59 protein-coding genes and 3 pseudogenes (1 of these 62 running past the window's edge) are annotated in these 54,383 nt (G+C 70.1%); 31 read left to right on the top strand and 31 right to left on the bottom strand.

Going from position 1 to position 54,383, the window contains the following annotated elements; translation table 11 throughout:
- Positions 1-140 carry the start of an NAD(P)-dependent alcohol dehydrogenase gene (locus NBY69_RS09100; protein WP_250299686.1) on the bottom strand. The gene continues 907 nt to the left of window position 1, outside the view, so 140 of the gene's 1,047 nt are visible here — the first part of the coding sequence; it begins with the start codon at positions 138-140; its stop codon lies beyond the left edge, outside the window.
- A 26-nt stretch (positions 141-166) separates the two neighbouring features.
- Between NBY69_RS09100 and NBY69_RS09095 the strand changes: the two genes are divergently transcribed.
- Positions 167-322, top strand: coding sequence for a hypothetical protein (locus NBY69_RS09095; RefSeq protein ID WP_250299683.1), 156 nt, complete (start codon positions 167-169; stop codon positions 320-322).
- A 3-nt stretch (positions 323-325) separates the two neighbouring features.
- Here the strand turns inward: NBY69_RS09095 and NBY69_RS09090 are convergent, their stop codons facing one another.
- The 9 genes from NBY69_RS09090 to NBY69_RS09045 all read right to left on the bottom strand — a co-directional run bounded on the left by NBY69_RS09090 (position 326) and on the right by NBY69_RS09045 (position 11,027).
- On the bottom strand, positions 326-1,018 hold the full coding sequence (locus NBY69_RS09090; protein ID WP_250299681.1) for an ABC transporter ATP-binding protein: 693 nt from the start codon (positions 1,016-1,018) through the stop codon (positions 326-328).
- A gap of 56 nt (positions 1,019-1,074) precedes the next feature.
- The gene (locus NBY69_RS09085; protein ID WP_250299680.1) at positions 1,075-2,562 is read right to left on the bottom strand and encodes an ABC transporter permease; all 1,488 of its coding nucleotides are present in this window, start codon (positions 2,560-2,562) and stop codon (positions 1,075-1,077) included.
- Positions 2,563-2,736: 174 nt separating this feature from the next.
- Positions 2,737-4,005 carry an Ig-like domain-containing protein gene (locus NBY69_RS09080; protein WP_250299678.1) on the bottom strand — a complete coding sequence of 423 codons (1,269 nt, stop codon included), beginning with the start codon at positions 4,003-4,005 and terminating at the stop codon, positions 2,737-2,739.
- A 263-nt stretch (positions 4,006-4,268) separates the two neighbouring features.
- Entirely contained in the window at positions 4,269-4,625 is a 357-nt protein-coding gene (locus NBY69_RS09075) for a hypothetical protein (protein WP_250299677.1), read from the bottom strand.
- A gap of 375 nt (positions 4,626-5,000) precedes the next feature.
- Positions 5,001-6,539 (bottom strand): histidine ammonia-lyase, encoded by a 1,539-nt coding sequence (gene hutH, locus NBY69_RS09065; RefSeq protein ID WP_250299740.1) that lies wholly within the window; start codon positions 6,537-6,539, stop codon positions 5,001-5,003.
- A 195-nt stretch (positions 6,540-6,734) separates the two neighbouring features.
- Positions 6,735-7,865 (bottom strand): GGDEF domain-containing protein, encoded by a 1,131-nt coding sequence (locus tag NBY69_RS09060; protein ID WP_250299674.1) that lies wholly within the window; start codon positions 7,863-7,865, stop codon positions 6,735-6,737.
- Between the two features lie 137 nt (positions 7,866-8,002).
- Positions 8,003-8,836 carry an enoyl-CoA hydratase/isomerase family protein gene (locus tag NBY69_RS09055; RefSeq protein WP_250299672.1) on the bottom strand — a complete coding sequence of 278 codons (834 nt, stop codon included), beginning with the start codon at positions 8,834-8,836 and terminating at the stop codon, positions 8,003-8,005.
- Positions 8,837-8,909: 73 nt separating this feature from the next.
- Positions 8,910-10,055 (bottom strand): adenylate/guanylate cyclase domain-containing protein, encoded by a 1,146-nt coding sequence (locus NBY69_RS09050; RefSeq protein ID WP_250299669.1) that lies wholly within the window; start codon positions 10,053-10,055, stop codon positions 8,910-8,912.
- 120 nt (positions 10,056-10,175) lie between these two features.
- Positions 10,176-11,027 carry a biotin--[acetyl-CoA-carboxylase] ligase gene (locus tag NBY69_RS09045; RefSeq protein ID WP_250299667.1) on the bottom strand — a complete coding sequence of 284 codons (852 nt, stop codon included), beginning with the start codon at positions 11,025-11,027 and terminating at the stop codon, positions 10,176-10,178.
- Positions 11,028-11,144: 117 nt separating this feature from the next.
- Here NBY69_RS09045 and NBY69_RS09040 point away from each other — a divergent pair, with 117 nt between their 5' ends.
- The 3 genes from NBY69_RS09040 to NBY69_RS09030 all read left to right on the top strand — a co-directional run bounded on the left by NBY69_RS09040 (position 11,145) and on the right by NBY69_RS09030 (position 13,556).
- On the top strand, positions 11,145-12,728 hold the full coding sequence (locus tag NBY69_RS09040; RefSeq protein WP_250299665.1) for an acyl-CoA carboxylase subunit beta: 1,584 nt from the start codon (positions 11,145-11,147) through the stop codon (positions 12,726-12,728).
- Positions 12,729-12,775: 47 nt separating this feature from the next.
- Positions 12,776-12,982: an acyl-CoA carboxylase subunit epsilon gene (locus NBY69_RS09035; RefSeq protein WP_250299739.1), complete on the top strand. Its 207-nt coding sequence runs from the start codon at positions 12,776-12,778 to the stop codon at positions 12,980-12,982.
- 178 nt (positions 12,983-13,160) lie between these two features.
- The gene (locus NBY69_RS09030; protein ID WP_250299664.1) at positions 13,161-13,556 is read left to right on the top strand and encodes a hypothetical protein; all 396 of its coding nucleotides are present in this window, start codon (positions 13,161-13,163) and stop codon (positions 13,554-13,556) included.
- On the opposite strand, the gene NBY69_RS09025 is transcribed toward NBY69_RS09030, so the two are convergent.
- Positions 13,546-14,841 (bottom strand): SGNH/GDSL hydrolase family protein, encoded by a 1,296-nt coding sequence (locus NBY69_RS09025; RefSeq protein ID WP_250299662.1) that lies wholly within the window; start codon positions 14,839-14,841, stop codon positions 13,546-13,548. The two genes, NBY69_RS09030 and NBY69_RS09025, sit on opposite strands and share 11 nt — an antisense overlap.
- 74 nt (positions 14,842-14,915) lie before the next feature.
- Between NBY69_RS09025 and NBY69_RS09020 the strand changes: the two genes are divergently transcribed.
- The 5 genes from NBY69_RS09020 to NBY69_RS09000 all read left to right on the top strand — a co-directional run bounded on the left by NBY69_RS09020 (position 14,916) and on the right by NBY69_RS09000 (position 17,153).
- On the top strand, positions 14,916-15,557 hold the full coding sequence (locus tag NBY69_RS09020) for a TetR/AcrR family transcriptional regulator (protein WP_250299659.1): 642 nt from the start codon (positions 14,916-14,918) through the stop codon (positions 15,555-15,557).
- A 63-nt stretch (positions 15,558-15,620) separates the two neighbouring features.
- Positions 15,621-15,749, top strand: a complete 129-nt coding sequence (gene mmpB, locus NBY69_RS09015) for a morphogenic membrane protein MmpB (RefSeq protein WP_368078204.1) — start codon at positions 15,621-15,623, stop codon at positions 15,747-15,749.
- A 52-nt stretch (positions 15,750-15,801) separates the two neighbouring features.
- Positions 15,802-16,044: a CopG family transcriptional regulator gene (locus NBY69_RS09010; protein ID WP_250299657.1), complete on the top strand. Its 243-nt coding sequence runs from the start codon at positions 15,802-15,804 to the stop codon at positions 16,042-16,044.
- Positions 16,041-16,475, top strand: coding sequence for a PIN domain-containing protein (locus NBY69_RS09005; RefSeq protein ID WP_250299654.1), 435 nt, complete (start codon positions 16,041-16,043; stop codon positions 16,473-16,475). The genes NBY69_RS09010 and NBY69_RS09005 overlap by 4 nt, the downstream gene beginning before the upstream one ends.
- Before the next feature lie 75 nt (positions 16,476-16,550).
- Positions 16,551-17,153: a nucleoside triphosphate pyrophosphatase gene (locus NBY69_RS09000; RefSeq protein WP_250299652.1), complete on the top strand. Its 603-nt coding sequence runs from the start codon at positions 16,551-16,553 to the stop codon at positions 17,151-17,153.
- Positions 17,154-17,163: 10 nt separating this feature from the next.
- On the opposite strand, the gene NBY69_RS08995 is transcribed toward NBY69_RS09000, so the two are convergent.
- Positions 17,164-17,592: a hypothetical protein gene (locus tag NBY69_RS08995; protein ID WP_250299649.1), complete on the bottom strand. Its 429-nt coding sequence runs from the start codon at positions 17,590-17,592 to the stop codon at positions 17,164-17,166.
- Positions 17,593-18,015: 423 nt separating this feature from the next.
- Between NBY69_RS08995 and NBY69_RS08990 the strand changes: the two genes are divergently transcribed.
- Entirely contained in the window at positions 18,016-19,770 is a 1,755-nt protein-coding gene (locus NBY69_RS08990; protein ID WP_250299647.1) for a biotin carboxylase N-terminal domain-containing protein, read from the top strand.
- Between the two features lie 126 nt (positions 19,771-19,896).
- Here the strand turns inward: NBY69_RS08990 and NBY69_RS08985 are convergent, their stop codons facing one another.
- Both NBY69_RS08985 and NBY69_RS08980 read right to left on the bottom strand, forming a co-directional pair.
- Positions 19,897-20,865: a DeoR/GlpR family DNA-binding transcription regulator gene (locus NBY69_RS08985; protein ID WP_250299645.1), complete on the bottom strand. Its 969-nt coding sequence runs from the start codon at positions 20,863-20,865 to the stop codon at positions 19,897-19,899.
- A gap of 132 nt (positions 20,866-20,997) precedes the next feature.
- Complete coding sequence (locus NBY69_RS08980) at positions 20,998-22,437, bottom strand: NAD(P)H-quinone dehydrogenase (RefSeq protein ID WP_250299643.1); 1,440 nt, start codon at positions 22,435-22,437, stop codon at positions 20,998-21,000.
- A gap of 305 nt (positions 22,438-22,742) precedes the next feature.
- Here NBY69_RS08980 and NBY69_RS08975 point away from each other — a divergent pair, with 305 nt between their 5' ends.
- The 3 genes from NBY69_RS08975 (at position 22,743) to NBY69_RS08965 (ending at position 25,901) form a co-directional block, all read left to right on the top strand.
- Positions 22,743-23,180, top strand: a complete 438-nt coding sequence (locus NBY69_RS08975; RefSeq protein ID WP_250299641.1) for a gamma-glutamylcyclotransferase — start codon at positions 22,743-22,745, stop codon at positions 23,178-23,180.
- 124 nt (positions 23,181-23,304) lie between these two features.
- Entirely contained in the window at positions 23,305-24,126 is an 822-nt protein-coding gene (locus tag NBY69_RS08970; RefSeq protein ID WP_250299639.1) for a purine-nucleoside phosphorylase, read from the top strand.
- Between the two features lie 131 nt (positions 24,127-24,257).
- Positions 24,258-25,901 carry a phospho-sugar mutase gene (locus NBY69_RS08965; protein WP_250299737.1) on the top strand — a complete coding sequence of 548 codons (1,644 nt, stop codon included), beginning with the start codon at positions 24,258-24,260 and terminating at the stop codon, positions 25,899-25,901.
- A 122-nt stretch (positions 25,902-26,023) separates the two neighbouring features.
- Here NBY69_RS08965 and NBY69_RS08960 read toward each other — a convergent pair whose 3' ends face one another.
- Positions 26,024-27,031, bottom strand: a complete 1,008-nt coding sequence (locus tag NBY69_RS08960; protein ID WP_250299637.1) for a helix-turn-helix domain-containing protein — start codon at positions 27,029-27,031, stop codon at positions 26,024-26,026.
- Between the two features lie 193 nt (positions 27,032-27,224).
- Positions 27,225-27,341, bottom strand: coding sequence for a DUF397 domain-containing protein (locus NBY69_RS37605; protein WP_250299635.1), 117 nt, complete (start codon positions 27,339-27,341; stop codon positions 27,225-27,227).
- 164 nt (positions 27,342-27,505) lie between these two features.
- On the opposite strand from NBY69_RS37605, the gene NBY69_RS08950 reads away from it, so the two are divergent.
- Positions 27,506-28,444, top strand: coding sequence for an aminoglycoside phosphotransferase family protein (locus NBY69_RS08950; RefSeq protein WP_250299633.1), 939 nt, complete (start codon positions 27,506-27,508; stop codon positions 28,442-28,444).
- Positions 28,445-28,513: 69 nt separating this feature from the next.
- On the opposite strand, the gene NBY69_RS08945 is transcribed toward NBY69_RS08950, so the two are convergent.
- On the bottom strand, positions 28,514-29,854 hold the full coding sequence (locus NBY69_RS08945; RefSeq protein ID WP_250299631.1) for an FG-GAP and VCBS repeat-containing protein: 1,341 nt from the start codon (positions 29,852-29,854) through the stop codon (positions 28,514-28,516).
- Positions 29,855-29,980: 126 nt separating this feature from the next.
- Between NBY69_RS08945 and NBY69_RS08940 the strand changes: the two are divergent.
- A pseudogene (locus tag NBY69_RS08940) lies at positions 29,981-30,459 on the top strand (transposase); the annotation flags it as partial.
- A gap of 328 nt (positions 30,460-30,787) precedes the next feature.
- Here NBY69_RS08940 and NBY69_RS08935 read toward each other — a convergent pair.
- Together NBY69_RS08935 and NBY69_RS08930 are read right to left on the bottom strand one after the other, a co-directional pair.
- Complete coding sequence (locus NBY69_RS08935; protein ID WP_250299629.1) at positions 30,788-31,000, bottom strand: DUF397 domain-containing protein; 213 nt, start codon at positions 30,998-31,000, stop codon at positions 30,788-30,790.
- A complete protein-coding gene (locus NBY69_RS08930; protein ID WP_250299627.1) occupies positions 30,997-31,836 on the bottom strand; it encodes a helix-turn-helix transcriptional regulator in 840 nt (279 codons plus the stop codon). The genes NBY69_RS08935 and NBY69_RS08930 overlap by 4 nt, the downstream gene beginning before the upstream one ends.
- Positions 31,837-32,004: 168 nt before the next feature.
- Between NBY69_RS08930 and NBY69_RS08925 the strand changes: the two genes are divergently transcribed.
- From NBY69_RS08925 to NBY69_RS08905, 4 genes are all read left to right on the top strand, one after another.
- Complete coding sequence (locus tag NBY69_RS08925; protein ID WP_250299624.1) at positions 32,005-32,352, top strand: hypothetical protein; 348 nt, start codon at positions 32,005-32,007, stop codon at positions 32,350-32,352.
- Positions 32,349-33,140: an NUDIX domain-containing protein gene (locus NBY69_RS08920; RefSeq protein WP_250299622.1), complete on the top strand. Its 792-nt coding sequence runs from the start codon at positions 32,349-32,351 to the stop codon at positions 33,138-33,140. Before NBY69_RS08925 ends, NBY69_RS08920 begins: the two co-directional genes overlap by 4 nt.
- A 441-nt stretch (positions 33,141-33,581) precedes the next feature.
- Positions 33,582-34,139 (top strand): EF-hand domain-containing protein, encoded by a 558-nt coding sequence (locus NBY69_RS08910; RefSeq protein ID WP_250299621.1) that lies wholly within the window; start codon positions 33,582-33,584, stop codon positions 34,137-34,139.
- A 176-nt stretch (positions 34,140-34,315) separates the two neighbouring features.
- Positions 34,316-34,990, top strand: a complete 675-nt coding sequence (locus tag NBY69_RS08905) for a TenA family transcriptional regulator (RefSeq protein ID WP_250299619.1) — start codon at positions 34,316-34,318, stop codon at positions 34,988-34,990.
- A 15-nt stretch (positions 34,991-35,005) separates the two neighbouring features.
- Here NBY69_RS08905 and NBY69_RS08900 read toward each other — a convergent pair whose 3' ends face one another.
- A complete protein-coding gene (locus tag NBY69_RS08900) occupies positions 35,006-35,659 on the bottom strand; it encodes a response regulator transcription factor (RefSeq protein WP_250299617.1) in 654 nt (217 codons plus the stop codon).
- Positions 35,647-36,894, bottom strand: coding sequence for a sensor histidine kinase (locus NBY69_RS08895; RefSeq protein WP_250299615.1), 1,248 nt, complete (start codon positions 36,892-36,894; stop codon positions 35,647-35,649). Before NBY69_RS08895 ends, NBY69_RS08900 begins: the two co-directional genes overlap by 13 nt.
- A 358-nt stretch (positions 36,895-37,252) precedes the next feature.
- On the opposite strand from NBY69_RS08895, the pseudogene NBY69_RS08890 reads away from it, so the two are divergent.
- A pseudogene (locus tag NBY69_RS08890) lies at positions 37,253-38,029 on the top strand (IS5 family transposase); the annotation flags it as partial.
- Between the two features lie 18 nt (positions 38,030-38,047).
- Here NBY69_RS08890 and NBY69_RS08885 read toward each other — a convergent pair.
- From NBY69_RS08885 to NBY69_RS08875, 3 genes and pseudogenes are all read right to left on the bottom strand, one after another.
- Positions 38,048-38,476 (bottom strand): VOC family protein, encoded by a 429-nt coding sequence (locus NBY69_RS08885; RefSeq protein ID WP_250299612.1) that lies wholly within the window; start codon positions 38,474-38,476, stop codon positions 38,048-38,050.
- 433 nt (positions 38,477-38,909) lie between these two features.
- A pseudogene (locus tag NBY69_RS08880) lies at positions 38,910-39,095 on the bottom strand (VOC family protein); the annotation flags it as partial.
- 24 nt (positions 39,096-39,119) lie between these two features.
- On the bottom strand, positions 39,120-39,647 hold the full coding sequence (locus NBY69_RS08875; protein ID WP_250299610.1) for a hypothetical protein: 528 nt from the start codon (positions 39,645-39,647) through the stop codon (positions 39,120-39,122).
- 395 nt (positions 39,648-40,042) lie between these two features.
- On the opposite strand from NBY69_RS08875, the gene NBY69_RS08870 reads away from it, so the two are divergent.
- Positions 40,043-40,804, top strand: a complete 762-nt coding sequence (locus NBY69_RS08870; RefSeq protein WP_250299609.1) for a class I SAM-dependent methyltransferase — start codon at positions 40,043-40,045, stop codon at positions 40,802-40,804.
- Positions 40,805-40,852: 48 nt separating this feature from the next.
- Here the strand turns inward: NBY69_RS08870 and NBY69_RS08865 are convergent, their stop codons facing one another.
- The 4 genes from NBY69_RS08865 to NBY69_RS08850 form a co-directional block, all read right to left on the bottom strand.
- Complete coding sequence (locus tag NBY69_RS08865) at positions 40,853-41,362, bottom strand: DinB family protein (protein WP_250299607.1); 510 nt, start codon at positions 41,360-41,362, stop codon at positions 40,853-40,855.
- Positions 41,359-41,856 carry an SRPBCC family protein gene (locus NBY69_RS08860; RefSeq protein WP_250299605.1) on the bottom strand — a complete coding sequence of 166 codons (498 nt, stop codon included), beginning with the start codon at positions 41,854-41,856 and terminating at the stop codon, positions 41,359-41,361. Before NBY69_RS08860 ends, NBY69_RS08865 begins: the two co-directional genes overlap by 4 nt.
- Positions 41,857-41,992: 136 nt before the next feature.
- Complete coding sequence (locus NBY69_RS08855; protein ID WP_250299603.1) at positions 41,993-42,433, bottom strand: VOC family protein; 441 nt, start codon at positions 42,431-42,433, stop codon at positions 41,993-41,995.
- Positions 42,434-42,591: 158 nt separating this feature from the next.
- Positions 42,592-43,365, bottom strand: a complete 774-nt coding sequence (locus NBY69_RS08850; RefSeq protein ID WP_250299601.1) for a polysaccharide deacetylase family protein — start codon at positions 43,363-43,365, stop codon at positions 42,592-42,594.
- A gap of 441 nt (positions 43,366-43,806) precedes the next feature.
- Here NBY69_RS08850 and uppS point away from each other — a divergent pair, with 441 nt between their 5' ends.
- Positions 43,807-45,426 (top strand): polyprenyl diphosphate synthase, encoded by a 1,620-nt coding sequence (gene uppS / locus NBY69_RS08845; protein ID WP_250299600.1) that lies wholly within the window; start codon positions 43,807-43,809, stop codon positions 45,424-45,426.
- Between the two features lie 24 nt (positions 45,427-45,450).
- On the opposite strand, the gene NBY69_RS08840 is transcribed toward uppS, so the two are convergent.
- Positions 45,451-46,092: a hypothetical protein gene (locus tag NBY69_RS08840; protein WP_250299598.1), complete on the bottom strand. Its 642-nt coding sequence runs from the start codon at positions 46,090-46,092 to the stop codon at positions 45,451-45,453.
- Between the two features lie 247 nt (positions 46,093-46,339).
- Here NBY69_RS08840 and NBY69_RS08835 point away from each other — a divergent pair, with 247 nt between their 5' ends.
- A complete protein-coding gene (locus tag NBY69_RS08835) occupies positions 46,340-46,462 on the top strand; it encodes a hypothetical protein (protein ID WP_374211239.1) in 123 nt (40 codons plus the stop codon).
- A gap of 34 nt (positions 46,463-46,496) precedes the next feature.
- Here NBY69_RS08835 and NBY69_RS08830 read toward each other — a convergent pair whose 3' ends face one another.
- Complete coding sequence (locus tag NBY69_RS08830) at positions 46,497-46,895, bottom strand: VOC family protein (RefSeq protein WP_250299596.1); 399 nt, start codon at positions 46,893-46,895, stop codon at positions 46,497-46,499.
- A gap of 289 nt (positions 46,896-47,184) precedes the next feature.
- Here NBY69_RS08830 and NBY69_RS08825 point away from each other — a divergent pair, with 289 nt between their 5' ends.
- The 7 genes from NBY69_RS08825 (at position 47,185) to NBY69_RS08795 (ending at position 52,952) form a co-directional block, all read left to right on the top strand.
- Complete coding sequence (locus tag NBY69_RS08825; RefSeq protein ID WP_250299595.1) at positions 47,185-47,631, top strand: hypothetical protein; 447 nt, start codon at positions 47,185-47,187, stop codon at positions 47,629-47,631.
- Between the two features lie 83 nt (positions 47,632-47,714).
- Positions 47,715-48,332 carry an RNA polymerase sigma factor gene (locus NBY69_RS08820; RefSeq protein ID WP_250299594.1) on the top strand — a complete coding sequence of 206 codons (618 nt, stop codon included), beginning with the start codon at positions 47,715-47,717 and terminating at the stop codon, positions 48,330-48,332.
- Positions 48,329-48,673: a hypothetical protein gene (locus NBY69_RS08815; RefSeq protein WP_250299593.1), complete on the top strand. Its 345-nt coding sequence runs from the start codon at positions 48,329-48,331 to the stop codon at positions 48,671-48,673. The genes NBY69_RS08820 and NBY69_RS08815 overlap by 4 nt, the downstream gene beginning before the upstream one ends.
- A gap of 127 nt (positions 48,674-48,800) precedes the next feature.
- Complete coding sequence (locus tag NBY69_RS08810) at positions 48,801-49,466, top strand: PH domain-containing protein (protein ID WP_250299592.1); 666 nt, start codon at positions 48,801-48,803, stop codon at positions 49,464-49,466.
- A gap of 128 nt (positions 49,467-49,594) precedes the next feature.
- Positions 49,595-50,572 (top strand): deoxyribose-phosphate aldolase, encoded by a 978-nt coding sequence (gene deoC / locus NBY69_RS08805; protein ID WP_250299733.1) that lies wholly within the window; start codon positions 49,595-49,597, stop codon positions 50,570-50,572.
- A 5-nt stretch (positions 50,573-50,577) separates the two neighbouring features.
- The gene (locus NBY69_RS08800; protein WP_250299591.1) at positions 50,578-52,041 is read left to right on the top strand and encodes an aldehyde dehydrogenase family protein; all 1,464 of its coding nucleotides are present in this window, start codon (positions 50,578-50,580) and stop codon (positions 52,039-52,041) included.
- The gene (locus NBY69_RS08795) at positions 52,041-52,952 is read left to right on the top strand and encodes an aldehyde dehydrogenase family protein (protein ID WP_250299590.1); all 912 of its coding nucleotides are present in this window, start codon (positions 52,041-52,043) and stop codon (positions 52,950-52,952) included. The genes NBY69_RS08800 and NBY69_RS08795 overlap by 1 nt, the downstream gene beginning before the upstream one ends.
- Positions 52,953-53,105: 153 nt before the next feature.
- On the opposite strand, the gene NBY69_RS08790 is transcribed toward NBY69_RS08795, so the two are convergent.
- Entirely contained in the window at positions 53,106-53,495 is a 390-nt protein-coding gene (locus NBY69_RS08790; protein WP_250299589.1) for a hypothetical protein, read from the bottom strand.
- A 61-nt stretch (positions 53,496-53,556) separates the two neighbouring features.
- Here NBY69_RS08790 and NBY69_RS08785 point away from each other — a divergent pair, with 61 nt between their 5' ends.
- Positions 53,557-54,282: a uridine kinase gene (locus NBY69_RS08785; RefSeq protein WP_250299732.1), complete on the top strand. Its 726-nt coding sequence runs from the start codon at positions 53,557-53,559 to the stop codon at positions 54,280-54,282.
- Positions 54,283-54,383 lie beyond the last annotated feature (101 nt).

The raw sequence follows: 54,383 nt of genomic DNA, 5'->3' as shown, positions 1-54,383 counted from the left end.
ATGTCGGAGTGGCAGATACCGGCGAACTTGATGTCGATCAGTACGTCGTGTTCTCCGACCGGACGGCGCGGCACGGTGGTGCGCTCCAGCGGGGCCTTCGGAGCGGGGGCTGCGTACGCGGCGACGGTGGTGAAAGTCATCCGGAAACGTTCTCCTCAGAATCGGGGTGGTCCGTCCAGCCTGCCTGACGCTCCCCGCCGACCACGACCAGGGTCCGCTCACCCTCCGTGCCGAACCGGGCCCGGAGTCGGCGGGGATCCTGCGGCTGCTCGCGGCCCGGGGCCCCGGCACGCGGCAGACGGACCCCGCCGTCACCGGGTGACCGCTACGACCGGCCCGCCGCCGCGTTCTCCGTGATCGTCACCTTGCCCTTGCGGATGGTGGCGACGCGCGGGGCGCGGCGGGCGAGGGCGGTGTCGTGGGTGACCATGACGAAGGTCAGCCCGTGGTCCTTCCACAGCCCTTCCAGCACCTCCATGATCTCGTCGCGCATCCCCTCGTCGAGGTTGCCGGTGGGCTCGTCGGCGAGCAGCACCTTGGGGTTCTTGACCAGGGCGCGGGCGATGGCGACACGCTGCTGCTGGCCGCCGGACATCTCGGAGGGGAGGTGCCCGAAGCGCTCCGTCAGCCCCACGGACTCCAGCGCCTCGGCGGCCCTCCGGCGCCGCTCGGGGCCCTTGACGGAGAGCGGGACGAGCGCGGTCTCGACGTTCTCCTGCGCGGTGAGGGTCGGGATCAGGTTGAAGGACTGGAAGACGAAGCCGATGTTCTCGGCGCGCACCTTGGTGAGCCTGGACTCGCTGAGCGTCCCGAGGTCCACCCCGTCGAGTACGACGCTGCCCGCGGTCGGCCGGTCCAGGCCGCCGAGCATCTGGAGGAGGGTGGATTTCCCGCCGCCGGTGGGGCCCTGGATGACCAGACGGCCGCCGTCCTCGATGGTCAGATCGACTCCGGCGAGCGCGTCGACGGTCTTCTTGCCGCGCTGGTAGCGCTTGGTGACTCCGCTGAGTTCATACATGGGACGGTTCTCAACTCCTGCTCTCAACTCCTGCTGTACGGACGGGGGGTGGGTGGCTACTCGACGCGGCGCAGGGCGTCCGCGGGGCGCAGCCGGGAGGCGCGCCAGCCGCCGAAGCCGCCCGCGATGAGGCCGCCCGCCACGGCGAGTGCCACGGCCACCCCGATGGTGGAGAGGGAGACCGGCGCGGTCAGCGAGATGTCCAGGGCCTTCGACGCGGCCTGCCGCCCGGCACCGAAGCCGCCGCCACCGCCGCCGAAGCCACCGCCCCCGCCGAAGCCGCCGCGCATACCGCCGCCGGAGGAGGCGACCGAGGCGCTGAGGGTCGGGCTGATGGCGGTCACCAGGTACGCGCCGGCCAGCCCGAGCGCGATGCCGAGGACCCCGCCGAGCAGGCCGTTGACGAGCGCCTCACCCACCACCTGGCGGGTGACCCGGCCGCTCTTCCAGCCGAGCGCCTTGAGCGTGCCGAACTCCCGTACCCGGCGGCTGACGGCCGACGAGGTGAGCAGCCCGGCCACCAGGAAGGCGGCGACGAGGACCGCGATCGACAGCCACTTGCCGACGTTGGTGGCGAGGTTGGAGGCGGTGGAGAGGGAACCGGAGACGGTGTCCGCGAGATCGGCGGACGTGGTGACCGTGGTGCCCGGAACGTTCTTCTGGATCGTCGACTTGACGCCGGAGATCTTCTTCGAGTCGGCGGCCTTGACGTAGACCGTGGTGACCTTGTCCTTGGCGTCGGCCAGCGTCTGGGCCTGCTTCAGCGGGAGGTACAGATTGGCGGCGGCGTCACCGCTGTCGGGGGTCGCGATGCCCACGATCTTGTACTTCACCGAGGAGATCGTGACGGTGCTGCCGACCTTGAGCTTCTTCTTGTCGGCGTACGAGGAGTCGGCGACGGCGACCTCGGCGTCGGTCTCCGAGCTGGTGAACGTACGCCCCGAGGTGATCTTCGAGGAGGTCAGCGGGCCGAGGCCGAGGTGGGCGACGTCGGTGCCGAACACGGTGTAGGAGTCGACGTCGAAGTTGGCTCCGCCGCCCTGGACCTCACCGCGCGGGGCGCCGGTGGAGCCGCCGCGCCGACCGCCCTCGCCGGTGTCGCCGCCGGGCTGCTGCTTGTACTCGCCGCGCTTGAACTGCCCGTTGACCTTCAGCACGTTCAGGCTCAGCCCGCCGACGGCGCCCGAGACGCCGCTCTGCGTACCGACCTTGTCGACGGTCGACGAGGCCAGGGTCTGGAAGCCCTGCACCATCACCCGGTCGCTGCTCTGCTTCGTGTCGTCGCTGTTGCCCTTGGCGCCGAACTCGAACTTGGGCCGGGCGTTGCTCCCGGTGGTTCCGGCGGGCGCCTCGGCCTTGGTGACGGTCATGTCCGTACCGAGGCCGTACAGCGACTGAAGGACCTTGTCCTGTGCCTGGCCCATCCCTGAGGAGACCGAGCTGACGACGATGACCAGCGCAATACCGAGGGCCAGCCCCGAGGCGACGACGAGCGCCGCCTTTCTGCGTCGGCGCAGCTCGCGCCGGAGGTAGGTGAAGAACATGGCGTGAAAGTACGAGCCGCCGGTGATGGCTGGATAAGGCCCGGGTGAGAGACCGATGAGAAGAACCGGGCCCGGGAACGCCGACAGCGGCCCGTCCACAGAGGGGGACGGGCCGCCGTCGTACGGGGGCGGGGTGGGTCCGGCCTTGGTCAGGCGGCCGGACCCGGCCTTCGGTCAGGCGGCCGAACCGGCCTTCCACGCCGACCAGTTCAGGTTCCAGCCGTTGAGGCCGTTGTCGGGCTGGATCGTCTTGTCGTTGGAGTTCTTCACGACGACCACGTCACCGATGAGCGAGTGGTTGTAGAACCACGAGGCCGCGGTGTTGGGGTCGTTCGCACCCTTGGTGTCGGAGAGCCCCACACAGCCGTGGCTGGTGTTGGCGCTGCCGAAGAGGGACTTGGCGCCCCAGTAGTTGCCGTGGATGAAGGTGCCGGAGCTGGACAGCCGCATGGCGTGCGGGACGTCCTTGATGTCGTACTCGCCCTTGCCGTCCGCGTTGGTGAAGCCGACGGTCGAGCCGTCCATCCGGGTCTGCTTGTACTTCTCGGAGATCACCATCTGGCCGTTGTACGTGGTGTGGTCCGGGGAGCCGGCCGAGATCGGGATGGTCCTGATCGTCTTGCCGTCCTGCATGACCTTCATCGTGTGCGCGGCGGCGTCCACGACGGAGACCTGGTTGCGGCCGATCTTGAAGGTGACCGTCTTGTCCTGGACACCCGTCACTCCGCTGGCACCCTCGACACCGTCGAGGGCGAGCTTCATGGTGACGGTCGAGCCTTCCTTCCAGTACTGGTCCGGGCGGAGGTCCAGCCGGGTGGGGCTGAACCAGTGCCCGACGACTTCCTGGCCGCTGCTCGACGTCACCTTGACGGCGTCCTCGACAGCCTTCTTGTTGGTGATCGCCTTGTCGAAGTTGATCGACACCGGCATGCCCACGCCGACGGTCGAACCGTCCTCGGGCGTGAAGTTGCCGATGAAGCTGTTGGTCGGCGAGACCGTGGTGAACGACGAGTTCTCGTGTGCCTGACGGCCCTTGGCGTCGGCGGCCGTGACAGCGATCTTGTACGTGGTGGAGCGGTCGAGCTGGGCGTCCGGCTTCCAGCTCAGGCCGTCGGCCGCGATGGTGCCCTTGACGGCCGCGCCGCCCGCCGTGGTCATCGAGACCTGGGTCAGCTTGCCCGAGGTGACGGCGACCTTCGCGTCCTTGTTGATACCGGCGTTGTTCGCGCCGTTCTTGGGCGTGATCGCTATTCGGGCGTCGGAGGTGTCCTTCGCCGCGGCCTCGTCGACCGCGCTCTGCGAGGACTTCTTCGAACTGTCCGCGGCACCGGCCTTGCTGTCGCCTCCACTGCAGGCCGACAGCACCAGTACGCCGCCGAGCAGTGCGGACGCAGCCATCAGGCCCTTGCGCCGCCTACTTTCCGTCATCACACGCTTCTCCATCGTTGCCGAATACCCCGAAAATCCCCGAGCAGGTCGCGAGCGTGCTGCGTCCCTGCACCCTGTTAAGAACATCTGTACCGAAGTGCCGGTTCCACATCAGGTGAAGATGTGTGAAACAACACTCGTTCCCCGGCGAGGTCCCAGCGGGATCCCGAAGAGATCCCGGAGAGACCGCCGCGGCTCCGCAGCGGACCCGCAGCCCCGGGGTGCGGTACCGCACCCCGGGACGCGTCGCTCCGTACACGCCTTGTCGCGTAACGGAGTTACGGTGTCACATCCGCGTCGCCGTCCGGCACATCTTCCTCGTCCAGGTCCCATTCCAGCGAATCGGGGTCGTAGTCGATCTGCTCACTCGCCCAGCCTGCCTGGACGAGCTCCACTCCCGGCAGGTCCCCGATCAGGTCGAGCGGGTCCACCAGGTGTGCGACCGCCTCTGCGGCGTCTTCCCTGACCGCCGCCTCGGCATGCGTCCTGTCCTCGCCCAGCATGCCGGGCTGGAGCCCTTCCGCGTCGTCCGCGATCCGTTCGAGCGCCGCTTCGCAGAGCGCCGGGGCGTCGTGCACCTCCAGCACCAGTTCCACCTTGAGTCGCACATATCGGGATGTTTCTTCGTTGGCCATGCGACGGAGCGTAAGGCTCCGGGCCGCTGCGTCTTTCCCGCGACCCGCTGCTTTCACTAGCATCGGCGCCCAACGGGGCCAATTCGCCTGTGCAGCAAGGGAGATCGATCCTGTGTCCACCCGCCGACCGCTGTTGACCGCCGTTGCCGCGGGAACCGTGCTCTGCGCCCTGTCGTTCGTCCCCTCCGCGCACGCCGAGGACGGCCCGCGAGCGGCTGCGCCGGCGCACGCCCGGCAGCACACGACCGCACCCCGGGACAGCGCCGCCCCGGGCGACGATGCCCCGGGCGGCCCCGCACGTACTGCTCCGCTGCCATAAGACGCCTGACGCCAGGCGTCAGGCGTCAGGCGTCAGGCGTCTTGTCGCGTCAGTCGTCAGTCGAGCGGACCCGTCACGGTCTCCGCGGCCCTGACCAGGCCCCCGTCCCTGACGAAGGCGTCGGCGGCGGCGAGATCGGGTGCCAGGAAGCGGTCGGGTCCAGGACCCTCGACGCCCGCCTTGCGCACGGCCTCGATGACCGCGCTGCTGGCCGGGGCGGGCGACAGCCCCGCGCGCAGCTCGACGGCGCGGGTGGCCGCGTACAGCTCGATCGCGATGATCCGGGTCAGGTTGTCGACGGCGGTACGCAGCTTCCGCGCCGCCGACCAGCCCATCGACACATGGTCCTCCTGCATCGCGGAGGACGGGATCGAGTCGACGGACGCCGGAACCGCGAGCCGCTTCATCTCGCTGACCAGCGCGGCCTGGGTGTACTGGGCGATCATCAGGCCCGAGTCGACACCGGCGTCGTCGGCCAGGAAGGGCGGCAGCCCGTGCGAACGGTTCTTGTCGAGCAGCCGGTCGGTACGGCGCTCCGCGATGGAACCGAGGTCGGCGGCGGCGATGGCCAGGAAGTCGAGTACGTACGCCACGGGCGCCCCGTGGAAGTTCCCGTTCGACTCGACGCGGCCGTCGGGAAGCACCACGGGGTTGTCCACGGCGGAGGCGAGTTCGCGCTCGGCGACGGTACGGGCGTGGTCGACGGTGTCCCGTCCCGCGCCGTTGACCTGCGGGGCGCAGCGCACGGAGTAGGCGTCCTGGACGCGCGGGGCGTCGTCCTGGTGGTGGCCGGTGAGCCCGGACCCGTCGAGCACCTTCAGCATGTTGGCCGCCGCCGCGCCCTGGCCGGGGTGCGGGCGGATGGCGTGCAGTTCCGGCGCGAGGACCTTCTCGGTACCGAGCAGCGCCTCCAGCGACAGGGCGGCGGTGATGTCGGCCGAGGTGTAGAGCTTCTTGAGGTCGGCGATGGCCATGACGAGCATGCCGAGCATGCCGTCGGTGCCGTTGAGGAGGGCCAGGCCCTCCTTCTCGCGCAGCTCGACGGGGGCGATGCCCGCTGCGGCGAGCAGCTCGGCCGCGGGCCGCACCTCGCCGTCGGGGCCTTCGGCCTCGCCCTCACCGATCAGGGTCAGCGCACAGTGCGAGAGGGGGGCCAGGTCGCCGGAGCAGCCGAGCGAGCCGTACTCGTGCACCACGGGGGTGATTCCGGCGTTGAGGATGTCGGCCATGGTCTGCGCGACCTCGGGCCGTACGCCGGTGTGCCCGGAGCAGACGGTCTTGAGCCGCAGGAACATCAGCGCCCGCACGACCTCGCGCTCCACCCGCGGGCCCATGCCGGCGGCGTGCGAGCGCACGATGTTGCGCTGGAGCTGGGCGCGCAGCTCGGGGCTGATGTGCCGGGAGGCGAGCGCACCGAACCCGGTGGAGACGCCGTACACCGGCTCGGGCTTGGCGGCCAGCGCGTCCACGATCTCGCGGGCGGCGGCGAGGGCGGTACGGGCCTCGGCGGAGAGCTCGACACGGGCGTTGCCGCGGGCGACGGCGAGGACGTCGTCGGCGGTGGTGCCGGACGTTCCCACGACGACTGTATGCATATCCATATTCAGAAGCCTACGTACTGAATCCCAACCTGTCACCACTGCTGCGTGGGGGCGCCCCTTACACACAACAGCCACTCCGGCGATACATCAGCCCCTCCGGCGATCGAGGACACCTTCAAGCCCCTCCGGCGATTGAGGAGCGGGGGTCCGGGGGCGGAGCCCCCGAGGCCGGCCGCACCCCCGCCCGCCTCAGGACCGCTTGCCCCGTATCCGCCGCCGGTCCCCCGTCGGCGAAGGCGTGTCCGCCAGCCGCACCACCGCTCCGTCCCGCCCCGCCACCACCGGCCTCGACGACCGGGCCGCCTTCGCCCGGTACTGGGCCGCGTCCGCCAGCCGGAAGAGCCTGCGGGCCGAGCGCAGCGGGCCGATCGGGTCTCCGGTGGACGCGACCCCGCAGGCCACCCCGTCGCCCGGCTCCAGCTCGCCCGCCCGTACACAGAGCTCCTCCGCGACCCGGATCACCTCGTCCGCCCCCGGCCCCACCGCGAGCAGGCAGAACTCGTCGCCGCCCAGCCGCGCCGCCAGCGCCCCCGGGAGCATCGCCCCGCACACCGAGAGGACCGAGCCGAAGCGTTCCAGGAGGCGGTCACCGACCGCGTGACCGTGGGTGTCGTTGACCTGCTTCAGTCCGTTGAGGTCGCAGACCATCAGGCTGACCACGGTGCCGTCCGCCCGGAAGCGCTCCACCGCGGCGTCGAGGCCGATGTCGACCGCCCGGCGGTTGGCGAGGCCGGTCAGCGGGTCGGTGAAGGCCAGCTTCCTGACCTCTTCCAGCCGTTCCGTCTGCGCGAGGCCCGCCGCCACCACCGCGGCCAGCACCGTCGCGAAGTCCGCGTCGTCCCGGTCGAAGACCGGCACCCCCACCGGCCTGGCCACGTACAGCTCGCCCCAGGCCCGGCCGCGCAGCACTATCGGCGCGACGACACAGCTGCCGCGCCCCCGCCTGCGCAGCGCGGCCACCCGCTGGTGGCAGTAGCCCGCCGAGCCCTCGGCGGGGCCGTCGGCCGTCTCCACCCAGGCGTTGGGCTCGCCCCCGCTCGCCCACCGCTCGTGCAGGAACTCCGCGATCTCCGGGAAGTGATTCACCGGGTAGGTCTCGGCCTCGGGGAACTCGGCCTCGCCCGCGGCCCGCTCGCCCACATTGGCCAGCACCTTCAGCTGCCCCAGCTCCCGCTCCCAGACGGAGAGCGCGGCGAAGGTCCCGCCCAGCGCGTCGCACGCCCCCGCCGTGGCCGCCCGCCAGGACGCACGAGGGGTGTGCGCCGAGGCCATGGCCTGCGCAAGCGTCACCACGGCCCGCAGCCGCACATCGTCACCCATTGCTCCAGCTTAAGTACGATGCGCGGCTTTTGAGCAGTTATACGTCACAGAACGTGACATGCCGGACTCCAGTCCCGGCCCCCCTCCGGCCACCCCTCTCGCAACTCCTCCGGGCACTCCTCCCGCAACCCCTCCGGCTACTCCCCCGGCCACTGCGGCGTCCGCTTCTCGTTGAAGGCCGCGACGCCTTCCGCCCGGTCCCCGGAGAAGGCCACCGAGCGCCAGGCCGCGTCCTCGACCTCCAGACCGGCCCGCAGGTCCAGCCCGTGCCCCAGCCGCAGCGCCCGCTTGGCCGCGCGCAGCCCGACCGGTGAGTTCGCCGCGATCCGGCCCGCGAGCTCCAGCGCCTCCGTACGGGCGTCCTCGGCCAGGATGTCCACCAGCCCCAACTCCCTTGCCTCGGCCGCCTGTACACGCCGGGCGGTGAAGACCAGCTCGGCCGCGCGGGCCGCACCGACCCGCCGGGGCAGCAGCTGCGTACCGCCACCGCCGGGGATCACCCCGACCGACACCTCGGGCAGCCCGACCACGGCCGTCGCGTCCGCGACGATCAGATCGCAGGCCAGCGCCAGCTCGAAACCGCCGCCGAGTGCGAACCCGTGCACGGCGGCGACCGTCGGCATGGGCAGTTCCAGTACGCCGGTGTACGCGGCACGGGCCGTGGGCCGCTGCCGCACCAGCTCGGCGTCGGTGAAGGAGTTGCGCTCCTTGAGGTCGGCGCCCACGCAGAAGGCCCGGTCGTGGGTGGAGGTGACCACCACGGTCCGCGCCGAGCCGTCCGCCGACAGCGCCGCGCAGGCCACCGCGATGGACCGGGCCATCGCGGTGGACACCGCGTTCATCGCCTTGGGCCGGTCCAGGACCAGCTCGGCGACGTGACCGTGCCGGCGCACGGCGACGAACTCGCCGTACCGCTGCTCCGCGCCCGTCTGCCCCGCGCCTGTTTCAGTATCTGAGATCTCAGAGGTCATCCGCGCACGATAGCCAGCCCGTACCGCCAGCGTCAGGCCCCGTGCCGCAGACGTCAGACCCGTACCGCAGGCGTCAGGTACTGCGGCGGGTCAGCAGCCACGGCTCGACCACGCCCAGCCCGCGCACCGGCCGCTGCCACATCGGCTGGAGTGCGAAGCGGTACGAGGGCGCCTCCTCGCCGTTCTTCTTCGCGCGTTCGGCCTCGGCCGCCGCCTCCGCCTCGGAGACCGGCGCGTCCGCCGTGCGCCCCAGCTCCTCGGCGAACGCCCCGTCCACCAGCACCGTGTCCTTGGGCGCTATCGAGGTCAGCCTGCTGGCCAGGTTCACCGTCGTACCGAACACATCGCCCATCCGGGTCGTGACCGTGCCGAACGCGATACCGACGCGCAGCTCGGGCATCGTCTCGTCGTTGCCCATGGTCTCGATGAGCCGCAGCGCGATCTCGGCGGCCGTACCGGCGTCGTCCGCCGCGTACAGCACCTCGTCGCCGAGGGTCTTGATGAGCCGGCCGCCGTGTGCGGCGACCAGGTCGGCGCAGGTCGTCTCGAACGCCTCGACCAGCTCGCCCAGCTCCTCCTCCTCCAGCCGGCGGGTCAGCCGGGTGAAGCCGACGAGGTCGGCGAAGCCCACCGCCAGGCGGCGGTCGACCATCTCCTCGTCGTCCGCGGCCTGCACCACCCGCCCGGTCGCGGCGGCGAGCTGGCGCCGCCACACATAGCGCAGGAACTCCTCCAGCTCCGGCAGCAGCAGCTCCACCAGGGGGTACGTGACCTCGGTGCGGGTCATCCCCGGCTCCGGCGGCTCGGTCAGACCCGCCAGGAAGGAGTCGATCTGCCACTCGGCCAGCCGGGCGGTGGTCTGCCCGGTCGACCGGGCGACCTGCACGGCCATCGGCTCGCTCAGCAGCCCGGCCTCGACGAGTCCGGCGAGGCGGCGCAGCGCCAGTACGTCCGCCTCGGTGAGCGCCTTGGCCTGGCCGATGTCGGCGAAGCCCATGGCCCGCCAGAAGCGGGAGGCCAGCTCCATCGAGACACCGGCCGTGCGGGCGGCCTGGAAGGGGGTGTAGCGGCGGTCGGCGCCGAGGATCAGCTGTTCGAGCCGGATGGCCAGCGGATCGTCGGAGGGCTCCGCGGTGTGATCGACCTCATGGTGCGGAGTGCGGTACGGAGAAGAAGGGGGCTCCTCACCCGCGCCGGACGAGTTGTCGTCGACGGTCACCTGCCGCCTCCTGCCCATTCCCTGCGCACTGCCCTGCCGATCTGGCTGTCGCGGCGCTGATCTGCCGCGGATCGCCTCAACCATACGGCAGGTGTGCCGTAGCTCACGTGCCTGTCGCTCTCAGACCGGTCGCAAGTGCACGATGTCACCCGCACCGACCGCCTGCATGCCGTCCTCACCGGCCACCACGAGCCTGCCGTCGCCGTCGACGGCGACCGCTTCCCCGACCAGTTCGGTGTCACCGGGCAGTTCGGCCCTGACCTTGCGGCCCAGCGTCGCGCAGCCCGCCGTGTACGCCTCCTGGAGCCGGGAGTCCCGCGGGTCGCCGCCCGCCGCGCGCCAGTCGCCGTACCACTGCTCCAGCGAGCGCAGCACGGCCCGCAGCAACGGGTCCCGGTCGGTGGAGACCGCCCCGGCCAGGGCCAGGGAGCCCGCGGTGGGGACGGGCAGTTCGTCCTCGCGGAGCGAGACGTTGAGGCCCATGCCGACCACGACGGCGTCGTCCCCGGCGCGCTCGGCGAGGATGCCGCCCGCCTTGCGCTCCGTGCCGCCGACGGTGACCAGCAGGTCGTTCGGCCACTTCAGCGCGGTGTCGACGCCCGCCGCCCGGGACAGTCCGGTGGCCACGGCGACCCCGGTGAGCAGCGGCAGCCACCCCCAGAGCTGGAGGGGCACCTGCGGTCCCGGCCTGAGGAGTACGGAGAGGAAGAGCCCGGAGCGGGCGGGCGCCGACCACTGCCGGTCCAGCCGTCCGCGTCCGGCGCTCTGTTCCTCGGCCACCAGGACGGCGCCCTCGTCGAGCTCCGCCGCCCGGCCCGCGAGGTCGGAGTTGGTGGACCCGGTGGTGGCGACCACGTCGAGCGAGGTCCACAGCGACCCGGGCCGCACCAGCGCACGGCGTAGGGCGGACACGTTCAGCGGCGGGCGCTCCAGGTCCGACCAGCGATTGTCAGGTACATCCGATGACGTCATGCAACCCACAGTAGGTGTGGCAAACGACGCACTGCCGAGGCGCACCAGCGCCGATACGCTACGTGCCAGTAGCCGAACACCCCGCCAGCCGCCCGATTCCCAGGGAGCCGCATCCCGATGTCCGAGCCGGAAGAGATCAACGTCCACACCACCGCGGGGAAGCTCGCGGATCTTCAGTACCGCATCGACGAGGCGACGCACGCCGGGTCGGCGCGCGCGGTGGAGAAGCAGCACGCCAAGGGAAAACTGACCGCCCGTGAGCGGGTGGAACTGCTGCTCGACGAGGGTTCCTTCGTCGAGCTGGACGAGTTCGCCCGGCACCGTTCGACCAATTTCGGCATCGAGAAGAACCGGCCGTACGGCGACGGCGTGGTCACCGGGTACGGCACGGTCGACGGCCGTCCGGTCTGTGTGTACTCGCAGGACTTCACCATCTTCGGCGGCTCGCTCGGCGAGGTGTACGGCGAGAAGATCGTGAAGGTCATGGACTTCGCGATGAAGACCGGCTGCCCGATCATCGGGATCAACGACGGCGGCGGCGCCCGTATCCAGGAGGGTGTGGTGGCGCTCGGCCTGTTCGCCGAGATCTTCCGCCGCAATGTGCACGCCTCCGGTGTGATCCCGCAGATCAGTCTGATCGTCGGCCCGTGCGCCGGCGGCGCGGTGTACTCCCCCGCGATCACCGACTTCACGGTGATGGTCGACCAGACCTCGCACATGTTCATCACCGGCCCGGACGTCATCAAGACCGTCACCGGTGAGGACGTGGGCTTCGAGGAGCTGGGCGGCGCCCGTACGCACAACACCACCTCCGGGGTGGCGCACCACATGGCGGGCGACGAGAAGGACGCCATCGAGTACGTCAAGTCGCTGCTGTCCTACCTCCCTTCGAACAACCTCTCCGAGCCGCCCGTCTTCCCCGAGGAGGCGGACCTGGAGACCTCGGACGAGGACCGCGAGCTGGACACCCTCATCCCGGACTCCGCGAACCAGCCGTACGACATGCACACGGCCATCGAGCACGTGCTGGACGATGCCGAATTCCTGGAGACCCAGGCGCTGTTCGCGCCGAACATCATCACCGGCTTCGGGCGGGTCGAGGGGCATCCGGTCGGCATCGTCGCCAACCAGCCGATGCAGTTCGCGGGTTGTCTCGACATCGACGCGAGCGAGAAGGCCGCCCGTTTCGTGCGGACCTGCGACGCGTTCAACGTCCCGGTCATCACCTTCGTGGACGTGCCCGGCTTCCTGCCGGGGGTCGACCAGGAGTACGGCGGGATCATCCGCCGGGGCGCCAAGCTGATCTACGCGTACGCCGAGGCGACCGTCCCGCTGATCACGGTGATCACCCGCAAGGCCTTCGGCGGCGCGTACGACGTGATGGGTTCCAAGCACCTGGGCGCCGACCTCAATGTCGCCTGGCCGACCGCGCAGATCGCGGTGATGGGCGCACAGGGCGCGGTGAACATCCTGCACCGCCGCACCATCGCCGCCGCCGAGAACGCCGAGGAGACCCGCGCCGAGCTGATCTCCGAGTACGAGGACGCCCTGCTCAACCCGTACGTCGCGGCCGAGCGCGGCTACGTCGACGCGGTGGTCATGCCGTCCGAGACCCGGCGGCACATCGTGCGCGGGCTGCGTCAGCTGCGGACGAAGCGGGAGTCCCTGCCGCCGAAGAAGCACGGCAACATCCCGCTCTAGGACCTCGCGTCCGGTCCGTACTCCACCGATCCACGGAGGGCTCGATGATGATCAAGGTCGTACGGGGCAACCCGACCCCGGAGGAACTGGCCGCCGCCGTGGCGGTGGTCCAGGCGCGCGCCGCCGCGGCAGTGGACCCGCCGTCCGGCGCGCCGGTGCCGCCCGAGGGGTGGTCCGACCCGGCGCGGATCGGCCGCGCCCGGATACCGCAGCCGGGTCCGCGCGCCTGGGCGCGTACGTACTGGCCGGGCTGAGGCCCTGTTCCAGGAGTTGCAGATGTGCCGGGTGGGCCGCCCGGGAAGTCGCGGGCGGCCCACCACCCGGGTGAGGCCGTGCGCGACGCCGGGACACCGGCGACCGAGCCGGACATACCGCCCGTCGCCGGACCTGTGACAATGAGGACCGATCCACTGCCGCTCACGTTTGGCCGCCATGACCTTCCGTATGTCCCAGGGTGTTCTGGCCGTCGGCTCGATCGGAGTCCTGATCAACATCGCGGACGCCATCGGGTCGGGACGGCTGGAGCCCCACCACGCCTTCGCTCCATGGCTCGCACTCGGTGCGGGTGCCGACCTGCTCAAGGACCGGCGGCCCAAGGCCGCGCGGGCGCTGCACATCACCGCGACGGTGTTGCTGATGGTCGCCGGATCCGTCGCGGGGTACCGGGCGTGGACCGCACTCCTCACGGGAGCGGGCCATGACTGGCTCGACCTCGCGCTCGGAGTGGCGGTCGTGCTCTACGTCGTCGTCTCCGCCGGCCGGCTGTTCGCCCGTCGGTCCCGCAGAGCACCGAAGTCCCGTAGCGATGCCGACATGATCAGCGGATAGCACCGCGGCGAAGGCCCTGGACCCTGCCGCCGGGGCCGTCGCCGAGCGCATCGGCGACGGTTTCGGCCATCACCCCGTAGCCCGCGTCGTTGGGGTGCAGATGGTCACCGGAGTCGTACGCCGGGTTCATCCGGGCGGGGTCGGCCGGGTCGGCCAGCGCCCTGGCGAAGTCGGCGCCGGCATCGAACTCACCCGAGGTCCTGATCCAGTGGTTGACCTCCTCGCTGACCTTCGCCGCGTGGCTGCCCCAGTGGTCGGAGCCCTTCAGCGGGGCCAGGGTCGCACCGATGATCCATAGCCCGTGGTCGTGCGCCGCACGTATCAATTTCCGGTATCCGGCGATGAGTTCAGCCGAGTCGATCACCGGTGACGGCTTGAAGGTGGGCTGGTCCGACACCTCGCTGAAGCCGAGGTCGTTGACCCCTTCCAGCAGGACGACGGCGGAGACGCCAGGCTGGTCCACCACGTCACGGCCGAAGCGGGCGGTGGCGCGTTCGCCGTACCAGGCCGAGTCGTTGAGTACGAGGTTGCCGCCGATGCCCGAGTTGAGCACCGGGCGGCCGATGCGTTCGGCGAGGGCGTCCGAATACCGGCGGTCGGCACCGGGCGTGGAGCCGAAGCCGTCGGTGAGGGAGTCACCGAGGAGGACCACGCCGTCTCCCGGCTTCCGGCCGCTCACCTCGACGCCCGAGAGGTAGTACCAGGACTGCGTGATGTCGGTGAACGCGCGGCCGGAGCTGTCCGCGTGGCGGTCTCCCTCCGCCCGGTAGGTGTCGGTGAAGCCCTGGGCGTGGAAGGTGGCCGGTCCGGTCGTACCGGCCAGATAGAAGGTGACGGTCACCGACTCCAGCCGTTCGAGGTGGAGCGGGGCGGCGTCGCTGCGCAGCTCCCCGTGTGCGGGGACGGTCACCGACCGCCGCCCGGAGAACGTGAGGTTCCGGGTGCTGCCGTGCTCGACGGCCGCACCCTTCTCCGTACGGGCGATGGTGGCGCCCGTCACGGTGAGCGGCGAGGTGCCGTACGCGTTGGAGATCCGGACGCGGGCCCGGTCGCCGCCCTCCGTGACCCGGACCACCTGGCGGACGGTCTGGTGCGAGAAGCCCTCCTGGGACCAGTTGGGCGTGAATCCGGTACTGGGCAGCTGCGGGGACGCGGCCCAGGCGGCTGTCCAGCCGTCGCGCGCCCTCCCGGTGTCGGCCCGCGCGCCCGGTGCGCCGGTGAGGAGGGCGAGGCCGAGCACGGCGGCGAGCGGCGCGGCGGCAAACTGGGGACGGAACAGCTTCATGGCGTACTCCAGAGTCGCTAACGGGAAGGTGGTCCCGTTAAGATGGAGCGACCGTAGCAGAGTGCGCCGAACTAATGGAACAGGAGTCCCGTTTGAGTACCGACCCGCAGGGCACGCCCGGCACCCTGCGGCCCGGCGGCCGTACCGCGAAGGTCCGTGCCGCCGCGCTGGAGGCGACCCGGGAAACCCTGATCGCGCAGGGCTTCCACGCCCTGAACATGGACCGGGTCGCGGCGGCGGCCGGGGTCGGCAGGACGACCGTCTACCGACGCTGGGGCTCCTCGGCCGGCCTGGTCGCCGACCTGCTGCGCGAGATGGCCGAACAGTCCGTGCCCGGCGCGGACACCGGCACCCTCGAAGGCGATCTGCGGGCCAACGCCGCACTCGTCCTGGAGGCACTCACCGACCCGCGATCGAGCGCCGTCTTCCAGGCGGTGATCGCGGCGGCGGCCTGCGACGCGGAGTGCGCCACCGCGCTGAACGGCTTCTACGCGACCCGGATCGGCGCCTGGGTCCCGTGCGTGGAACGGGCGGCAGCCCGCGGCGAGATCCCGGCGGGCACCGAGGCGGCCGAGGTCGTCAGGGCCGTATCGGCGCCGCTCTACTACCGGTTCGCGATCAGCCGCGAACCGCTCACGACGGCCGACGCGGAGCGCGCGGCGACAGCGGCCCTGACGGCGGCGCGGGCGGGTGCGTACCGCCGCGCGCCCCACTAGGCCGGGGTGCCTGAGTACTCGTACTCAGGCGCCCCGGCGGTGTCCGGCCGCACTATCGACTTCATGCTGTGGTCCGACCCGGAGGACAAACCCCCCAAGGAGCTGCGGGACGTACAGGCGATGATGCGTCGCGCGGGCCTGGTTCTCGCGCTGGCGATGATTCTCGCGATGGCCGTCCTGGGCCTGCGCTGACCGGGCGCCGCCGCACCATATGGACTTACCATACGGGTGGTACCCTATATGCATGATAAAGACGACGGTGTACCTTCCCGAAGAGCTTGAGCTCAGGCTGGATGCCGAGTCTGCGGCCACCGGCGTCAGCAAGGCCGAACTCATCCGCCGGGGAATCGCCCAGCTCCTCGACGGCTCCTCCCGGCCCAAGAGCAGCCGCCCACTGCCCGCCTTCAGGGGAGGACGGCTCGTGACCGCGGAAGAGATGGACGACGCCGTCTACGACCACATCAAGGAGAGGTCGGAACGCCGGTGATCGTCGTCGCGGACACCTCCGCGCTCTTCGCGGCGTTCGACGTGGAGCACCCGCTGTACAAGGAAGCCTCCACGGTGATGAACGACGAAACGCTCGCCATCTCGCCGCTGGTGATCACTGAACTCGACCATCTCGTCCACCGGGACTTCGGCTTCCCGGAGGCGCTCCTCGTCATGGACGCCCTCAACGGGCGCCTCATGGACGGGCAGTACAAGCTCGCCACCTTGCATCCGGTGGACCTCGTGTCGGCTCACGAAGTACGGCAGAAGTACGAAGGACTGCGGCTCGATCTCGCGGACGCCATCGGTGTGGTCCTGGCCGACCGGTACCGAACCGACCGGATCTTCACACTCGACCAGCGGGTCTTCCGGGCCATCGCTCCCCTGACCAAGAGCTACAAGGCGTTTCGCATCCTGCCCGCGGACGGCTGAGCGGACGTCCCGGCCCGGCGGGTACGGTCCGCCGCGGCGGGCGGCCGGGTCCCGGCGCGGTCATACGATGGCCCCATGACTGCTCAGCGCCGCCTCGTTCTCGGTTCCGCATCGCCCGCCCGCCTCGGCCTGCTCCGCACCGCGGGGCTGGCCCCCGAGGTGATCGTCAGTGGAGTGGACGAGGACGCACTCAGCGCACCCACCCCCGCCGAACTGGCTCTCGTCCTGGCCGAGGCCAAGGCGGAGTCCGTCGCCGCCCGGGACGCGGCGGCCGGGGCGCTCGTCATCGGCTGCGACTCCGTGCTGGAACTCGACGGCGAGGCGCTGGGCAAGCCCGCCGACGCCGAAGAGGCCACCGCCCGCTGGAAGTCGATGCGCGGCCGGGCGGGCGTCCTGCAGACCGGTCACTGCGTCATCGACACGGCGACCGGCCGCCGGGCCTCGGCCACCGCGTCCACCACGGTCCGCTTCGGTGAGCCGACGGACGCCGAGGTCGCGGCGTACGTGGCGAGTGGCGAACCGCTGCACGTGGCGGGGGCGTTCACCCTCGACGGCCGCTCCGCACCGTTCGTCGACTCCATCGAGGGCGACCACGGCAACGTCATCGGCCTCTCGCTGCCGCTGCTGCGCCGGCTGCTGGCCGAACTGGGCGTGTCCATCACGGACCTGTGGGTCTGAGCCCCGCCCCTCAGGCCGCGGCCGGGGCGCCGTTCGCGCTCACCGGGCGCTCCTTGTCGTAAGCCAACAGCGTCAGCACGAGCAGGCCGAGCACCACCACCATGAAGACGAAGGCGGGCCAGCCGACCAGGGCCCAGGTCAGCGCGCCCAGTACGCCGTGCACCACCGCGCAGGTGATGAGCAGGACCCGGCCGAAGCGGCCGGCCGGCCGGTCGGTGAGTCCGGTGCGCAGCAGGAAGAACGCGCACAGCAGCAGGTAGAGGCCGAAGACTCCGCCCGCGACCCAGGCGCCGGTGCTTATCGCGCTCGGATCCACGCCCGCCATGGACATGTGCTGGTTGTCGGCGACCTTGCCGAGTATCAGGTTCACGAACGCGACGCCGAACGCCTCCAGGAAGAGAACGAGCGCTGCCACGAAGGCCACCGGCCTGCGCGCCATGACCCCACCCCCTGGTCCGATACCGCTTGTTACCGCAAGTACGTGCGACATCGCGGAGGCTACTAACTGGTAGCCGCCGGGACAAGGGGTCGGAACGGACAGCAAAGAATCATTCGGCCATTCGTAGGGACTCGACAAAGAATCACGAGTCCGGGCGGCCCCGAGTGACAGAGACCTGGACCGCACCGCAGAGCTACTGTGGGCTCGGGCGGCCCTCCGTACCGTGGTACGACAAGGGACTTCACGATGCGGGCGACGTTCGCGTCACACCGTGTGTGGGGAAGCTCACCCATGGGGACAGGTCGAAACGTCGTGTCGGTAGTCCCTAAACTCAGCATGTTTCAGCGAATTCTTCGGCACGATGACCTGCCGAGTAAACCCGGCTCGGGTGTGAGCGGGGAAAACAGCAAGGAGGGAGCCATCGTGCACAAGGTGCTCATCGCCAACCGTGGCGAAATCGCTGTCCGTGTCGCACGGGCCTGCCGGGACGCCGGAATCGCGAGCGTAGCCGTCTACGCCGATCCGGACCGGGACGCTCTGCACGTACGCGCGGCCGACGAGGCATTCGCCCTGGGCGGTGACACCCCGGCCGCCAGCTATCTGGACATGGCCAAGGTGCTTCAGGCCGCGAAGGATTCGGGTGCCGACGCCATCCACCCCGGGTACGGCTTCCTGTCCGAGAACGCCGAGTTCGCCCAGGCCGTCCTGGACGCGGGCCTCACCTGGATCGGCCCGCCCCCGCAGGCCATCCGCGACCTGGGTGACAAGGTCGCGGCCCGGCACATCGCGCAGCGCGCGGGCGCGCCCCTGGTGGCCGGTACGCCGGACCCGGTGAGCGGCTCGGCCGAGGTCGTGGCGTTCGCCGAGGAGAACGGCCTGCCGATCGCGATCAAGGCGGCCTTCGGCGGCGGCGGGCGTGGCCTGAAGGTCGCCCGTACGCTCGAAGAGATCCCGGAGCTGTACGACTCCGCGGTGCGCGAGGCCGTCGCCGCCTTCGGGCGCGGCGAGTGCTTCGTCGAGCGTTACCTGGACAAGCCGCGGCACGTCGAGACGCAGTGCCTGGCCGACCGGCACGGCAACGTGGTCGTGGTCTCCACCCGCGACTGCTCGCTCCAGCGCCGCCACCAGAAGCTGGTCGAGGAGGCCCCCGCGCCGTTCCTCTCCGACGCCCAGAACGCCGAGCTGTACGCCGCGTCGAAGGCGATCCTCAAGGAGGCCGGGTACGTCGGCGCGGGCACCGTCGAGTTCCTCGTCGGCACCGACGGCACGATCTCCTTCCTGGAGGTCAACACCCGCCTCCAGGTGGAACACCCGGTCACCGAAGAGGTCTCCGGCATCGACCTGGTCCGTGAGATGTTCCGGATCGCCGACGGCGAGGAGCTGGGTTACGGCGACCCCGAACTGCGCGGGCACTCCTTCGAGTTCCGGATCAACGGCGAGGACCCGGGCCGCGGCTTCCTGCCCGCCCCCGGCACCGTCACCGTCTTCGCGCCGCCGACCGGCCCGGGTGTCCGTCTCGACGCGGGCGTCGAGTCCGGCTCGGTCATCGGCCCGGCCTGGGACTCGCTGCTCGCCAAGCTGATCGTCACCGGCGCCACCCGTGAGCAGGCGCTCCAGCGCGCGGCCCGTGCGCTGGACGAGTTCAACGTGGAGGGCATGGCCACGGCCATCACGTTCCACCGCGCGGTCGTCGCCGACCCGGCCTTCACGTCGGACCCGTTCACCGTGCACACCCGGTGGATCGAGACCGAGTTCGTCAACGAGATCCCGCCCTTCGCCGCCGCTCCGTCGGACGCCGACGAGGACGAGTCGGGCCGCGAGACGATCGTCGTCGAGGTCGGCGGCAAGCGCCTTGAGGTGTCGCTGCCGTCCTCGCTCGGTATGACCCTGGCCCGTACGGGTCTGGCCGCGGGCGCCAAGCCCAAGCGCCGGGCCGCCAAGAAGGCCGGCTCCGCCGCCTCCGGCGACTCGCTCGCGTCCCCGATGCAGGGCACGATCGTCAAGGTCGCGGTCGAGGAGGGCCAGGAGGTCAAGGAGGGCGACCTCGTCGTCGTCCTGGAAGCGATGAAGATGGAGCAGCCGCTCAACGCGCACCGCTCCGGCACCGTCAAGGGCCTGACCGCCACGGTCGGCGCGTCCGTCTCCTCCGGCGCGACCATCTGCGAGATCAAGGACTGACCGCAGCAGCACGGTAGTTGATACGGGTGTGGCCCCGCCGGACGAACCGGCGGGGCCACACCCGTATCAACTGCCTTACGGGCTGCCCGTATCAACTGCCGTACGGGCTGTCCGTACCAACTGCCGTCAGCGGCGGCGCATTTCGGCCACCCGGGCCCGTTCGCCCGCCTGCTGTTCGGTGAGGGAGGCCGTGGCGGCGCTGCGCAGCTGCGGCCCGGGGCCGTGCGTACGGCGCTGCCCGGGGAGCGGCATGTCACGGCGGGGCTGACGCCCCGGAGGCCCGTTCTCACCACTCGGGCCAGCGGATCCGGCGGGGGAACCCGCCACCGCGATCTGCACGCCCTGGTCGGCCAGCGCCTGCAACTCCGTTGCCGCGCGGTCGTCCTGGGCGGACGGCTCGTCGGTGACCAGCCGGGTGATCACGTCTGTCGGCACCGTCTGGAACATGGTGTCGGTGCCGAGCTTGGTGTGGTCGGCGAGGACCACGATCTCGGCCGCCGCCTGCACCAGCGCCCGGTCGACGCTCGCCGAGAGCATGTTGGACGTGGACAGACCGCGCTCGGCGGTCAGCCCGCTCCCGGAGAGGAAGGCGCGGGAGACCCGCAGCCCCTGGAGGGACTGCTCGGCGCCGCTACCCACCAGGGCGTAGTTGGAACCGCGCAGCGTACCGCCGGTCATCACCACCTCGACCCGGTTGGCATGGGCCAGCGCCTGGGCCACCAGCAGGGAGTTGGTGACCACGGTCAGCCCGGGGACGCGGGCGAGCCGGCGGGCCAGCTCCTGCGTGGTCGTCCCCGCGCCGACGACGATCGCCTCGCCTTCTTCGACGAGTCCGGCGGCCAGGTCGGCGATGGCCGTCTTCTCCGCGGTCGCGAGATGGGATTTCTGCGGGAAGCCGGACTCTCGCGTGAATCCACCCGGCAGTACCGCACCGCCGTGACGGCGGTCGAGGAGTCCTTCTGCCTCCAGCGCCCGCACGTCCCGCCGTACGGTCACTTCGGAGGTCTGGACGACACGGGCGAGCTCACGGAGCGACACGGCCCCGTTGGCACGCACCATTTCAAGGATCAATTGGCGACGTTCAGCAGCGAACACGAAACTGACAGTAACCTGAGCGGCCGATAGTTCTCAGCAGTTTGCGTCGAATAGCAGAAGTTGTGCACGGATTGGGTCAGCGGGTGGTATACGGGGCGTACCCACCCACTGGTCCCTCGCCGCCGGACCGCGTCAGCCTTCGCCCGACGTCTTCCGGGTGTGCAACTGCCGTGCCACTTCCGCGATCGAACCCGACAGGGACGGGTAGACAGTGAAGGCGTTTGCGATCTGTTCCACGGTCAGGTTGTTGTCGACCGCGATCGAGATCGGGTGGATCAGTTCACTCGCACGAGGTGAGACGACCACACCGCCGACCACGATGCCGGTGCCCGGACGGCAGAAGATCTTGACGAAGCCGTCCCTGATCCCCTGCATCTTGGCGCGCGGGTTGCGCAGCAGCGGCAGCTTCACCGCGCGAGCGTCGATCTTGCCCGAGTCGACGTCCGCCTGGCTGTAACCGACCGTGGCGATCTCCGGGTCGGTGAAGACGTTGGACGAGACGGTCTTGAGGTTGAGCGGCTGCACCGCGTCGCCGAGGAAGTGGTACATCGCGATCCGCCCCTGCATGGCGGCGACCGAGGCGAGCGCGAAGACCCCGGTGACGTCGCCCGCGGCGTACACGCCGGGGGCGGTCGTACGGGACACCTTGTCGGTCCAGATGTGACCCGAGTCCTTGAGCCGGACCCCGGCCTCCTCCAGACCCATGCCCGCACTGTTGGGGATGGCGCCGACGGCCATCAGGCAGTGGGTGCCGGAGATGACCCGGCCGTCGGCCAGCGTCACCTCGACCCGGTCACCCACACGCTTCGCCGAGGCGGCGCGCGAGCGGGCCATGACGTTCATCCCGCGGCGGCGGAACACGTCCTCCAGGACCGCGGCGGCGTCCGGGTCCTCACCGGGGAGCACCCGGTCACGGCTGGACACCAGCGTGACGCGCGAGCCCAGCGCCTGGTAGGCACCGGCGAACTCGGCACCGGTGACGCCGGAGCCGACCACGATGAGCTCCTCGGGGAGCTCGTCCAGGTCGTACACCTGCGTCCAGTTCAGGATGCGCTCGCCGTCCGGCTGCGCGTCCGGGATCTCGCGCGGGTGGCCGCCGGTCGCGAGCAGGACGGCGTCGGCCGTCAGCGTCTCCTCGCTGCCGTCGGCGGCGGTGACGATCACCTTGCGGGAGCCGTCCATCGCCTGCTGCCCGGCGAGCCGGCCACGGCCGCGCATCACCCGGGCGCCGGCCCGGGTGACCGAGGCGGTGATGTCGTGGGACTGGGCGAGCGCGAGCCGCTTCACCCTTCGGTTCACCTTGCCGAGGTCCACGCCGACCACCCGTGCCGCCTGCTCCAGCGACGGGGTGTCGTCGGCGACGATGATGCCCAACTCCTCGTACGAAGAGTCGAAGGTCGTCATCACCTCGGCCGTGGCGATCAGAGTCTTGGACGGTACGCAGTCGGTGAGCACGGATGCCCCACCGAGACCGTCGCAGTCCACGACGGTCACCTCCGCGCCGAGCTGGGCGCCCACCAGGGCGGCCTCATATCCGCCGGGTCCGCCGCCGATGATCACGATCCGGGTCACGAAAAATCCGCCTCGCGTTGTCACCCCGGCCGCACTGCCGCCCCGGCCGGGGGTCCGGGGGGAGCCCCCGGGGAATGCAGTACGTGCTTCATTGTCCCGCACTCTTCAAGATGCTTCACCCCGGGGGCTCCCAGCGGGCCCCCGGGGGCCCGTACGGCGAAGTGACCTCGGGTTCCCGAACGGCCCGTACGACGAAGCGGCCCCGGGTCCCCGGACACCCGTACGGCCAAGTGACCGAGGCCGTCGGGGATCCCGTACGGCGAAGTGACCCGGCCACAAAATGCCACTGTCGTACCCTCGACACCATGTCGCTCTACGCCGCGTACGCCGGCAACCTCGACGCGCGGCTGATGACGCGCCGCGCCCCGCACTCCCCGCTGCGCGGCACCGGCTGGCTCAACGGCTGGCGGCTGACCTTCGGCGGGGAGCAGATGGGCTGGGAAGGCGCACTCGCCACCCTGGTGGAGGCCCCGCGTTCCCAGGTCTTCGTCGCCCTCTACGACCTCGCCCCGATGGACGAGGACTCGATGGACCGCTGGGAGGGCGTCGGGCTCGACATCTACCGGCGGATGCGGGTCCGGGTGGACACCCTGGAGGGCGAGGAGCCCGTCTGGATCTACGTCCTGAACGGGTACGAGGGCGGGCTGCCGTCGGCGCGCTACCTGGGCGAGCTGGCCGATGCCGCCGAATCCGCGGGCGCACCCCACGACTATGTGATGGAACTGCGCAAGCGCCCCTGCTGAGCGCGGACGGCCACCCCCGCCGCCCTCCGCGGCGGCTCTTCGTCGGAAACGACAAGACAACGATCGCAACTCCGTTCACCGAGACATCTACGCGCGTAGGGCGAGAGCGGTTACCCTCATCGGCGTGAACGCTTCAGTTAATCCGGACATCAAGGGCGACCCGTACGCCGCCGCCGACGCCGCCGCCACGCGCCTGCGTGAGCTCACCGGCGCAGAGACCCACGACGTCGCCCTCGTGATGGGCTCCGGCTGGGCCCCGGCCGTCGACGCGCTCGGCACCCCCGAGGCCGACTTCGCCGTCACCGAGCTGCCCGGGTTCCCCCCGCCGGCGGTCGAGGGCCACGGCGGCAGGATCCGCTCGTACGCCATCGGCGACAAGCGCGCGCTGGTCTTCCTGGGCCGCACCCATTACTACGAGGGCCGTGGCGTCGCCGCGGTCTCGCACGGCGTCCGTACGGCGGTCGCGGCAGGCTGCAAGACGGTCGTCCTGACGAACGGCTGCGGCGGCCTGCGCCCCGGCATGCGCCCCGGCCAGCCGGTCCTCATCAGTGACCACATCAACCTGACGGCCACCTCGCCGATCGTCGGCGCGAACTTCGTGGACCTCACCGACCTGTACTCGCCGCGGCTGCGCGCGCTCTGCAAAGAGGTCGACGAGACGCTGGAAGAGGGCGTGTACGTCCAGTTCCCCGGCCCGCACTACGAGACGCCCGCCGAGATCAACATGGTCCGGGTGATGGGCGGCGACCTGGTCGGGATGTCCACGGTGCTGGAGGCGATCGCCGCCCGCGAGGCGGGCGCGGAGGTGCTCGGCATCTCGCTGGTGACGAACCTGGCGGCCGGGTTGAGCGGCGAACCGCTCAACCACGAAGAGGTACTGCAGGCCGGGCGCGACTCGGCCGTGCGGATGGGGTCACTGCTCGGGCGCGTGCTGGAGCGGATCTGACCCGTCCGGACCGGGGCTCCGCCCCTGACCCCGCTCCTCAGACGCCGGAGGGGCTTGATTCCGCGCTTGAGAAGCGGGGGCCGGGGGCAGAGCCCCACCCCACCGCCGTGAGGAACGAAAGGCAGACCACCGTGCAGCAGCAGGACCTGATCGCCCGTGCCAAGACCTGGCACGCCGAGGACCCCGACAGCGACACCCGCGACGAGCTCGCCAAGCTCATCGAGACCGCCTCCTCCGGGGACACCACCGAACTCGCGGCCCGCTTCGGCGGCACCCTCCAGTTCGGCACGGCCGGCCTGCGGGGCGAGCTGGGCGCGGGTCCGATGCGGATGAACCGGTCCGTGGTCATCCGGGCCGCCGCCGGTCTCGCCGCGTACCTCAAGGCCCAGGGCCAGGCGGGCGGCCTGGTCGTCATCGGGTACGACGCCCGGTACAAGTCCGCCGACTTCGCCAGGGACACCGCCGCCGTCATGACCGGCGCGGGCCTGCGCGCCGCGGTACTCCCCCGCCCGCTGCCCACCCCCGTACTGGCCTTCGCCATACGCCACCTCGGCGCGGTCGCGGGCGTCGAGGTCACCGCGAGCCACAACCCGCCGCGTGACAACGGCTACAAGGTCTACCTCGGCGACGGCTCCCAGATCGTGCCCCCGGCCGACCTCGGGATCGCCGCCGCCATCGACGCCGTACGGAGCCTGCACGACGTGCCGCGCCCGGAGAGCGGCTGGGAGACCCTCGGGGACGACGTCCTGGAGGCGTACCTGGCGCGCACGGACGCGGTACTGACCGCCGGGTCCCCCCGCACCGCCCGCGTCGTGTACACGGCGATGCACGGGGTCGGCACGGAGACGCTGCTCGCCGCGTTCGCGCGGGCGGGCTTCCCCGGGCCGGTGCTCGTCGCCGAACAGGCCGAGCCCGACCCGGCGTTCCCGACCGTCGCCTTCCCCAACCCGGAGGAACCGGGCGCGATGGACCTCTCCTTCGCGACCGCCCGCCGCGCCGAGCCCGACCTGATCATCGCCAACGACCCGGACGCCGACCGCTGCGCCGTGGCCGTTCCGTACGACGGTGACTGGCGGATGCTGCGCGGCGACGAACTCGGCGCGCTGCTCGCCGCGCACCTGGTCCGCCGGGGCGCCACCGGCGTCTTCGCCGAGTCGATCGTCTCGTCGTCCCTGCTGGGCCGGATCGCCGACGCGGCCTCGCTCCCGTACGAGGAGACGCTGACCGGTTTCAAGTGGATCGCCCGCGTCGAGGGCCTGCGGTACGGGTACGAGGAGGCGCTCGGCTACTGCGTCGACCCCGACGGCGTACGCGACAAGGACGGCATCACCGCCGCCCTGCTGGTCGCCGAACTGGCGTCGGAGCTGAAGGCCGAGGGCCGTACGCTCCTCGACCTGCTCGACGAACTCGCCGTCCAGCACGGGCTGCACGCCACCGACCAGCTCTCGGTACGCGTCGACGACCTGTCGGTCATCTCGGACGCGATGCGCAGGCTCCGCGAGCACCCGCCGACCGAACTGGCCGGGCTCGCGGTCATCACGGCCGAGGACCTGAACGAGGGCACGGAACAGCTGCCGCCCACGGACGGGCTGCGCTACCACCTGGACGGCGCCCGCGTGATCGTCCGCCCGAGCGGCACCGAGCCCAAGATCAAGTGCTACCTGGAGGTCGTCCTCCCGGTCGCCGACACCGCCGGGGTGGCGGAGGCCCGTACGCACGCGGAGACCATCCTCGCGGCGATCAAGACGGACCTGTCGCGGGCGGCGGGCCTTTAGGACCTGCCCGGCCCTGGACAGGTCCGTCCACCCGTCCGGGGCCGGGCAGCCGACGTCGAGCAGGCCGGGCAGCGGGGGCCGGTCAGCTGTCGTCTCGCAGCCCCTGCTGCGGGGGCTGCCGGTCAGCCACCGTCCAGCAGCCCCCGCCCAGACTGCGCGTTGATCACGGCCAGCCGTTCCCGCCACGGCCTGCGCGAGGGCGGCTCGGCAGCAGTGCCCCACTGGGGGTGTCGCTGCTCGGCGAGCGTGGCGGCCCGGCGGCAAGCGGGGCATACGGTCTCGCCGCCCACCGGGCGGAAGGCGTGGTCATCGCCTGGCCCTTCGCAGGTGATCAGTCCGGCGGAGGCCTGGGGCACGCCGGAGGCGACCGGCGGAGAGGCGCCGGGGAGCTTCTGCACCAGACGGTGACGCAGGAAGCCGACCGCCGAACGCACGCCGTCCGCGGGGAGTTCGGCCAGCAGGACGCGTCGCAGGTCCGATGCCGGAACTCCGCGCAGCAGCCACTGGGCGGCATCGGCCGCCAAGGCGCGGGCCTCGCGCACACCCAGGTGCAATTCACGGTTCGAGTGCCGCAGCGAAAGCAACACAGCCTCGGCAGCGGCGAGTTCGGGACCTGGTACGGGAGCAGGCTCCTCCACCACAACCGGCCTTCCGGCCGCAACCGCTTCGGAGGGTGGGTGGGGAGTGGTCTTCTCACAGTGTTCTTCTACTGGTTCATAGCCACCGGCCACCCGACCCCTCGGCGCACCGACGGCCGGAATGTGCGCACTCGGAGCCGCCGGGCCGGTGACCGGCGCATCGTCGGCCTCTCGTAAGCCCAATGCCTGATGCGCCGTCAACGGCAGGTTGGTCAGGAGCTGTTCGGTGACCCAGCGCCCTCGATCGTTCTGGCTGCGCCACTCATGGACGTAACCGTGCTCGACCAGTTGGCCCTTGGCCTTCTGGAAGGCACGACCCTTGATCCCGAGCCGCTGCGCGAGTTCACCGAGGGGCTGATGGGCGGCACCCTCGGGGAGGCCCTGGATGTACAGGAGCAGAATCTTCGCGTCGCTGCTCAGACGCGGATGACGTACGACGTCGTGCGACGCCTTCGTGTAGCGCCCGGACGGCGCGATAACATGCCGAAGCATTTCCGGTGGGTCCACTTCCACTGGTAGTGAAGGCCCTCGGTTGGTGTTGTAGCACCGCCGGGGGCCGCCTCGCGCAACAGCTGCATGCGCGGAGCGTGATGACTCCGTCACCGTACCGCACGCGGGGGCCCGCACCGGACTGTTCAGATCAGCCCCCGGCCGTACGACCGAAGGCGACCCACCTCCGCCGAACTCAACTACAGATCACGGGTCTTGACGGCCTCGCTATGACCTGCTCCCGGCCATCGACGATGCCGCACTCGACACACTGCGACCCCGCCTCCGACCGGGAAGATTTCCACCAGGTCACAGGCAATGCGAAGCGTCGTCAACGTGGCGTTTGCCGGGGGCAGCGGCCTGGGGTGCGTTGCTTCGAGGTGGCTCGGGCCGAGGGACGGACAGTTCCCGGACCGAGTTCGGGGCGATCGGAAATCGCTTGTGGTGATCTGATGAGGCCTCGTACGGTCGCCTCCGATGAACGAGATGCCCGAGGTTTTGCCGTTGCCGGACCGGAAACCAGTCGACGCCGCGGTGGCGGGCAGGTTGATCGCCGCGCAGTTCCCGCAGTGGTCCGATCTCGACGTCCGGCCGGTCGATGCGCAGGGTTGGGACAACTGCACCTTTCGTCTCGGTGACGAGATGCTGGTGCGGCTACCGACTGCCGAGGAGTACGCGCTGGCGGTGGAGAAGGAGCACCGGTGGCTGCCGGTGCTCGCACCCGCGCTGCCGTTGGAGGTCCCGGTTCCGCTGGCCAGAGGCCTGCCTGATGAGAGCTTTCCGCACAACTGGTCGGTCTATCGGTGGATCGGCGGCGAGCCTGCGGCCCGTGCCGTCGTCGAGGACATGACGGCGTTCGCCATCGACCTTGCGACGTTCCTCGTGTCCCTGCAGCGGATCGACCCGGCAGGCGGACCGGGCCCGGGACTGCACAATTGGTTCCGCGGCGGACCACTGACGACCTACGACGGGTGGGCCCGTGCAGCGCTGGAGACGTTGGACGGCCTGATCCGGACCGATACCGCCGGGGAGATCTGGGAACGGGCGTTGCGAGCCTCGTGGGACGGTAAGCCAGTCTGGTTCCACGGGGACATGGCCTCGGGGAACCTTCTGGTGAAGGACGGTGCGCTCGCGGCCGTCATCGACTTCGGCACCTGCGGAGTCGGAGACCCGGCCTGCGATCTGTCGATCGCTTGGACGATGCTGACCGGCAGGAGCCGGGCCGCGTTCCGCGATCGGCTAGGGGTGGACAAGGCGACCTGGGAGCGTGGACAAGGCTGGGCGCTCTGGAAGGCCCTGGTCGTCTGCGCCGGAGCGGTTCGCGATGGCGACGGCCTGCCTGCGGATGCGTCGTTCGTCCTTGAGGAGATCCTCACCGCCCATGAGCGGCTTGGACGGCTCTGCCGGAGGGCCTGATCGCCGAGGCGGCCGAGCGGTACCCGTTACGGGGCCCGGGACCACGTGCCCGGGACAGCAAGCATGGGCCTACGAACCTTGATCCTTGCTGGGGGCGACCGGGAAGGATGCCTCGTCGCGGCCGGTGCCGTCGGTGATCCACCATCTGTCCTCGCCGAGAAGGGCCAGCTCTGCGCGGCCGTCGCCGTCCCAGTCGTGGACGGCGAAGAGCATGCCGCCATCGGGGCCGTCGTCACCCGGCACGGACCGCTTGGTGGAGTGCCAGGGTTTCGATCCGAGCCCGTGCTCGGAGCCGCCCCGCAGCACCTCGATCCGCGCGTCCCCCGCCTCCTTCTTCTTGGTGAGCTGTACGGCCAGGTCGTCGCAGCCATCGCCGTTGAAGTCCCCGACGGCGAGCCTGGCGCCGAAGCCTTCCTTGAAGTCACCGCCTTCCATAGTGACCCACTTCGCCGGCTCCTTCCCGTAACGGACGCTGACCTGGCCGCGCCGGTGGGGTGTGTCGACCTCGTCGTAGCTGTCGACGAAGCTCCGACCGATGGCGATGTCCTGGCGCCCGTCGCCGTCGAAGTCGCCGAAGACGATGTTCTCGCCCTCCGGCAGCCGCTCGGGTTCCTTGCTCAGGCCGCCGGCGGTACGGGCGCCGCCGGTGAACAGCAGGGGCGGATCCCACGGAGAGCCGTAGAGCGCGAGATCGGTGGAGCGGTCGTCGTTCGCGTCCCCGGCGACCAGTACGGGTGACGCGCCCTCGTGGACCGGGCTGGGGATCTCCACGGTCCTGACCGGGGCGCCGGAGCGCTTGAACGGTCCCTTGAGGACGACCAGTTCCCGAGCCTCGTTCGAGTCCCTGAACACCGCGAGGTCGCTGTGGCCGTCCCCGTCGAAGTCGCCGGCGACCGGCGCGGTGTTGTATCCGGTGCCCGGCAGTGGCACACGCCCGTGCGCTCCGCCGACCTGCGGGCCCTTGGGGCCTCCCCACAGGACCTGGGCGGCGCCGCTCACGACGAGGTCGGCGTGGCCGTCCTCATCCAGGTCGGCGACCGTGGGCTGCAACGGGTCGTCGCCCGTCTGGACGTCGTGCGGCACACCGAGGTCGTCGTGGGCGAAGACGGTCGTGCGGTCGGGGTCAGGACCGTGCTCGGAGCCGGGCACGACGAACAGGTCGAAATTCTCCGTCTCGGAGATCTCGTGCACCAGATCGATGAAGCCGTCCCCGTCGAGGTCGGGGGTCGCGGGCGTGGCCTCGCGCGCCGAATCGACTGCCCGACAGGGGCTGTTCGGGACCGCACGCGCGCCGCCGGACGGCCGAAGGACGAGGAACGCCACCACCGCCACTGCTACGAGGGAGGCCGCCACGGCGTGCCACATGCGCAAGTGGCGGAAGAACGGACCGCCTGCTGTCGGAAAGTGCATCAGCCCACTTCACGGGCGTGGACGCGGCCCGCACAAGGAAGCGGATCATTTCGTTACGGGGGTGATGCACGAGGGTCCTCCCCCCCCTATTCCGGCCCACGGGTACACGGCGCTCGTCGCCGACGCCGGGGCCGACGCGGTCGTCAACGCCCCGGGCCGGGCCCGGAAGGCCGACGATACGGATCTTCATCAAGGGGCAGTACGTCCTGTCAGATACGGACGTACTGCCCCTTCGCGTCGGACTCTCCGCGGCCAACACCCACGACAGCCTTGCCCTGAAGCCGACGCTGTCCCATGTCCACATGGGATACGAATCCCACGCAGCCGATTCCAAGCCTCAACGTCTGCACGCGGACAAGGCATACGATGTGCCTCACTTGCGACGATGGTTATGGGGCAAACGCATCGGCGTCCGCATCGCCCGCGAGGGCATCGAGTCCGGCGAACGATTGGGCCGCCGCAGGTGGGTCATCGAGCGGACCATGTCGTGGCTGACCGGCTACCGCAGACTCAACCACCGCTACGAACGCCACCCCTCCAACAACTACCTGGCCTTTCTTGGGCTGGCAGCCGCACCGTGCTGCCACAAACGCTTCCGCCAACTCGCCATGTTGGACGCGGACTTATCCGAGTACCCGGTGACGGTCGTTGGATGCGATCGATCTGAGTGGTGAATTCGAAGTCAGATGTACTCTTTCGATTGCTGGAGGTTTCCACGGCCAAGGGCTACTGGATCAGCGTCTACCACACCATTTCCGACCCCGACAATGGTCTCGCTGCCGTATCGAGACCTGGTGATGCAACAGCTGCAGAATGAAGGGCCCTTGGGACCCTGCCGCCACACCCTGACGTGTGCTGAGACAGCGAGAAGCCCCACCACGCGTCACACGCGCGATGGGGCAGCCCTGATGCGGTATGGGCCGGGCCAGGCGGTCAGACGGCGCTGAACTCTTCGCCCTTGACGCCCGCCACGAAGGAGGCGAACGCGCCGGTAGGGACGTTCAGCACGGGACCGCTCGGGTTCTTGGAGTCACGGACGGGAACCACGCCGCGCGAAGCGATGAGGTTGACGGCGACCTCAACGCAGTCGCCGCCATTGTTGCTGTAGGAAGACTTGAACCAGCGGGGGGATTCGTCGGTCGTCACCGGGTGCCCTTTCGTGCCTCGTTGATCATGGCCACGGACGCCGCTTGAGACAGCGCTTCGCCCTGCAGTTGATGGTAGGCCGTCAACATGGGCAGCACGGACGTGCTCTCGCGGTCCAGGTGCCCCTGGGATTGGGACTCGGCGTAACAGATCACGGACCGGTCCGGCAGCGTCAAGAGGTTGACGGGCAGGTCGAACGTACGACGCTCACCTATCCCGTACGGCGCCACCTGCAACAGTGTGTTCGGCAGTTCGGCGAACTCGACCAGACTCGCCAACTGGGCGTTCATGACGGCCGCCCCGCCGACAGGACGACGGATGCAGCTCTCATCCATGGTCACAAACAGCATGGGGGGCCGGGGCCGCACCAGCGCCGCCTGTCGATCCGCCAGGAACGAGACACGTTCATCGGCTTGTTGGGGTGTGATGGCACCCCGCCGCACGGCACTGTCCGCCAACACCCGTGCGTACTCGGGCGTCTGCAACAGGCCCGGAACGATCCCAATGTTGTAGAGCCGGAACTCGACGGCCCTGCCCTCATGCCCCACGTACTCCGGAAACCCCTCCAGCAGCGAGCCGTGCCGCATCTCGCGCCACTCGCGCTCGAACGCTTCGGCAGAACCGGTCGTGCTGAATGCCAGATCGAGCTTGAGCGAAAAGGGGAGGGTCGGCGGCTTTCGGGCAGTTTCAACAGCCGAAATATGCTGGCTTGAACACCCCAGCTTCTCGGCCAGATCATCCTGGTTCCAGCCGTGCTTCTCACGCAACCTGCGCATACGGGCCCCGTAGGCCGCTCGTGGGCTGCTCTCCGGGTCTAATTCCTTGCGGTTGACCATGCCGCCACCCAGTCCTTCCTTCGCTTCTGATTACTTGAAGGCTTTCTGACTGTAGGCCACCCTAGGTGCTCCTGGTAGTGGAATGACTACGGAGAGGAGCGGACGTTGCCCTGGGAGCGCACTCCGCCCAAGCCACCTATCGAGCAACTCACCTTTGAAGCAGACCAGTTGGATGCCCCGATATCCGCTGACGGGTTCTGGCGGCTGGCCCCGGACTGGGTGCCGCGCACCGGATACGCACCCCTGACGAAGGGCCTCTTCCGTGAGGTCGCCGCTGGACTGGAAAGGCAGTTGGACCGCATGGACGAGCAACCCGAATTCGAAGTCTCCGTACTGAAGTGGCCGCCCTGCCGGTGCGGCCGGCCGGTGTGTCCCGACGCCCCGAAGGCCGACGTCGATGTCGATGTCGATGTCGATGTCGATGCCGATGCCGATGCCGATGCCGATGCCGCCGAGTCGCCCACGATGGCCCGACTCCGCACCCGGCTTAGCCAGGACAAGGGAGCGCGGGCATGAACGACTTCGGCCCTGTTGACCGTGGGTACTGGACGAACAATGACCGGGAGAACGCCGAGGACGCCGCCACCGCGTTCGTCAACGCTTTGCGGCGGCTCCAGGTCGACTTCGACGACATCGGCATCGAAGAGCCCTGCGCGGCCTGCAATCACCCGCTGCACAAGATCTCTCTGGGCTCCATCTCGGTAGCGGAAGCAACCCGGTTCGCCTACCGCGTCAACCGCCGGCTCGACGAACTCGCCGAACTCACCGGGGGCGCTCCGCCGTCCACGGTCCCCGGAAACGAGGCACACCCCATGACCCACGCCGACATCGACTCCGTGAACCCGCCCCGCCGACGCATCGGCGCCGTCACGGTCCTGCGCAACAGCGAAGACGCCGTACTCCTGGTCAAGACCACCTACCGCGAGGGCTGGCAACTGCCCGGCGGCGGAGCCCATCAGGGAGAGCGGATCGCCACCGCCGCATCACGCGAACTCGCCGAGGAGACCGGCCTCTACCGCCGCCTCACCCACTTCCTCGCCCTCGACCACGTCCCCGCACCGACCGAGGGCAGGAGGTCGGCCGAGGGGTTCACCATCGTCTGCGACGGGGGACGCCTGACCCCCGAAGAGGAATCCGCGCTCGCCGTACCCGAAGACGCGGCCGACGAGATCACCGCCCTCACGTGCGTACCGCTGGCCCAACTCGGCAAGTACACCCCGCCCTACCAGGAACGCCGCATCCGAGCCGCCGTAGCCGCGCTCGACAAGGGCTTGCGGCTGCCATTGCTGGTACTCGGCAAGTAACAGCGCCACGTTGCCACGCCCCCGCTGGGAGGGTCCCGCCGACGAGGCTCATCGCCTGGCGTATTACGGCCTGGGATATCTGCCGCCCCCCAGCTACCGCGCTCCTGCTGATCGCGTGGGGACACCTGCATGGCCTCGTCGCCCTTGAGGTGTTTCGGCACACCTCTTCCCTCGGTGACCACCGGACTGAAAGCTTCCGCACAGCGATGCGGAACCTGCTTGAGGACATCCACCGCCGGATCGCGGTCGCGCTGGCGCCACGCCCTTGAACCGGGCTGAAACTGCCAGGTCGAATTACTCACTCGAATGAGTGATGAAGCTTTGGTGCCAGCGCCCGGGAAGGGGAACGCTGCCACCCTGAGCTCACGAGTCATTGCTCGTGGACCGGGTCGCGGTGGGTACTCGATTCGCCCACCGCACAAGGAAACTCGAGGTCTTCGCATGCCGGAAAGATCCATTATCCACAGCAAGGCCCAGCATTACTACAACGTGTTCCATCACGAGCGCGACGGGTGGGTCGGCGTAACCGACGTGTACGCCTGGGTGGGCCGCACGACGCAGGAATTCAAGCTCACGCCAGGAACCGCCCCCGCCAGCGCGCTGCAGAGATCCCTTCTGGAGTACTGGAAGAGATTGTTTGTCCCTATGGACGCGGACGGGGACGGCGTCGTATCACGCGACGAATTCCTGGCCGGGTTCGTCAGCCTGGGGGACAAGCCGGATGACTACGCGCGGATTGTCACGCCGTCCGCCAAGGTCTTCGTGGCCACCGCCGACGTCGACGGAGATGGCGAACTCGACAAGTCCGAGTTCAAGCGCCTGTTTCAGTCCTCTTTCGCGCTGAGCGACGAAGACATCGACGTGTCGTTCGCCGACATCGACACCGACAGCTCCGGCTCCATCTCAACTGACGAGCTGAGAGCGGCCATTCGCGTGTTCCACAGCAGTACTGATCCGAACGACCGAGGTCACCGCCTTCTGGGACCCCTGCGTTCCTGAGCCGACAGAACTGGACAGCGTCATCTCGTCCAGAGCCCCTCGCCGTCGGGTGCTGATTCCACGCGGCACCGGCGGTCAGAGGGGCTCCGCCGGTCCCGCATCGAGCCGCGCTCAGGAACAACACGCCAGGAGAGACGACCGTGACCTCCCATCTGCGGACAACCAAGGCCCCGCTGGTGACAGCGCGCGCCAAGCACATCGTGGCCGAGACCGGTGTCCTGAACAATCCGTACTTCCGAACGCTGGTAGACGGAAGCATGTCGCTGGAGAGCTTCCGCACAAGCCAGGAGCAACTAGGTTTCGCCGTCACCTACTTCGCCCGTCCGATGGCGGTACTGGTGTCCCGGATCGAGCACCCCGCGGATCGCGTCGGCATCCTGGGCAATGTCGTGGAAGAACACGGCGGATTCCGCTCCCAGGAATTCCATCACGAGACCTTCCGCGGATTTCTGGCCAGCATCGGCAGCGACACCGTACGGCTGAACAGCCTGAAGATGATACCGGCCGTCCACGCGTACAACAGCGTTCTCAGTGCGGTGTGTACGTGGGAGGACCCGCAGGTGGGAATTGGCTGCATGGGCGCGATCGAGTACGCATTCGCCTCGGTATCGGCCATCACGGGCAGCACGGCTGTGAACCGCGGTTGGGTCGCTCAAGCCGACCTGATGCACTACGGCCTCCACTCCGAAATCGACGAACAACACGCAGAGGACTTCTTCCTGCTGCTGGAACCCCACTACCGAGACCCAGCCGCACGACTCCGAATCGACCAGGGCCTCGGCCTGGGCGCGTACGCGCTGAACCGCCTCTACAGCGATCTGTCCGAACTGGGTCGTTCACAGCAGAACTGATCACGGACGGGAAGGTCAGGCCCCGGACGCTCCGAGGAACCGCAGCACGGCCAGGACGCGGCGGTGGTCCGCGTCGGCCACGGGCAGGTCAAGCTTGGCGAAGATGTTGTTGATGTGCTTCGCCACGGCGCCCTCGCTGACCACCAGCGCCTGCGCGATGCCGGCATTGGAGCGCCCCTCGGCCATCAGGCCGAGCACCTCCCGTTCGCGGGGGGTCAGCCGCGCGAGCGGGTCGCTGTCGCGCCGCAGCAGCAGCAACTGGGCGACGACCTGCGGGTCCAGGGCCGTGCCCCCGTCCGCCACTCGCCGGACCGCCGCCACGAAGTCGGCGACATCGGCAACCCGCTGCTTGAGCAGGTAGCCCACACCGCTGGTGTTCGCAGACAGCAGGTCAGCCGCGTACCGCTCCTCCACGTACTGTGAAAGCAGCACCACCGGCGTCCCCGGCCAGCGCCGACGGATCTCCATCGCCGCCCGCACCCCCTCGTCGGTGAAGCCGGGCGGCATCCGGACGTCGATCAAGGCGAGTTCGGGCCGGTGCTCCGCCACTGCCGCCAACAGCCCCTCCGCGTCGCCGGCTTCCGCGACGACCTGGAACCCGCCCGTCTCCAGCACCTTGATCAGGCCGACCCGCAACAACACCGAATCCTCGGCGATCACCGCGCGCACGGCAGCTCCGCGGTGATGGTGGTGGGCCCGCCAACGGGGCTGCTGACGTGGAAGGCCCCGTCGAGGGAGCCGACCCGCTTGGCCAGCCCGGTCAGCCCCGTACCGGCGGCGGCGTCGGCACCGCCCAGCCCGTCGTCGGTAACGCGCACGCGCAGCACCTCGCCGACCTGACGCACGATCACCTCTGCACGCATCGCGTTGGCGTGCTTCGTTGCATTGGTCAGCGCCTCAGAGATCACGAAGTACGCGACCGACTCCACGTTGGGCGCCACCCGCTCCTCCAGATCGACCCGCAGCCGCACCGGCAGGGGCGTGCGGGCAGCCAGCCCGGACAACGCCGCGTCCAGACCCCGGTCTTCGAGCACGGCCGGGTGCAACCCCCGCACCAGATCGTTGAGTTCGGAGATCGCGTCCTTCGCCTCCAGGTGCGCTCCCGCGATCACCTCACGGGCATCACTCGGCAGGTCCGGGCGGGTGGTAATGGCCAGACCCAGGTTGACCGCGAGAGACACCAACCGCTGCTGGGTGCCGTCGTGCAGGTCCCGCTCGATCCGGCGGCGCTCCGCGTCGACGGCCTCGATCAAGTCGGTCCGGCTCACGGCCAGCTGATCGACCCGCTCCTGGAGCCGCTGCGCCCGGCTCGGCCCGAGCAGGCCCGACGCCAGCCGCGCCTCGGCCCGGGTTACTGCCCGCGCGGTCCAGAACAGCGCGCACAGGAGGAGGAGTCCAGCCGCTGTGTAAGCCGGCAGCTGGGTCAGGTAGCCGAACCAGTCCTGGCGGACTCCGGTGGGCAGCGCCCATGACCAGGCGTAGGCGAAGACGCCCGCCAGGCACGCCGCTGCCACCGCGAGCACCAGCATCTCCAGCAGCGCGAGCAGCGGGCCCAGCAGGAGGTGGTAGCCGATCTTGCGCCAAGGCCGCGTCGCCGCGAGCCACCGGGCGGTCGAGGCCCACGTCCATTGTTCCGGCGCGGTGGGGGTGAGCCGGGGGACGTCCACACCGATGAGTACCCGGTAGCGAGCCCGCTGAACGGCCGTCAGCACCGGGGTGCCGAGCAGGATCAGGGCGGCCGATATGGAAACCGTAAGGAGCCAGTTCCCCGTCCTGGCGGTAGTCGTCGCCGCCCAGGACCACACGGGCACCAGCGCCAGGTGCGGCAGCACACCAGCGGCAAGAAAGCCGGTGTCCCGCCGCGCCCGGAGGACCGTGCGTCTCAGTCCAGCTGGAATCGTCATAGCACGACGCTAGGGCACCGCAGGAGGACGGTGCCATGAAACCTGTACCCGATCTCATGGTGAACCTAGTACTACTGTGGGCGGACAGCATCTCGGGTCGGTAGGCCGGCTTCTGCTGGCCGCTGACAGATAGACCGGGCCCGGCGGAACAGGCAGGCACTATGCCCCGACGAGCATCGTCATCAAGTTCTTCGTGGCACCGGACGCCGAAGCTGCCGCTGCTGTCGCGGAGGGTGGTCCCGACGGGGTCTTCGAGTCCCTGTCCTTCGGCAACTTCGATGTCGAGGAGGCTCTGATCGAGTGGAAGGGCATCTTCACCGGTCGGAGCTTTGAGGAAGTCCTTGACGACGATGTTCCCGAAGGGCTGATCGCGGAGGCTGCGAGGCGGGCGAGGTGGACCTGTCCCTGGTCAGCATCGACTCAACTACCGTGTAGGCCCACCACGACGCCGCCGGGATGCACCTGGACCAGGACGTCATCACCGCGCTGGAGGAGGCTGCCGCCGAGGAAGAGAAGGCCGGGTCATAGGGGGCCGCCTGCGAAGCACAAAGCGGGCAGGACGCCGAACCCGATCCCGAGCGGGACGAGCGACAACGCATCCGACGTCGGCAAAAGCTCCGACTGAAGGCCGCCCTCCCCGGACGTTCCAGGGGCGGGCAGACCAGCAAGGTCCACCTCGCCGCCGACCGCAAGTGCCGCCCGCCGGCGTTCGTCCTGACCCCTGGACAAGCCACTGACAGACCGCAGTTCATCCCAGTGCTGAGAAGGATCCGCGTCCGCGGTCCCGTCGGCCGCCCCCGCACCCGGCCGGACGCGGTCGCCGGGGACAAGGCCTACTCGTCCCACGGCAACCGAGCCCACCTGAGTGAACGGCACATCAAGGCAGTCATCCCGGAGAAGTCGGACCAGGCCGCCAACCGGAAGAAGGGAGGCTCCATGGGCGGCCGGCCCGCCAGCCAGCCACGACGCCGACCTCTACAAGGAGAGGAACACGGTCGAGCGCCTGATCAACAAGCTCAAGTCCTGGCGGGGCATCGCCACCCGATACGACAAGATCCCGGACAGCTACCTCGCCGGGCTGCACCTGCGCGCCTCGATGATCTGGATCAAAGATCTCACCCGAGGCACCCCTTGATCACAGCCCTGTCGCGCCCTAAGGGCGGACGTAAGGCCGAGTCATGACCTCCATGTTGTGACCGTCCGGGTCGTCGAAGTAGGCGCCTCGACCACCGAATAGACGGTTGATCTGGCCGGGTTCGGTGTGGCTGGGGTCGGCGTAGTAGGTGACCCCGACCACCTCCAGACGGGTGATAACGGCGTCGAACTGCTCGTCAGGGATGAGGAAGGCATAGTGCTGCGACTGGATCGGCTCGTCCCTCTTCTCGTAGTAGTCGAGCGTCACGCCGTTGCCGAGGTCGACGGGCAGGAACGGTCCAAACGGGGTGCCGACCTTCAGGCCCAGGACCACGGCGAGGAACTCGGCAGACAGGTGCCGGTCGCTTGCGTAGACGGCAGTGTGGTTCAGCTGGACGTCGGCCGTCGGCCGCGCGGATTCGTGCGGGTACTGCTGGTCATAGGACATCGGTGGTGTGTCTCCGGTCTTGAGATCCGCTGGAATGCGGCGCCGTATGCGGGCGCCGGGAGCTAAGACGCGGAGAAGTGGGCGGGCCTCTTGCCCGCCTCGTGCTCACGCCGAGGCCGGGAACCTCACTCGTGCGTGGCCCATGGCCGACCCGGCAGTCACCCGATTGACCTTAGTAACCATCACAGATGGGGGCAACATCGTTTCTTGGCCATGCCCGGCTGCGGACGAGCCGCCGTTGCGTCACAGCGGTTCGTCACGGCTCAGCTGATCACGACCCGATACGCGCCCTGGCCGCCATTGGCGAGCACCACCGCCAGATCGATGGCGATAACTATCGGCGCTGACATGGACCCTGGGACGCAAACCCCACACTCGCCCACTACCGCTACGGCGAGCCGCCCGCGACCGAGGCCGTCCCGACGCGTATCCCGTCCTCCTCGACCTTGAAGCAGATGTGCAGCTGCTGGGGAACGGTTTGGTCAGGCCATCTCGGAGCCCGATAGCCGTCGACCCGTTGAAAACCGATCAAGAGTCCCTCCTCACCGTTGAGACCGGCGAAGTCGGCGTCCGACTTCGGGTCGGGGTCGACGCAGGTGGCTTGCTGATAGAACGCCGCCCAGCCGCGTCAGAGAGGGTGGAGTCAGTCCAGGCTTCTGTCGGCTCGGGCGTAGAAGGACTCGACACCGCGCCAGGGCGAGGGGCCGCCCAGGGATCGGTCGAGGTCTTTTTGAGACGCTTCCAGGGAGTGCCGTGCCGCATTGACGAACTTCAGGTGTGCCTCGCCCAGCGCCGTATGGATCGGCCGCAGTTCCTCGAGGTCGGTCGGCTGACGGCCGTGGAACAGGATGGTGTAGTCCTCCAGGACTTCACAGAGCTGCTCGGCTGCTGCGCTGGTCGCTGAGTCAGCAACGAGGCTGACCGAGTGCTGGGCAGCCACGAAAGGCCCCCAGTCGACGGCCGGCCTGCGCTCGTCGAGGAAGGCCTCGCGCAGCTCCGCCTCAACGGCCCCGAATGCCTGCAGGAACTTCTCGTAGGCGACGGTCTGCGTTCCCTGAAGCCATTGCCGGTTCTGGCTTCGGCGCCCGACGACACCGCCCGCGATGACACCCACGACGGTGGCGGTGACACCACCGGCGGTCGATATCAGCAGGTCCCATGAGACAGTCACGCCGTATCTCCTCACGATGGATGAGCAGGGCGCCCTCGGGCGGCCCGGCGCCGGACGCCATCACCGCCGGAGCGAGCGTCAATTCCCGCTGAGCGTCGATGAGATGCACGGTCTCAGTCTTCTGCTTCGCCCTGTCCGGGCGCCACCGGCTTGTGGTGCGCGCCGGAGGATCAGGCCGAAGCGCCCGCGCTCTGCAGGAGTCCGGGCTTCACAGCAAGCCGCGCGATCACCAGGGAGCATCGGGGCGGATCACAGGCATTCTCCGGCGCCCGGTCGCGCACAGCTGGACGCCCCATGCGCACCGGAGCGCGCCCCGGCCTGATCGGCTGCACCATGAGAAGGGACGCGGTCCGGTTACCGGGGCGGGCGGTCCACAGGGAAGCAATGATGGGGAAATGACCGCCAGTTCACGTGCCCATTCGTTCAACACGGCCGCCGGCCAGTACGCGGCCAGCCGGCCTTCGTATCCGTCCGCGCTCTTCGATCTCATCGAACAGTTCACGGGTCGGCCCCTGGCAGGTGCCCGCGTCGCCGATGTCGGCGCGGGCACCGGAATCGCCACTGCTCTGCTGCGTGAGCGCGGAGCTGACGTGATCGGCGTCGAGCCGGGCGACGCCATGGCCGCACAGTTCCGCACCGCGCTCCCGGAGGTGCCGATCGTCAGAGGTGACGGCAACACCCTCCCCCTCGCGGACGCCTCCCACGACCTCATCACCTACGCGCAGTCCTGGCAGTGGACCGACACCGGCCGCTCGGTCCCGGAGGCACTCCGGGTCCTGGTTCCGGGCGGGGCGCTCGCTGTCTGGTGGAACACCACCGCGTTCGACGTGCCGTGGATCGGTGCACAGCACGAGCGGATCGCGGACCACTGCGGAGTGAAGCCGACCTCTCGGGTGCGGCCGGACGACAGCGACGCCGTCCGGCTGGCGGGCCTGTCGGGGCTCCGCGTCGCGCGCCGCCACGTGCGGTGGAGCCGTACGGTCTCGCTCGACACGCACCTCGCCAACATCGGCAGCCGCTCGGCGTTCCTCGTCCTTGCCGAGGACGACAGGCGTGCCTTTCTCTCCGAGGAGCGCGGGCGACTCCGCGAGGCGTTCCCCGACGAGACGGTGGAAGAGACCTATGTGGTCGATCTTCTGATGGCCACTCGCCGGTGACCTGCCGGGTGTCCTGGGGCTGCGGCGCCCGTCGGGGACAGACGGGCCCTAACCGGCATAGGGGTTGCCGCCGAGCCAGGTGGCACCGTCGACCAGTTCGCGGACCGCGTCCACGTGGCCACTGTGGCAAGCGACTTCGGTGAGTACGTGGATCAGGATGTGCCGCACGTCGGGCAGCCGCCAGGTCGGCCAGATCTCCACGGGCCAGGCGGCGGGCTCCTGTTCGGGCGTGGCGGTGGCGAGCACGGCGTCCGCGCGCGAGATGGCCGTCCGGTAGTCGGCGAAGACCTCCTCGACGCTCATCCCCTCGGGTACGTACCAGTGCGCCTCCGCGCCCGTCGTCAGCTGTCCGGCCACATCCGGCTCGCCCGCGATCACCCCGGGGAACCAGAAGCGTTCGACATCCAGGGTGAGGTGGCGCAGCAGCGCCAGGCAGCTCCAGCCGCTGGGCAGCACCGGCCGCCGCAGGTCCTCGTCCGAAAGCCCTTCGAGGATCCCGAGGACGTGCTCGCGCTGGCGGTCCAAGGCATGCCGGAGCGGGGCGAGTTCGGCGTTCACCGAGCGGCGCACAGTTCGGCGAGGCGTTCCAGGGTGCTTGCCATTTGTGTCTGCCACCAGGCGCGCCCGCTGTCGACCTCCGCGCGTCTGTCCTCCGGCATGCGCGAACCGTCGAAGACCTCGGTCACCACCGTCGCCCCGTCCCCGTCCGGGAGCAGGTCGAAGATCCACCGGTGGCCCCACGCGGCCCCGGGCGCGGTGGCGTCCGGGTGCCCGCGACCGGGCCTCGGCTCCCAGCCGATGCGGCGGTCCCGCTCGTACTCGACGACGCGGTTGTGCATCTCGTAGTCGCCGTACCGCTCGTAGTACATCCGCATCACGAAGACGTCCCCGACGCCCGAGACCACGGCGCCGGAGACGCCACCGCGCAGCATCCCGGAGCCGTCGAGGTCCCGGTGCCGTCCTGGGTCGGCCAGGATCCGGAAGATGCCGTCCGCCGGGGCCTCGATACGCCGGGACACCCTCACCACGGGCTCGCCATTCGTACTCGTCATCCGCGCGCCTCCGTCAACCACAGAGCATGAGTCCGACTTCGGCCCGGACGCTACACCCGGGGTACGACAACGCCTGTCCGCGCACGTAGCCATCCGCTGCTCTTCGACCACGCCACCGGCGCAGCAGAGGCCCGCGTCAGCCGATCTGTTCGGCCAGGGCGACGATGATGCCTGCGGGGCCACGGAGGTAGCAGAGCCGGAAGACGCTCTCGTACTGGGCCACCTCGCCGAGGAGTTCGGCGCCGTGGGTACGCAGCCGGGCGATGGTGGCGTCGATGTCGTCGACGGCGAACATGACGCGGTGCAGACCCAGCGTGTTGGGCGGCGGGTTCTCCGGCACGGGGGCGGACGCCGTGGGGGCGTGGTACTTGGACAGCTCCAGCTTGCTGTGGCCGTCCGGGGTCCGCATCATGGCGATGTCGCTCCGGACGCCGTCGAGTCCGACGGTGTGGTCCGCCCAGACGCCCTCGACCTGCGCGGTTCCTTCCAGCTCCATGCCGAGGTCGGTGAAGAACGCGACAGCCGCTTCCAGGTCGTCGACGACGATGCCGACGTTGTCCATGCGCTGAATGGTCATGCCGCAGAGCATAGGAGGGCGGTCGGACGCCGGAGGATGAGACACGTACGCAGTGGAGCGATGACCGGGACCGGCGCCAGGGTCAGTGGGCCGGGGCCGGTGGGCCGAGGCCGGTGGGCCGGGGCCGGTGGGCCGAGGCGGGTGCACCGGGGCCTGGCTCAGCGCACCGGGAAGCCGAAGGTGTAGCCCTGCTCCTTGAGCTTGGGGAGGATGCGGCGCAGTGCCTCGATGGTCTGGGTACGGTCGCCGCCCGCGTCGTGGAAGAGGAGTGTCGGCCCGTTGGGCAGCTCCCTGTCGACCGTGGCGACGATGGCGTCCGTACCCGGGCGCTCGAAGTCCTTGGTGTCCACGTTCCAGCCCAGCGGGCGCATGCCCCGGGACGCGGCGAGCTTGCGGCTGTACGGGGTGAAGGCCCCGCCGGGCGCCCGGTAGTACATCGGCCGGACGCCGCCGGACGCCTTGATGATCATGCGTTCGGCGTCGAGTATCTGCTGCGACTGGTACGCCTCGGACTTCTTGTCCATGCCGGTGTCGTGCGCCACCGTGTGGTCGCACAGCCGGTGCCCGGCCGCGACGACCTTCTTCACCATGTCCGGGTAGGCCTGCGCCTGCGTCCCCACCATGCAGAACGTGGCCTTCACCCCGTACTCCCGGAGCAGGTCGAGCACTTGAGGGGTCCACCTGGGGTCGGGGCCGTCGTCGATGGTGATGTTGACGCCGTGCGTCCCCGCGTCCGAGGCGTGCGCGATGGTCACTCCGACCGGCTTGCCGTCACTGCCCTGCGTGGCCGAGGCGGTCGCCTTGGGCGGCGCGTCGGCCGCGGTACCGGCCTGCGCCGTCCACACCGAGGCACCGGCTGCGAGCATCGTCACCCCGAGCCCCGCCCCGAGCACCTTGCCGTACCAGCCCCGCCCGCTGCTGTGCCGTGCCATGTCCGCCCCTTGTTCCGCTTGTTCCGCAGTCCTCGCCGATCCCGGTCACCGTGCGACCAATGGGAAGGACGAGGCGCGTGGGCGGAAGGATGCGCCCGTTACCGATCACGGACAATTTCGGAGGAGTTCGCGGACAACCCGCCGCGAGGAGCGGTCGGCGGCGGTGGCGTAGCGGCCGGCGGCGGCGGTGACGCAGCGGTCGGCGGCGGTGACGCAGCGGTGGCGTAGCGGTGGTTCGTCTCCGGACCGGCACCGGGCGCCCGACGGGTCGTTAGTGACGGTGGTGGGCCCCCGGTCCCGTGACCCCGTGACCCCGTGGCCGCGTGGCCCCGTGGCCGCGTGGCCCTGTGCCGGGTGAGGAGGCGCGCTGCCTGCCGCGCCGCCGGGGTCGCGGTCTCGTACCGGCAGCGCGATCGAAGAGATCGAAGGGGAGGTAAGGAAATGCCGGAGAACGAGGCGTCGTTCATCGATTCGCCCGAACTCAGTGCGTCCTACGCGTGGTGCGCAGCCGAGATCAGGCAGTTCCTGACACCGATGTGGAAGGCGGCCGAGGTGCTGCCCGCCGGGCTGCGCCCACACGTCCTGGCCGTGTGCGGCTTCACGGTGCACAGCGACCGCATCGCTGATGAGGGAGGAACGCAGCAGGTCCGCGCGGAACGGCTCGCCCGATGGCGTTCCGACACCCTGGAGGAGTTGCGCACCGGGCGCAGCGGGCATCCGTCACGGCGAGCGTTCGTGGACACGGTGCAGCGGTGGGACATCGGCCACGCCCTGGTCGAGGAGTTCCTCGACACCTTGCAGGACGACTGTGCCTCTCCTCCCTTCTTCGAGACGTTCGCGGAGCAGCGGCGCTACTTGCGGGGAGTGGCGGGGACGAGCAACGAGATGTGGATGTCGCTGCTGGACCCGACCGGGCCGGAGGCGTTGGCGCTGGCCTCGGTACTGGGCGAGGTGTGCCAGCTGGTGGACACCTTCGAGGACCTGCCGATCGATCTCGCCGCCGGCCGGTGCTATCTGCCGCGCGCCGACCTGCGGCAGCTGGGGCTGGAGGTCGACGACCTCCGGAGCGGTGAACAGCCGGACGTCCTGGACGAGTTGGTGGACATCCAGCTCGGGCGATGGCGTGACCTGCTGGAGCAGGCGATGCCAGTGGCCGAGATGGTGCGTCCCGAGTGCCGGCCCTTCCTGCACACGATGCTTCTGGGCTCGTGGATGCAGTTCGACGAGGTCACCCTCCGGAAGTCCCGGGTCTTCGCCGACGGCATGGAACCACTCACGTCGACCGGTGCGGAGCAGCGCCGCCCGCCATGGCCGGTGGTGAATGGGGCGCCCGCGCATGTCGGGGTGATCATGGACGGCAACCGGCGGTGGGCCACGCGCCAGACCCTGCCGGTCTCGCGGGGCTATCAAGCAGGCGGCCAGGCCGCGATGCGCCTGGTCAACGCCGCCCTGCGGCTCGGGGTCCGGCACCTGAGCATCTATGCGTTCTCCACCGAGAACTGGGACCGCTCCCAGGAGGAACTGGCCGTCCTGTTCGACACCATGGCCGACGGGATCACCCAGGGCACCGAGTGGCTGCACGAACGGGGCGTGTGCGTGCGCTGGTGCGGACGGCGGGACCGCATCGATACGTCGCTCGCCTCCGCCCTGACGCTGATGGAGAGTCTGACGTCGAACAACGATGTGCTGACGCTGACCCTGTGCGTCGACTACGGCGGGCGGGACGAACTCACCCGCGCCGCACGCGCGTTGGCCGCCGAGGCGGTCGCGGGGACGATCCGGCCCGAGGACATCGGCCCCGCCGACCTGGCCAGGAACATGTACACGCCCGGCCTTCCCGATGTCGATCTGCTGATCCGCACCTCCGGCGAGCAGCGCATCAGCAACTTCCTGCCCTGGCACCTCGCATACGCCGAGCTGGTCTTCGACCCGACCCCCTGGCCCGACTTCGGCCTGGCACAGCTGCGGGAGGCCCTCGCCACGTATGCCGGGCGCCAGCGGCGCTTCGGAGGCTCCCTTCCCGGCCCCGCCCGACCGGTGGAGCCGGTTCCCGCTCCCTGAGCCGGAACCGGCACCCCCACGTCGTTACTTCGGCGGGGTGTACACGCCCTCCGCCGTCACATGCGCCAGCACCGTGTCGGCGGTGATCGCGGGCGTGCCGAAGGTGGCGGTGTACACCTCCAGCACCTCGGGGGTGGGGTGCAGCGGCACCTTGTTGATCCGGACCTTCAGCGGCTGGCCGACGGGCGTGTTACCGGTGGTCAGCAGGCCCTCGGACAGAACGCACCGGAAGGCCGAACGGTGGCTGACGTCAACGCCGTTGACCACGCATTTCCCCGACGCCAGTCCGTCCTTCAGGATGCCCTGCACATGGACGACCTGAGCGGTTCCCGTGGGCGTGCGCACCGTGATCCCGCCGTCGAGAACACCGTCACCCGCTGCCTCCGGCAGGCTCTTCAGCGAGGGATCGCCCGTACCCGACCGCACGGGGAACCGCACCCCCGGACCACCGCCGTCCTTGACCAACTCGGCCGGAGCCACCGCCTCGACCACGGCGCCCAACCGGTTCAGCTCCGCCTGGACCTGTTCGGTCCACCGGACCTCCACCCAACCCTCGGAAATCGTGCCCCACTTCTCGTCCGCAGCAGCCGACGTGGTCCCCATGAACTGGGCCAGCAAAGGCGCGGCCAAGGCCGCACCCAGAACCGTTCGACGATTCGTACTCATCGATGTGCCCCCATTTCCTTCCCCGGGGCCGCGATACGCGACCCCGGGGGGAGTCTTCCGCCCGCATGGATTCCCGGACCACGGAACTGCCCGGCTGACACCCGGAAGAGGGACAGGCCGTTTGATCCTCGATGTTCGGCTCGGATCGGCCCGACCACGGTCACCGAGTTGTTCAGCCGCTCGTGCGGCACGGCACCTTGCCGCAGGCCGGGCGGTTCAGCCCGTCTCCGTGCAAAGGTCGTTGTCCATGGACAACGCCGAACGCCTGGCGTACGGGGAACCCGCGGACGAGCGCTACGCGGGTGCGGTGGCTGACGCGGAGCACGCGTTCGCGCTGCTGGAGAACGGCTTGCGCGACCTGTTCCGGTGAAGAGGAACCGAAGCCGCCCCCTCCTGCGAAGAGTTCAGCCCTCCACATCCTGCGGATACCAACGGAGTTCGACCGTGTTGCCGTCCGGGTCCTGGACGTAGACGGACTGCGCCGAGCCCCGGGCGCCGAAGCGGCCGACGGGGCCTTCCCGTACGGCGAGGGTGCCCGCGTCGATGACCTCCTGCCAGTCCAGCGGCTCGACGACCAGGCAGATGTGGTCCACGTTCGACTCGCCGCGCGGGCGGCCGAGCAGGTCGATGATCGTGGTCGGGCTGACCCGCACCGAGGGGAACGGCACCTTCCCGGCCCGCCACTCGTCCACCCGGACCGGCTCCAGGCCCAGCGGCCCGCAGTAGAACTCCAGGGCCCGCTCGACGTCCTGGACGTTGAGCACCAGGTGATCGAAATCCTTGACTCGCACGTGCGCTCGCATGGAACAACCTCTCGGTGATGACGCGGATTCGGTCGTTTCAGGTCCGGGTTCCGGAATGCCACGACCGTAAGACCTCAAGTCACCTTCAGGTCAAGACCCGGCCGCCGAGCCACTCGTACCGGCCGTACCGGCCGCCGTACCGGAGTCGGCCGGCGGAGGCGGAACCGGGCGTGGTGAAGTTTCCCGGAAATGGTCGCAACCCCCGTGGGTTCCGTACGTCTGGTGGGTTGAAGGCGCCCTTCAGCTGATGTTCCAGACCGTCTTTCCCTCACTTACTCGGGAGAACCCCATGTCCTCGCACGTCAAGCGGAACTACCGCCCCCGCACCCGGGTCCTGGGTGCTGTCACCGGCATCGCACTGCTGGTGGGCGGCGGCTTCGCCGCGCAGGCCGTCGCCGACTCCGGCTCGCCGAAGGTCACCACCACCGGGAACTCGGCCTCGCAGTCCGACTCGAAGCCGAGCGTCTCGAAGGCCGGCGACTCGAAGTCCGCCGGCACCCCGAAGGTCGTCCACCCGGGCACGTCGGGCAACGCCCCGAAGGTCGTCCACGCGGGCACCTCCGGCAACGCCCCGAAGGTCGTCCACGCGGGCACCTCCGGCAACGCCCCGAAGGTCATCCACGGCGGCACCTCCGGCAACGCCCCGAAGGTCGTCCACCCGGGCACCGGCGGCGGGCACACCCCGGCCGGAAACGCGCCCAAGGTGATCAACCCGGGCAGCGGAGTCCACAAGTAGCAGCGCAGCAGTAGCGGCAGCACCACGGGGCGGGCGGGCCCGTTCGCAGGCCCGCCCGCCCCTCCCGCAACGGATCGAGGCCCATGCAGTACGCCATACCCGCAGCGACACCCTGGTGGTCCCGGCTGCTCTCCCGCATGTCGCGGACCGAGGACGTGCCCGTACGGGGACACCGGCTGCGGGCAGTCCACACGCCGTACGACGACGAGCCGCCGCCGCCCACGCTGACCGACCTGTACCAGGCGCGACGGCTCGACATGGTGCGGCTCGCGCTCTTCCTCGTCGACGATCTGCAGACCGCCGAGGACGTCGTCCAGGACGCCTTCGCCGCCGTCTTCCGCAGACACGGCACCTCGCTGGACGGGCTCCAGAACCCCGGGGCCTATCTGCACACCGCCGTCGTCAACGCGGCCCGGTCCGTACTGCGCAGACGCCGCACCGCCCGCGCCTACACCCCGCCCCACGAGGGCCACGGGCCACCCCTCGACGAGGGGCTGCTGCTCGCCGAGGAACACCAGCACGTCCTCGACGCCATGGCCCGACTGACGCAGCGCCAGCGCGAGGTGCTCGTACTGCGCTACTGGTCGGAGCTGTCCGAGGCGCAGATCGCGGAGACCCTCGGGATGTCACGCGGCACGGTGAAGTCCACCGCGAGCCGCGCGCTGGACGCGCTGGAGAAGACACTGGGAGCAGACCGATGAGACCGACCGCCGAAGACCGCCGGTCCGCCACCGAGGACCGGCTGCGTGCCGCGCTGGCCGCCCGCGCCGCCCTCGTCACCTACGGCGACCTGCGCCGCGGAGCACCCCCGCAGGGACGCAGCTGGGGAGTGCGCCGGGTACGCAGGACCGGCTTCGCCGTCCTCGGAGCGGCTGCCGCCGTGGTGACCGTGTGCCTGCTGGTCCTGCTCCCCGGCAGCCCGCTGAACCCGGCCCCGGCGCCGCCCGCCCACGCCCCGCGCGTCACGGACCCCCCGCAGCCCACCCCCACCGGCCCGATCCGCCCGTCCGTCGTGTCTCCCGGGGTGACGGAACATCCGTAGGCCGGTACGGACCGTGTCCGGTAAGGGGCGCCCGCCCGGGACCGGGACCTCCGCCCGGGGGCCCGCCGACGGCCCGGGGCCCCCGGCCGTTGCGTCCCCGCCACGGCCTTCAGGCAGAATCGGACACATGAGCCCTGAGCGCCCCACGCCGCAGTCCCCCGACACGGTCTACGCGGACCGTGTCTTCCGGTCCCTCGGCGGGATCGCGGGCGGCGTCCTGCTGCTCGCCCTCGCCTGCTGGCTGGGCATCGACGCCCTCATCAGCGGCAGCGGCAACGCCCCGTGGCTGGCCCTCGCCGGGCTGCTCTTCGTGATCCCGCTGGTGATCGCCTTCACCCTGCGGCCCGCGGTGTACGCGAACGACGACCGGCTCCGGGTCCGCAACCCGTTCCGGACGATCGTCCTCCCCTGGGCCGCCGTCCAGGACGTCCGGGCCGGTTACTCCAGCGAGGTCTTCACCGAGGGCGGGAAGTACCAGCTGTGGGCCGTGCCGGTCTCGCTGCGCCGCCGCAAGAGGGCCAACGCGCAGCAGATGCGGGCCATGGCCACCGGCGAGCCGACCGCCAGGTCCCGTAACCCGCTCTCCTCCCGGTCCTCCGTCACCGGAATCGCCGGAACCGAATCGGGACTCGCCCCTTCCGACCAGACGGTCAACGACCTGCGGGAACTCGCGGAGCGCGGCGCGTCCCGGCCGACGGCCCAGGGCACGCCGGAGATCCGCTGGGCGTACGAGATCATGGCGCCCTGCGCCGCGGGTGCGATCCTGCTGGCCGTGCTGCTGGGCATCGGCTGACCCGACGGCCGGACCGGGGCCTGATCCGACGATCGGCCGTAGCGACCTCTGCGGGGACCCGTCACCATCCGGTGACCTGGTCCCCCTGTACAGGTCGCTACGCGCGTAGATATGCTCCTCTGGTGACCATGCCCACCACCGCCCCCGCATTCGCTGACGTGACCACGTCCGACAGCGCGCTGCGCCGCTTCCTGCACGGACTGCCCGGCGTGGACGCCGTCGGCCTCGAAGCGCGCGCCGCGTCCCTCGGTACCCGCTCGATCAAGACCACGTCGAAGGCGTACGCCATCGACCTGGCCATCTCGATGATCGACCTGACGACGCTCGAAGGCGCGGACACCCCGGGCAAGGTCCGGGCGCTCGCCGCCAAGGCCGTCCACCCCGATCCCACCGACCGCACGGCCCCGATGACGGCCGCCGTCTGTGTCTATCCGGACATGGCGGCCATCGCGAAGGAAGCCCTGCACGGCGCCGATGTGAAGGTCGCCTCGGTCGCCACCGCCTTCCCGGCGGGCCGGGCCGCGCTGCCGGTGAAGCTCGCCGATGTGCGGGACGCCGTCGCCGCGGGGGCGGACGAGATCGACATGGTGATCGACCGGGGCGCGTTCCTCTCCGGCCGTTACCTCTCGGTCTTCGAGGAGATCCAGGCCGTCAAGGCGGAGTGCGTGCGCCCCGCGGGAGTTCCCGGGGAAGGCACGGCCGCCCGGCTGAAGGTGATCTTCGAGACGGGCGAGCTGTCCACGTACGACAACATCCGCCGCGCCTCCTGGATCGGCATGATGGCCGGTGCCGACTTCATCAAGACCTCGACCGGCAAGGTCGCGGTCAACGCCACCCCGGCCAACACCCTGCTGATGCTGGAGGCGGTCCGCGACTTCCGCGCGCAGACCGGCGTCCAGGTGGGCGTGAAGCCCGCGGGCGGCATCCGTACCTCCAAGGACGCGATCAAGTTCCTCGTCCTGGTCAACGAGACCGCCGGCGCGGACTGGCTGGACAGCCACTGGTTCCGCTTCGGCGCCTCCAGCCTGCTGAACGACCTGCTGATGCAGCGCCAGAAGCTCAGCACCGGCCGCTACTCCGGCCCCGACTACGTGACGGTGGACTGATCACCATGGCACTCTCCTCCGCATTCGAGTACGCACCGGCCCCCGAGTCCCGCTCGGTCGTCGACATCGCCCCGTCCTACGGGCTGTTCATCGACGGCGAGTTCACCGAGGCGGCCGACGGCAAGGTCTTCAAGACCGTCAGCCCCTCCACCGAGGAGGTCCTCTCGGAGGTCGCCCGCGCGGGCGCCGCCGATGTGGACCGGGCCGTCAAGGCCGCCCGCAAGGCCTTCGACAAGTGGTCCGCGCTGCCGGGCTCGGCACGCGCCAAGTACCTCTTCCGCATCGCCCGGATCATCCAGGAGCGCTCGCGCGAGCTGGCCGTCCTGGAGACCCTCGACAACGGCAAGCCGATCCGGGAGACCCGCGACGCGGACCTCCCGCTGGTCGCGGCGCACTTCTTCTACTACGCGGGCTGGGCCGACAAGCTCGGCCACGCCGGCTACGGGGCGAACCCGCAGCCGCTGGGCGTCGCGGGCCAGGTCATCCCGTGGAACTTCCCGCTGCTGATGCTCGCGTGGAAGATCGCCCCGGCGCTGGCCACCGGCAACACGGTGGTGCTCAAGCCCGCCGAGACGACCCCGCTGAGCGCGCTCTTCTTCGCGGACATCTGCCGCCAGGCGGGGCTGCCGAAGGGCGTCGTCAACATCCTTCCCGGGTACGGGGACGCGGGCGCCGCGCTCGTCGAGCACCCGGACGTCGACAAGGTCGCCTTCACCGGTTCGACCGCCGTCGGCCGGGCCATCGCCCGGTCCGTCGCGGGCACGGACAAGAAGGTCACCCTGGAGCTGGGCGGCAAGGGCGCGAACATCGTCTTCGACGACGCCCCGATCGACCAGGCCGTCGAGGGCATCGTCACCGGCATCTTCTTCAACCAGGGCCAGGTCTGCTGCGCGGGCTCACGCCTGCTGGTCCAGGAGTCGATCCAGGACGAGCTGCTGGACGCGCTGAAGCGCCGGCTGGGCACGCTGCGCCTCGGCGACCCGCTCGACAAGAACACCGACATCGGCGCGATCAACTCCGCCGAGCAGCTGGCCCGTATCCAGAAGCTCGTCGACGCGGGCGAGGCGGAGGGCGCCGAGCGCTGGTCGCCCGCCTGCGAACTCCCCACGTCCGGTTACTGGTTCGCGCCCACGCTGTTCACCGGCGTCACCCAGGCGCACACCGTCGCGCGCGACGAGATCTTCGGCCCGGTGCTCTCGGTGCTGTCGTTCCGTACGCCCGACGAGGCCGTCGCCAAGGCCAACAACACCCAGTACGGCCTGTCCGCCGGCATCTGGACCGAGAAGGGCTCACGCATCCTCGCGGTCGCGAACAAGCTCCGGGCCGGTGTGGTGTGGGCCAACACGTTCAACAAGTTCGACCCGACCTCGCCCTTCGGCGGCTACAAGGAATCGGGCTACGGCCGTGAGGGCGGCCGTCACGGCCTGGAGGCGTACCTCGCCCCGTCGAGCCCGGAGGGCAAGCGCTGATGAGCACCGTCGAGCAGCAGAACCGGCTGAGCGTCTTCAAGACCTACAAGCTGTACGTCGGGGGCAAGTTCCCCCGCTCCGAAAGCGGGCGCGTGTACGAGGTGACCGACTCCAAGGGCAACTGGCTGGCCAACGCCCCGCAGTCCTCCCGCAAGGACGCCAGGGACGCGGTCGTCGCGGCACGCAAGGCGTTCGGCGGCTGGTCGGGCGCGACGGCGTACAACCGCGGGCAGATCCTCTACCGAATCGCCGAGATGCTGGAGGGCCGCCGGGACCAGTTCGTACGTGAGGTGGCGGACGCCGAAGGGCTGTCGAAGTCCAAGGCGGCGGCCGTGGTGGACGCGGCCGTCGACCGCTGGGTCTGGTACGCGGGCTGGACCGACAAGATCGGCCAGATCGCGGGCGGGGCGAACCCGGTCGCGGGCCCGTTCTTCAACCTCTCCACGCCGGAGCCGACTGGTGTCGTCACCGTTCTCGCCCCGCAGGACTCGTCGTTCCTGGGTCTGGTCTCGGTGATCGCCCCGGTGATCGCGACGGGCAACACGGCCGTGGTGATCGCCTCCGAGAAGTCCCCGCTGCCCGCGCTCTCGCTCGGCGAGGTACTGGCCACGTCGGACCTGCCCGGCGGTGTGGTCAACGTGCTGTCGGGGCGCACGGCGGAGATCGCCGCCCCGCTCGCCGCGCACCAGGACGTCAACGCGATCGACCTCACCGGGGCGGACGCCGAGCTGGCGCGCGACCTGGAGATCGCGGCGGCGGACAACCTCAAGCGGGTCCTGCGCCCGCAGCCGGCGGACGTCACCGTGGACTTCACGGCCGATCCCGGTACCGGGCGGCTGACGGCGTTCCTGGAGACCAAGACGGTCTGGCACCCGACGGGCGCCCTGGGCGTGTCCGGCTCTTCGTACTGAGACCGACCGGCCATCGGGGCGGCGTCACAGGAACGGAAGCGTCACAGGAACGGCCCCCGTCACCGCGGATCCGCGGTGACGGGGGCCGTTCCTGTGACGGCCGTCCCGTCCAGCTGTCGTCCTGTCCGGCCGTCCCGGTCGACCGCCGCGGTATCAGGACCGGGCGGCGCCGGGCAGCAGGTCCTTCAGGGCCCCGCCCCCGGTCAGCGGCGCGGTGAGCGCCGCAGTGGAGAGCGGCTTGAAGTCGGCGACCTGCGTGCCCACCGCGTTGTCGAGCGGGTCGACACCGGTCTTGGCGAGCGGGTCGAGCTGGAGGCCGGCGACCGGCGCGACGGCGTTGGCGACCGCGCCCGTGAGGACCTTGACCGGCGACGGGCCGAGGTCACCGAGCACCGCGGAGGGCCCGCCCGCCCCGGTGCTGATGGGTGTCGCCGCCTGCGCCGCCGCACCGCCCGCACCGAGCGCCGCACCGGCCACCGAGATGGTCAGGCCGATGCGCAGCAGGGAGGTCCGCCGGGGCTTGGGTGCTGCATGAGATGCCATGTGATTCCTGACTGTGATTCCTGCTCGTAGAGTAAGCATGAGCGCACTCAGCGTAGTTGAGATGCGGCGCACACTTCAAAGACCCGGCAAGTTGCTCTCCTGGGATTACCGCGGCCCGGCCGATGCGGGAGAATGGTTTCCCGTGAGTTCACCCCAGCCCATACCGACCCGCGTCGTCCTGCTCGCGGGCCCCTCCGGATCCGGAAAGTCGTCCCTCGCGGCGCGCTCGGGCCTGCCCGTGCTGCGCCTGGACGACTTCTACAAGGAAGCCGGGGACCCGACGCTTCCGCAGGTCGCCGACAGCACGGACATCGACTGGGACTCCCCGCTGTCCTGGGACGCGGACGCGGCGGTCGCCGCGATCGACGAGCTGTGCCGTACCGGCCGTACGACCGTCCCCGTGTACGACATCTCCGTGAGCGCGCGGGTGGGCAGCGAGGCGCTGGACATCGGCGGGAGGCCCGCCTTCATCGCCGAGGGCATCTTCGCCGCGGACATCGTGCGGCGCTGCGAGGAGCTGGGCGTCCTGGCGGACGCGCTCTGCCTGCGCGGGCGGCCCTCCACCACGTTCCGGCGGCGGCTGGCGCGGGATCTGCGCGAGGGACGGAAGTCGGTGCCGTTCCTGCTGCGGCGGGGGTGGCGGCTGATGCGGTCCGAGCGCGGGATCGTGGCGCGGCAGTCGGCGTTGGGTGCGTACGCCTGCGGCAAGGGCGAGGCCCTGACCCGGCTGGCGGCGGCCTCCGACCACCGGGAGACCGCCCGTTCCTCGGCCGCCCCGCTCGCCTGAGGTCCGGAACTCCCGGGCAGGACCCGTCCCGCACATGCGGACGGGGCCGAACAGGCCCCCCCGGCCCGTCCGACCCCGCTCCGCTTCCCCCGTGCTCCCCC

It is taken from the genome of Streptomyces sp. A 4/2 (genome assembly GCF_940670765.1).
GTDB lineage: Bacteria > Actinomycetota > Actinomycetes > Streptomycetales > Streptomycetaceae > Streptomyces.
Note: the sequence above shows the minus strand (reverse complement) of the source record. Positions and strands in the feature narration are given on the sequence as shown.

Coding starts and splice junctions, on each gene's coding strand:
- NBY69_RS08910 (WP_250299621.1), top strand. CDS start 33,582: ATGCCGGAAAGATCCATTATCCACAGCAAGGCCCAGCATTACTACAAC.
- uppS (WP_250299600.1), top strand. CDS start 43,807: ATGCCGGAGAACGAGGCGTCGTTCATCGATTCGCCCGAACTCAGTGCG.
- NBY69_RS09085 (WP_250299680.1), bottom strand. CDS start 2,562: ATGTTCTTCACCTACCTCCGGCGCGAGCTGCGCCGACGCAGAAAGGCG.
- deoC (WP_250299733.1), top strand. CDS start 49,595: ATGCCCACCACCGCCCCCGCATTCGCTGACGTGACCACGTCCGACAGC.
- NBY69_RS08840 (WP_250299598.1), bottom strand. CDS start 46,092: ATGAGTACGAATCGTCGAACGGTTCTGGGTGCGGCCTTGGCCGCGCCT.
- NBY69_RS08885 (WP_250299612.1), bottom strand. CDS start 38,476: ATGTCCTATGACCAGCAGTACCCGCACGAATCCGCGCGGCCGACGGCC.
- NBY69_RS08930 (WP_250299627.1), bottom strand. CDS start 31,836: ATGGTCAACCGCAAGGAATTAGACCCGGAGAGCAGCCCACGAGCGGCC.
- NBY69_RS08795 (WP_250299590.1), top strand. CDS start 52,041: ATGAGCACCGTCGAGCAGCAGAACCGGCTGAGCGTCTTCAAGACCTAC.
- NBY69_RS08950 (WP_250299633.1), top strand. CDS start 27,506: ATGAACGAGATGCCCGAGGTTTTGCCGTTGCCGGACCGGAAACCAGTC.
- NBY69_RS09090 (WP_250299681.1), bottom strand. CDS start 1,018: ATGTATGAACTCAGCGGAGTCACCAAGCGCTACCAGCGCGGCAAGAAG.
- NBY69_RS08975 (WP_250299641.1), top strand. CDS start 22,743: ATGTCGCTCTACGCCGCGTACGCCGGCAACCTCGACGCGCGGCTGATG.
- NBY69_RS08820 (WP_250299594.1), top strand. CDS start 47,715: ATGCAGTACGCCATACCCGCAGCGACACCCTGGTGGTCCCGGCTGCTC.
- NBY69_RS08895 (WP_250299615.1), bottom strand. CDS start 36,894: ATGACGATTCCAGCTGGACTGAGACGCACGGTCCTCCGGGCGCGGCGG.
- NBY69_RS09010 (WP_250299657.1), top strand. CDS start 15,802: ATGATAAAGACGACGGTGTACCTTCCCGAAGAGCTTGAGCTCAGGCTG.
- NBY69_RS09045 (WP_250299667.1), bottom strand. CDS start 11,027: ATGACGTCATCGGATGTACCTGACAATCGCTGGTCGGACCTGGAGCGC.
- NBY69_RS08995 (WP_250299649.1), bottom strand. CDS start 17,592: ATGGCGCGCAGGCCGGTGGCCTTCGTGGCAGCGCTCGTTCTCTTCCTG.
- NBY69_RS08825 (WP_250299595.1), top strand. CDS start 47,185: ATGTCCTCGCACGTCAAGCGGAACTACCGCCCCCGCACCCGGGTCCTG.
- NBY69_RS08870 (WP_250299609.1), top strand. CDS start 40,043: ATGACCGCCAGTTCACGTGCCCATTCGTTCAACACGGCCGCCGGCCAG.
- NBY69_RS08790 (WP_250299589.1), bottom strand. CDS start 53,495: ATGGCATCTCATGCAGCACCCAAGCCCCGGCGGACCTCCCTGCTGCGC.
- NBY69_RS09060 (WP_250299674.1), bottom strand. CDS start 7,865: ATGGGTGACGATGTGCGGCTGCGGGCCGTGGTGACGCTTGCGCAGGCC.
- NBY69_RS08960 (WP_250299637.1), bottom strand. CDS start 27,031: ATGCTTCGGCATGTTATCGCGCCGTCCGGGCGCTACACGAAGGCGTCG.
- NBY69_RS08920 (WP_250299622.1), top strand. CDS start 32,349: ATGAACGACTTCGGCCCTGTTGACCGTGGGTACTGGACGAACAATGAC.
- NBY69_RS09020 (WP_250299659.1), top strand. CDS start 14,916: ATGGAACAGGAGTCCCGTTTGAGTACCGACCCGCAGGGCACGCCCGGC.
- NBY69_RS08850 (WP_250299601.1), bottom strand. CDS start 43,365: ATGGCACGGCACAGCAGCGGGCGGGGCTGGTACGGCAAGGTGCTCGGG.
- NBY69_RS08800 (WP_250299591.1), top strand. CDS start 50,578: ATGGCACTCTCCTCCGCATTCGAGTACGCACCGGCCCCCGAGTCCCGC.
- NBY69_RS08815 (WP_250299593.1), top strand. CDS start 48,329: ATGAGACCGACCGCCGAAGACCGCCGGTCCGCCACCGAGGACCGGCTG.
- NBY69_RS08860 (WP_250299605.1), bottom strand. CDS start 41,856: ATGACGAGTACGAATGGCGAGCCCGTGGTGAGGGTGTCCCGGCGTATC.
- NBY69_RS08855 (WP_250299603.1), bottom strand. CDS start 42,433: ATGACCATTCAGCGCATGGACAACGTCGGCATCGTCGTCGACGACCTG.
- NBY69_RS08830 (WP_250299596.1), bottom strand. CDS start 46,895: ATGCGAGCGCACGTGCGAGTCAAGGATTTCGATCACCTGGTGCTCAAC.
- NBY69_RS09075 (WP_250299677.1), bottom strand. CDS start 4,625: ATGGCCAACGAAGAAACATCCCGATATGTGCGACTCAAGGTGGAACTG.
- NBY69_RS08945 (WP_250299631.1), bottom strand. CDS start 29,854: ATGCACTTTCCGACAGCAGGCGGTCCGTTCTTCCGCCACTTGCGCATG.
- NBY69_RS09080 (WP_250299678.1), bottom strand. CDS start 4,005: ATGGAGAAGCGTGTGATGACGGAAAGTAGGCGGCGCAAGGGCCTGATG.
- NBY69_RS09035 (WP_250299739.1), top strand. CDS start 12,776: ATGATCAAGGTCGTACGGGGCAACCCGACCCCGGAGGAACTGGCCGCC.
- NBY69_RS09040 (WP_250299665.1), top strand. CDS start 11,145: ATGTCCGAGCCGGAAGAGATCAACGTCCACACCACCGCGGGGAAGCTC.
- NBY69_RS08810 (WP_250299592.1), top strand. CDS start 48,801: ATGAGCCCTGAGCGCCCCACGCCGCAGTCCCCCGACACGGTCTACGCG.
- mmpB (WP_368078204.1), top strand. CDS start 15,621: ATGCTGTGGTCCGACCCGGAGGACAAACCCCCCAAGGAGCTGCGGGAC.
- NBY69_RS09025 (WP_250299662.1), bottom strand. CDS start 14,841: ATGAAGCTGTTCCGTCCCCAGTTTGCCGCCGCGCCGCTCGCCGCCGTG.
- NBY69_RS09055 (WP_250299672.1), bottom strand. CDS start 8,836: ATGACCTCTGAGATCTCAGATACTGAAACAGGCGCGGGGCAGACGGGC.
- hutH (WP_250299740.1), bottom strand. CDS start 6,539: ATGCATACAGTCGTCGTGGGAACGTCCGGCACCACCGCCGACGACGTC.
- NBY69_RS08785 (WP_250299732.1), top strand. CDS start 53,557: ATGCGGCGCACACTTCAAAGACCCGGCAAGTTGCTCTCCTGGGATTAC.
- NBY69_RS08835 (WP_374211239.1), top strand. CDS start 46,340: ATGGACAACGCCGAACGCCTGGCGTACGGGGAACCCGCGGACGAGCGC.
- NBY69_RS09030 (WP_250299664.1), top strand. CDS start 13,161: ATGACCTTCCGTATGTCCCAGGGTGTTCTGGCCGTCGGCTCGATCGGA.
- NBY69_RS09000 (WP_250299652.1), top strand. CDS start 16,551: ATGACTGCTCAGCGCCGCCTCGTTCTCGGTTCCGCATCGCCCGCCCGC.